Here is a 55,367-nt window from a genome sequence, read left to right on the forward strand (position 1 = left end):
AGACGAGCACGCTGAGACCGGCCGCCAGCAGGCAGTAGCGCAGGAACGCGCCGTTGCGCAGCACCGCGCGGAATCCGAGCTGCTGCATCGAGCCGCCGGTCGACATGCCGGCGGGCAGGCCGACCACGGTGACGACGAAGGCGGCGAGGAACAGTCCCGCCGAGACCCAGCTGACCAGCCGGAAGTCGAGGCCGGCGAGCAGGCCGCCGAGCATCGGGCCGACGATGAAGCCGAGGTTGGAGACGAGCTCACGTGTGGAGTACACCCGGATCGTGTCGCGACCGGCGGCGAGCGCCGAGTACGCGGCATAGCTCGCCGGATGGAACAGGGCGCCGCCGAGACCGGCGAGCACGGACGCGGCGATCAGCAGCCCGACCGAGTCGACCGAGCCGAGCGCGGCGAAGCCGACGGCGCGAATCAGCACGCCCAGCGCGATCGCGCGCTTGTAGTCGATCCGGTCGGCGATCCAGCCGGCGACCGGCATCATGCCGTTCTGGGATGCGGTGCGCACCGCCGCGATCGCGCCGACCACCGCGATCGTCAGCCCCAGGTTCTGCAGGAAGTGGTAGGCCAGCAGCGGAACCAGCATGTAGAAGCCGACGGCCATCGTGAAGGTGTCGGTGTAGAGGATCCAGAGGGCAGGCGAGGTGCCGTCGAAGAGCCGGGCCCGAGGCAGGCGGCTCACGGCTCGTCGGGGTCGTCGAGCGTCGTGGTCCAGGTGATGAGCGCGAAGTACAGCGGAATCGAGTACCCGAAGAACGGCAGCACGGTCGGCAGCAGCAGGCAGGTCGCCAGGAAGAGGATGGTGAGCGCCAGCAGGAACAGCGACCTCAGGCCCTGCGCCGCGATCAGGTGTCCGCCGAAGAGCAGCCACTCGCGCATCCGTGCCTCTGGCAGCCGCGCCGACGCGGTCGGCACCGCCAGCAGCCCGAGCAGCAGGACGGCGGCAACCGGAATGGCGGCGGCCGCGAATGCGACCGCGAGCGACTGCGCGTTCGTCGTGAGCTGGGCGACGAGGAACACGGCATCGACGGTGAGCAGCATCAGGCTGAGACCCACCACGATCCCGAGCCCGATGCTGCGCCGCCACGTCCGCGCAAACTGACGGAACGTGTTCGTGAAGACGGCATCGTCGCCGTCGAACTTCCAGGCATGGAAGGCGCGGGCCAGCGCGATCAGCGCGGGCAGCAGCGTCACGACACCGAGCCCGAGCAGGAATGCCGCCAGGCCGCCGAGGGCGATGTTCGCCGGGTAGCTGAGTGCGGTCAGGAGCTTGAGCTCCCAGCGGGGCGCGGGTCGTGCCGTCATGGTCACCTCGTTTCGCCTCCGATGCTGACACGTCGCGCGGCGAACCCGGTGCCGCGCACGTCCGCGTCGGCCAGATCGGGGGCCTCGGCGCTCAGGTTCACGGCGACGACCTCGTCGACGCCGTCGCGCGAGATCGTCACGGTGATCGTGTCGCCGACGGTCTCGGCCGACACCTCGGCCTGCTCGGTGTGGTTCCAGGCGCGGGGCTCCAGCACCGTGATGAACCGCGCCGTCGTCGCGGGGGCGCTCGCGCGGGCGAGCGTGTACTGCGCCTTCTCGATCGCGAGCGACGGGGTCGACGAAGTGGGGTTGGCGAAGACCTCGGTGCGCAGCACCTCGCTCATCTCGTGCTCGTCGAGCGCGGTGATCGGCATGGTGGCGCGACCCGCCTCCGCCACCCAGCGGCCGGCGCCGGTCGGCTGCGCGGGGTGCTGCGTCTGCAGCAGCACCGTCCAGGTGCGCTCGGTCGTCGCCTCCAGGTCGTCGACGACGACGAGCACGCCGCGCGGCGTCAGCGTGAGGTGGCGACGCACCTTCGTGACGCCGAGGGCGCGGTCGTACATCTCGCTGGTCTCGCTGACGGCGTGCGTCCAGCCGTCCTGGAGGGTCGTGGTCAGGATGCGCGCCTGGTACTCGTGGGCGAGGTTCTCGAACACGTGGTACCGGTCTTCGTTGACGAAGCCGTTTCCGTCGACGAGCACCGTGTTGTGGTGTCGGGTCATCTTGCGCGAGGAGTAGCCCTCATCGAGCGCCAGGTACGAGTTCTCTCCGATCAGCACGAAGCTGCCGGCGTCGGGGTGGTGATGTCCCGCATTGAGGGTCACCCATCCGGTCTCCGCCTTGATGCGGTGGTGCTCCTCCCACGCCTTGTGGCCGCCGCCGGGGGAGGCCTTGAACGACACCAGGGTCGCGTCCTCCTCCCAGGAGGTGCGTCCCACCACCAGGCCGAGATCGGCGAAGTAGCGGTTCAGCGGAAGCTCTTCGGGGCCCTCGACGGGCGCGGTCGGGTCGAACCAGAGCAGCTCCTGGTAGGCCTCGGCGCGCACGCCCGGCTTCACGCCGCTCTCGTAGGCCTCGCGCCAGAAGAACTCGGCGGCGACCTTGTCGGCCAGCCACTGCGCCTGCGGGATGCGGTACTCGGCCGCGAGCTTGTAGTACATCGCGACCGGGTGGCCGCTGCGCCGGTCGTGGCAGTCGCCGTGGTCGACGATGCGCTCGAAGTCGGGGGCCGACTGGTACAGCCGGTACCAGAAGGTCTCGCGCAGGTAGTCGCTGGTCTCGAACCAGTTGATGCCCTCCGCGTGCTGCAGCACGTCGAGGTAGCTCACCAGCCACGGCACGCCGTAGCGCCAGTAGACGACGCCCTCGTTGTTGGAGCCGTCCTCGGGCAGCATCGCGAGCACGGTCTCGAAGTTGCCCTTGGCGCGCTCGGTCCACTCGCGCGCCGCCGGGTGCTCGGGGGTGAGCACGTAGCCGGCGGTCGCCAGGCCCGCGTAGCAGATCCAGTTGTGGTTCTGCCAGTACGACGACGACCACCAGCCGCCCTCCGTCTCGACGGCGAACTCGTAGAGCCGCTCGCCCTGCAGGATCAGCTTGTCGCGCAGCGCCTCGCGCTCGGCGGGCTCCAGGGCGTCGCCGGCCCAGGCGTAGGCGAGCGAGAAGCCGTGCAGGATCCAGCCGGCATCGAGGTCGTGGTCGGGCAGGTTGGCCTTGCCCCAGTGCGGGAACGACAGCGGCGGCGCCAGCCAGCGGCGCAGCTCGTCGAGATAGTGCTGCTGGCCGGTCAGCCGGTAGGCGAGCGCCAGGTTCGCGGCGGCCGGACCGAAGTAGGTGATCGAGGCGAGCGGGTGCTCCTGCGGCAGCGGGAGCTCGGTGTAGCGCTCGCACTCCTCGATGAGGCGGCGGAACTGCGCGGCGCGCGGGCCGGAGAGTTCGGCGCGCAGGGTCTCTTCGCGGCCATCGAGAAGGAGAAGGGGAGCGCTCATGCGGAGAATGCCTCGATCGTGTGGGTGGTGCCATCGGGAAGGGACAGAGTGACGACCGCCGGGCCGTCCTCGGGAATCGTGATCGTCGCGTCCGCGTCGCCGTCGAGGCGATAGACCGAGACGAAGCAGGCGGTGGTGCCGCGGTGGTGCCAGTCGGCTCCCGCGACGACGCGGGCCGGGTCGTCGGAGGGGGCCCGGGTCGCGACCAGCTCGAACGCGTTCGCACCGGACGCGGCGTGCAGTGCCGACAGGCTGACCCCGGCGTCGTTCGACCACGTGCTGCGCGCCTGCGTCTCGGTCGCGACGACCGCGAGCGAGTGCGAGGGTCGGAAGTTCAGGGCGAAGCGGTGCTCGTCGCCGTCGGCGGCGCTCGCCGTGACGATGTCGACCAGATGCCCGGCGACGAGCGACACGTCGCGGCGGAACAGCACCCCGGGGATCGCGTCCACGGCGTGCGCGACGACGCGACCGGCGGCGGCGTCCCACAGGTCGACGACGGCGGTGCCCTCGGCCTGGTCGCGGCCGTCGACCGTGAGGGTCGGATGCGCGGTCGTCGTTGCGTAGTACTCGCGGCGCAGAGCGCTGCCGTAGGGCGGAACCCCGGGGGCCGGCTGCCACGGCGCGGTGCCGTACAGGTACAGGCCGAGCTTGTCGAGGTGCCCGTGCGCGCCGCCGTGCGGGCCGACGTCGAGGATCGCGGTGAGCTGGTCGCCCTCGTCGCGCAGCACCGCGTAGCCGACCTGGTCGAAGAGCACGGACCCGCGGGACGGGGCCAGCGCGGGCAAAGCGGGGCCCGAGAACCAGCCCGGGAGCATCGACTCGAGCCCGTCGTCGTCGGCGCCGAGCTGCTGGTGCGCGTAGTTCGCGACCGCGTCGAGGCCGGTCTCGACGAAGAGCTGGCCCGAGAGCGCCGCCACCTCGAGCACCTCGCGGTTCATCGGCGCACGGTCGTAGGGTCCGTCGTGCAGCGACGGGAGCTGACCGGAGGGCGCCGCCAGCTCGGCCAGCACCGTCGTCATCGCGCCGAGCGTGGCGCGGACGTCCTCCGGCAGGCTCGCCGGCTCGGCCCCGGCGAGGCCCAGCAGATAGGCGCGCAGCACGAACAGGTGGTAGTAGGTGGACCCCTCCCACTCCCAGCCGTCGCTCGCGATCGCGAGGCGGATGTGGGAGTAGGTGCGGGTGAGCCAGACCGCCTCGGCGGCCTCGTCGCCCGCGCCGCCGGCGGTGAGCGCCCGCGACAGCAGTCGGCCCGCCGCGTTCAGCCACGCGGTGTAGTTGCTCGACTCGTCATCGCGCTCGTCGACGAGGATGACCCGCGCCGACTCGGTCGTCTCCAGCAGTCCGCGCAGCATGGCCGTGATGGCGGCGGCGTCGGCGGCCTGGTTCAGCTCGGCGCCGAGGGCGATCACCGCATCCGCGATCTGCACCGCCCACTGCGCCTCGGTGAGGGCCTGCGAGAACAGCTTGCCCTTGAGCATCCAGGCCTCGCTGCCGTCGTTCCAGCCCGCCCGAACCACCGTGTCGTAGAGCGCGGCGTAGTCCTGCAGGATCACGAGCACCCGGTCGCGGTCGGCCGCGTCGCCGTGGGCGGCGAAGCGGCGCGCGCGCAGCCGGGCCTCGCGGGCCAGCCCCTGGTGCTCGTACACGAGCCACGCGGCCGCGAACTTGCCGCCGCGGAACTCGCACCCGTAGCGACACGGGAAGGTGTCGCCGCGGGCCGTGTCGAGCTCAACGCCGTGGGTGGGGCAGACGTAGTCGTGCCACCACCCGCCGCGCTGCTGGGGAACGGAGCTCATCGGAAGTTCAGTCCGCCATTGATGTCGATGACCTGACCGGTGACGTACGACGACAGGTCGGAGGCGAGGAAGGTCGTGACGCCCGCGACGTCCTCCACGGTGCCCGCGCGACCGAGCGGGATGCCCGCGACGATGCCGGACTGCGCCGCCGCCGGGGTGAAGGTGTTGTGGAACGGGGTGTCGCCGATGAAGCCGGGCGCGAGCGCGTTGACGGTGACCCCCGTCGAGGCGAGCTCCTTGGCGAGGGCGCGCGTGAAGCCGACCACGGCGGCCTTGCTGGCGGCGTAGGCCACCGAACCGGCGCCGCCGCCGTTCTCGGCCGCGAGCGAGGCCATCATGACGAAGCGGCCGTGGGCCGACTGCGTCACGTGGGGGATCGCGGCGCGGGCGACGTAGAAGCCGCTTGCGGCGTTGACGTCCATCACCTTGTGCCAATGCTCGTCGCTCATCTCGGCGATCGTCGCGCGGCCGACCAGGTGGCCGGCGTTGTTGACGACGATGTCCAGGCCGCCCAGGGCCTCCACCGCCGCGTCGACGACCTTCGCGGCCTGCGCGGAGTCGGTGAGGTCACCCTGGATCGCGACGGAGGTGCGGCCGAGACCGGTGATCGTGGCGGCGACCGACTCGGCGGCCTCGGAGCTGTTGGCGTAGTGCACGGCGACGTCGGCGCCAGCTTCGGCCAGGGCCACGGCGATCGCCGCCCCGATTCCCTGTCCGGCTCCGGTGACGAGGGCGCGGCGTCCGGTGAGGTCGATCTGCATGATTTCTCTTTCGTGTGTGATTCGGTCGGTTTCGGGAGGAACTACTTGATGCCGGCGTTCGTGAAGCCCTGAATGAAGTACTTCTGGGCGAACACGAACAGCAGCACCATCGGAACGGTGGCCATCGTGGTGCCGGCCATCAGGTAGTTCCAGGAGGTGTTGTCGAGCTGCTGGAAGACCGCGAGGCCGACCTGGATGACGCGCAGCTCATCGCTCGAGGTGACGAGCAGCGGCCAGAGGAAGTTGTTCCAGCTCTCCTGGAAGGTCAGCAGCCCGACGGTCGCGATCGCGGGCTTGATCAGCGGGGTGTAGATCTGCGCGAAGATGCGGAACTCGCCGAGGCCGTCCAGCCGGGCCGCCTCCTCCAGCTCCTTCGGGAGCGAGAGATAGAACTGGCGGAACAGGAAGATCGAGGTGGCCGAGAGGCCGCCGGGGATGATGAGGGCCCACCAGCTGTCGAGCCAGCCGATGCCGCCCTGGCCGAAGATGTCGTTGCCGCCGAACAGCGGCATGAACTTCACGATCAGGAACTGCGGCACGATCTTCGTGTAGGTGGGGATCATCAGCATCGCGACGAATCCGAGGAAGACGATCTCGCGGCCCCGGAACTGCACGCGGGCGAGGGCGTAGCCGGCCATCGATCCGAGCAGCAGGGTGATCGCGGTGTGCCCCACCGAGATGAAGAAGCTGTTGCGGAAGTACAGGTCGAACGGCGCCGCCTCGAGGGCCTTCAGGTAGTTCTCCCAGTGCCATTCCTGCGGGAGGAAGGTCGGGGGGAACTGCGCCAGCTCGGCGGGCGACTTCACCGAGGTGAAGACCATCCAGATGAACGGGACGATCATCGTGATCGCGCCGATGGACAGCAGCACGTTCAAGATGATGCGGTTGCGCAGCTTCGTCTTCGACATGCGCGACGAGCGGCGGGGAGCTGCCTCGGCATCCCCCAGGTTCAGCGGGGTGAGCGTTGCGGTGGCCATCAGTGGTCCTCTCGGGTGGCACGGCGGCTGATGAGCGTCATGGCGAGCAGGAAGCCGAACAGCACGACCGACTGCGCCGACGCCATGCCCATCCGGAACTCCTGGAATGCCGAGCGGTAGACCTCGTAGGTCATCATCGTGGTCGCGTTCGCGGGACCTCCGTCGGTGAGCACGTAGATCTGGTCGAAGACCTGGAAGGCTCCGATGATCGAGATCACGAGCACGAAGAAGGTGGCGGGCTTGAGCATCGGCACGGTGATCGCGAAGAACTTGCGGATCGTCAATGCGCCGTCGACCGAGGCGGCCTCGTAGAGGCTCTCGTCGACGTTCTGCAGCGCCGCGATGTAGATCAGCATCTTGATGCCGATGCCCTGCCAGGCGCCGACCAGGATGACCGACCACAGCGACCAGTCGGGGTCGACGAGCCAGGCCTGGCCGGGAAGCCCGATGAAGGCGAGCACCGAGTTGAGCAGACCCTGCTGGGGGTTGAAGATCCAGAGCCACACCATGGCGATCGCGACGGTGGCGGTGACCTGGGGGAGGAAGAAGGCGGTGCGGTACCACTTCTGCAGCTTGAGGCCCTGGTTCAGGGCCACCGCGATGACGAGCGCGATGCCCATCGACACCGGCACGGTCCAGAAGGTGTAGACGACGGTGTTCCAGATCGACTGTAGGAAGACCGGGTCCTGCGCGATCTCGATGTAGTTGTCGAACCAGATCCACTCGGGGGCCGAGAGGACGTTGTAGTCAGTGAAGCTGAGGGCGAAGGTGGCCAGGACGGGGATCAGACTCCACAAGCCGATGTGGATGACCGAGGGCGTCACCATGAGCCAGCCCGCGCGGCGGACCTTGCGGTCGGAGAGGCTCGGCTTGCGTCGAGTCCGGGTGGGTTGTGCGGCAGTCGTAGTCATGATCTCTCATCCAGAAGGGGTCGTTCGGTGCCCGGAAAGCCACCACCGGGCACCGAACGGGTCCTTAGCGGGCGATGGCGTCCTTCACGAGCTGCTCGAGCGAGCTGAGCGCCTCGTCGGCGGTCTGGCTCTGCAGGAGCGCGCCCTCGATGGCCGGCTTGAAGTCCCCGCGGACCTCGAGCCAGGCGGCCGGGCCGCCCTCGCGCTTGGCGTAGTCGAGGTTCTCCATCGCGAACTGCACGAAGCGGTTGGACTGCACGTACTCGCTGTCCAGCAGCTCGGTCAGGGCGGGCACGTTGCCGCGCTGCTCGTTGGCGGCCAGCGCCGCCTCGGGTCCGGCGAGGAACTCGAGCAGCGCCTGCGCGGCGGCCGGGTTCTTCGAGCTCTTCGAGACGGTCGCGAGCGTGCCGCCGAAGAACATGCCGGGCTCGGCGCCGGTGATCAGGAACGGCTCGAGGTTGTCGAGCATCTCGGGAGCGGCCTCCAGGCCCTGCGTCCAGAGGTTGTTGTGCGCGATGCCCATGGCGGCGCGGCCGTTCAGCAGCGGGTTGACCGCGACGTCAGCGGCCGAGAAGCCGATGTCCTCGACCTCGTACTTGTTCACCAGGTCGACCATGAGCTGGAGGGCGGCGACACCCTCGGGCGAGTTGAAGGCGGGCTCGGTCGCGTCGGCGTTGAACAAGTCGCCGCCGGCCGAGAAGAGCATGACCTCGTAGGCCTGGCGGGCATCCAGCGACATCATGTCGAAGCCGGCGCGCTCGAGCGTGCCGTTCGAGTCGCGCACGGTGAGCGCCTCGGCCATCTCGACGAGCTCCTCCCAGGAGCTCGGCGGGGCGTCGTAGCCGGCCTCGCTCAGGATCTCCATGTTGGCCACGCCGATGCGGGTGTCGAGCATGATCGGCACCGCGTACACGCCGCCGTCCCAGACGCCCGCGTCGATGATCGCCGGGTTGTAGCTCTCGGCGAGCTTCTCCTCGGTGAGGCCGGTCTCGCTGAGGTCGACGAGCAGGCCCTTGTCGGCGAAGCCCTCGATCCAGCCGACGCCCATGAGCATGACGTCCGGCAGCAGACCCGAGACGAGGCTCGTGGTGAGCTTCTCGTTGAGCTTGCCGTAGGTGGTGTAGTCGACCTTGACGGTGACGTCGGGGTACATCTCGTAGAACTGCGGCAGCAGCTCGTTCTCGAGCAGCTGCTGTCCGGGGGTTCCCTCGAAGATCGGGGTGAGGAGCGTGACCTCGCCGGAGATCTCTCCGGAGGCGCCGGTCGCGCCATCGCCGGTGCTCGAACAGGCGGTGAGGCCGGCCGCGAGCAGGACCGCTCCGCCGAGTGCTGCCCGGCGGAGCCAGGGGGAAGTGGATCGCATCAGGACTTCCTTCGCTTGGGTGGGGGGCAACTCTGCCGCCCACGATTGACTTCATCGTCGTCGCTGCAGTCGGAATCAGGCACGGGGTGCAGATCGTGGCGATCCGGTGTAACGATGCACTGACACTAGGCCGGGGGGCGCGCGGCGTCAAGAAAAAAGATTCCTCGAAGCCCGGGAACGGGCCGAGAGCCCTGTGATTGCAGGCGAGAAGTCCGGTGTATCAATTGGTGAACCGATGCACTAACATGGGGTCGTCGGCGGCCGATCCCGGGGCCGCACGCGAGGAAAGGGGCGATGGTGGCTCAGGTGACGATCCATCAGGTGGCGAAAGCCGCCGGGGTGTCGTCGAGCACGATCTCCAACTACCTCAACGGGCGGATGAACCGAATGGTGCCCGCTACGCGCGACCGCATCAGCGCCGCCATCGACGAACTCGGCTATCGCCCGAACCGGGCGGCTCGCCAGCTGCGCACCGGCCAGACCCAGCGCGTCGGCCTGATCGTGCCCTCCGTCGCCAACCCCTTCTGGGGAGCGTTCGCGCGCGAGATCGAGGTCGCCTCGCTCGAGGTCGGCTCCGAGCGTGCTGCTGTGCAACAGCGAACGCGACCCGGAGCGCGAGCGCCGCTACGTGGAGGAGCTCTGGGACGACGGCGTGCGCGGCATCGTGCTCTGCACCTCGCTGCCCTCGCTCGACCACTTCGCCGACCTGATCGACCGCGGGCTGCGCCTGATCGCCTTCGACCGGCCAGCCCAGCCGAGTGATCCGTCGAGCGTCGTCAGCATCAGCATCGACAACAGCGTGGGCGGCTACGTCGCCACCTCGCACCTGCTCGAGCTCGGCCACACCCGGATCGCCTTCGTCTCCCGCTCGTTGGGGGCGCTCAACCGCGCGGGCCGCTACGAGGGGTTCCGCCAGGCGATCGAGAAGGCCGGCCTGAACATCGACGACATGCCGGTGTGGAACGACGCCGACGACGCGGACGTGTTCGGCGACGTCAACGCCGCCGGCGTCGGGCGCGCCGCCGCGCACGCGCTGTTCGAGGGCGCAGCGAATCCGCCCACCGGCGTCGTCGCGATCAACGACATGACCGCGCTCGGATTCTGCCGCGGCCTGCGTGACCTGGGCCTGACGGTCGGGCGCGACGTGTCGGTGATCGGCTTCGATGACATCGTGCTCGCCGACCTCTACGACCCGCCGCTGACGACCGTGCGCCAGCCCACCGCCGAACTGGCGAAGCTCGCGATCACCGAGGCGATCCGCACCGAGACCGACGACGCCCGCGGGCGCGCCGTGCTGCTGCGCCCGGAACTGGTCGTGCGCAAGTCGACCGCGCCGCCGGCCGCCTGACGAAACCTCGCTCCGGGTGAGGAATCCGATGGGTCCGGCGACGCCGGACGAAATCGCGTGAGAGGCTAGCCCCATGGATGGTGCCGACGCCTCGACGCTGGGACGCCGACTGCCGGCGCGGATGTCGCTGGCGGACAGCGTCTACGACATCCTGCTCGCCCGCCTGATGGAGGGGTCGCCCGAGCCGGGGGAGCCGCTCAACATCAATGCGCTGGCCCGCGATCTCGAGGTGTCGCAGACGCCCATCCGCGAAGCGCTAGCCCGGCTCGAATCGACCGGCCTGGTGACGCGCGCCGCGCTGAAGGGCTATCGGGTCGCGCCGCTGTTCACCGCGCGCGAGATCGACAACCTGATGGATGCCCGCGGCGTCATCGAACCGGTCAACGCGTTTCTCGCCTCCGGTCGGATCACCTCCGGCGTGCTCAGCGAACTTGCCGAGTCGATCGACGAACTCGTCGAGAGTCCGCGCGGCCCGGGCTTCTCCGAGATCCGCGACTACTGGGCGGCCGACGAGCGGTTCCACAACCTCATCGCCGAACAGGCCGACAACGAGTTCCTGCTCGGGGCCTACCAGTCGCTCGGCGGGCACGTTCAGCGGTTCCGGCTGTTCGGCGGCCGGGGTGTCACCGATGCGGACGCCGCGATCGCGGAGCACACCGTCATCCTCGAGGCGTTCCGCGCCGGCAATGCCGAGGCGGCGCGGGACGCGATGGCGGCCCACATCACGGCCGTGAAGACGCGCGCACGGCACGACCGCGAGGCGCGCCACTAGTCCGCACGGCGCCCCGCGGGCGCCGCAGCTCCGTCGTTCGCGGGGACCGTCTCGCTATGCCTGCCCGCGGCGTCGCTTCGCCGCGCTGCGCCGCGCCGCCCGCTCTCCCACTCCGCCTTAAAGCCGGAATTGACAACTCGCGTCCGATCATGTTTCCTATAGGACACAGGATCTACTAGGTCAGAGCTTCGGTTTCGACCCTCACGACGGAGTGACATGACGAGCGACTTTGCGCGGCGACCGATCGCAGCGGGAATGGTGCAGGCCCCGACCCGCACGAGCGACGGAACCCCCATGCTCGAGGCGGCGCCCGAGGACTGGGCTCGGGTGTTCGGCGAGATCGCGGCGATCGGCTTCGACAACGTCGAGATCCACGACAACTGGCTTCCCTTCGCCCAGCTCACGACCGAGCGTCGTCACGAACTCGTCGCGGCGGCGCGCTCGGTCGGGCTCGGGGTTCCCTCGGTGACCGTCGCCCGGGCGAGCATCATCGATCCGATCAACGGGGCCGACAACCTCACGTATACGCACCGGGCGGTCGAGGCGGCCGCCGAGATGGGTGCTGACGTCATCTGCCTGGGCCTTCACCGCCAGCTGCTTCCCGCGCAGAAGGCCGCGCTGTGGTTCTGGACCGAGCAGGGCGCGATCGACCCCGACGACGCCGAGGTGTGGAGCACGGCGGCTCGCGGCTTCCGCGAGCTCGGCCAGCACGCCGCTGAGGTGGGAGTGACCGTCTCGCTCGAACTGTACGAAGACACCTACCTCGGCTCCGCCTCCTCGGCGGTGCGCCTCATCGAGACGATCGGGCACGACAACGTCGGGCTCAACCCTGACCTCGGCAACCTGCTCCGCCTGCACCGCCCCGTCGACCGCTGGGACGACATGCTGCGGGCGATGCTGCCGTACACGAACTACTGGCACGTCAAGAACTACCTCCGCGACGAGGACCCGGCGACCGGCCAGATCACGACCGCGCCGGTGTCGCTCGAGGCGGGCATCATCAACTACCGCGAGGCGATTCGCCTCGCCGCCGAAGCCGGCTACTCCGGCATGTTCACCTGCGAGCACTACGGCGGCGACAGCCTCGGCGTGAGCGCACGCAACCGCGACTACCTGCGCACGCTGCTGGAGTCGACGGGCCGTCAGATCCCGGCAGCGCAGCTCGACGCGGCGGTGCAGTCGTGACCAGCACCCGGACCTCCGCGGCCACGTTCACGGACGAACTGCTCGACGGATTCGTCCGCGCGCACGCGGACCTCGTACGTCCCGTCGACGGCGGAGTCGTCCGAGCGCGCCCGATCGCCGAGGGCCAGGTCGCCGTCGTCGTCGGCGGCGGTTCGGGCCACTACCCCGGATTCGCGGGAGTCGTCGGAGAAGGCCTCGCGGCGGGCGCCGCCTGCGGCAACATCTTCGCCTCGCCGTCGGCGGGCCAGGTGTTCCGCGTCGCGCAGGCCGCGCAGCGCGGCGGCGGTGTTCTTCTGACCTACGGCAACTACATGGGCGACGCGCTGAACTTCGGCCAGGCCGAGGAGCGGCTCCGCGCGGCGGGCATCGAGACGCGCACGGTGCGCGTCACCGACGACATCGCGAGCTCGGATGCGAGCACCCCCGAGCGCCGCCGCGGCATTGCGGGCGACCTCGTCGTCTTCAAGATCGCGGGGGCCGCGGCCGAACGCGGTGCCACCCTCGAAGAGGTCGAGCGACTCGCGCGCCGCGCGAACGACCGCACGCGCACCTTGGGTGTCGCCTTCTCCGGCTGCACCCTGCCCGGCGCCGCCGCGCCGCTGTTCGAGGTGCCGGCCGGTCGCATGGCGATCGGGCTGGGCATCCACGGGGAGCCGGGGCTGGACGAGGTCGACGTGCCGTCGCCGCGCGAGCTCGCGGCGCTGCTCGTCTCGCGGCTGATCGCCGAGACGCCCGCGGGAGCGTCCTCGCGAGTCGCCGTGGTGCTGAACGGCCTGGGATCGCTCAAGTACGAGGAGCTGTTCGTGATCTACGGCCACGTCGCTGCCGAACTGGCGGATGCCGGGCTCGAGGTCGTCGAACCGGAGGTGGGCGAGTTCGTCACGAGCCTCGAGATGGACGGCGTCTCGTTGACGCTCGTCTGGCTCGATGACGAACTCGAGGACCTCTGGGCGGCCCCCGCCTCGACGCCCGCGTTCCGCAAGCAGGCCCGCTCCTCGCGCGCCGACTCGGACGGCGCCGCGGATGCTTTCGGCTCGGCGCCGCTCGCGCTGCGCGAGCCGGCCGCGTCACCCGAGGTGGTGACCGTCGCGGCGCGAGCCGCTCGGGCCGTCGGCGACATGCTGACGCGCGACGAAGCCGAGCTCGGCGAGCTGGACGCCCTTGCGGGCGACGGCGACCACGGCATCGGGATGTCGCGCGGCTCCGCAGCTGCGGTCGAGGCGGCAGAGCGCGTGGCCGGTCGCGGCGACGGGATCGTCGCGCTGCTCGCCGAGTCGGGGGATGCCTGGGCCGAGCGCGCGGGAGGAACGAGCGGTGCCCTGTGGGGCATCGCCCTGACCGCAGCGGCCGCCTCGCTCTCGCGGGAGGGCGAGCTGTCGGCGGACTCCTCGGCCCGCGCGGCGCGTGCCGCGCTCGACGCCGTGATGCGACTCGGCGGCGCCGAACCGGGCGACAAGACCCTGGTCGACTCGGCGGTGCCCTTCGTCGCCGAACTCGAGGCGCGACTGGCCGCCGGAGACGGCCTCGCGTCGTCGTGGGCGGCGGCGGCGGAGGCGGCTCGCGTCGCCGCGCTCGCCACCGCCGAGCTGCAGCCGCGGCTCGGCCGCGCGCGCTCGCACGTCGCGCGCAGCGTCGGCCACCGCGATGCCGGAGCTGAGTCTCTGGCGCGGGTGGTGACCACGATCGCCGCCAGTTTGGAAACCACGGGATAACCGTTCAGGCTTCGGGTGTACATCGCCACACGCACCCGTCGAGCGAACACATGTTCGCGACGCATCACCCCATTTGAGAGAAAGAGTGACGATGAAGTCTCACAGCAAGAAGTACCTGGTTCCGGCGGTCGCCGCGCTCGCAGCAGTGTCGCTCGCGGGCTGCTCCACCGCAGCCAGCAGCAGCAGCGCCGACGGCGAGTTCACGCTCTCCGGTGACGTCCGCATGGTCGTGCCGTTCGGCGCGGGCGGCGGCAGCGACACCTCGGGTCGCGCGATCGCCGCGGCGCTGGAGGAGATCACCGGTGTCAACATCTCGACCGAGAACCGCGAAGGCGGCTCGGGCGCGGTGGGCTACAGCTACTTCCTCTCGCAGGAGGGCAACGACAACTACCTGCTCGCCTCCGAGACCGCGCTGCTCGCCCTTCCGCTGACGCAGGACGTGCAGTTCGACCACACCAGCTTCACGCCGATCATGAAGCTCGGCGACGACTTCACCCTGATCGTCGTCGACGCCGAGTCCTCCTTCGAGACGTGCGCCGAGGTGGTGGAGACCGCGGCAACCGAGCGCGTCGTCGCCGCGGTGTCGGGCGCGACGAGCCTCGACCAGATCGTGTTCACGCTCATCGAGCAGGATCAGGGCGTCGAGTTCGACCGCGTGCCGTTCGAGAGCGGCGGCGAGGTCATCGCCGGGCTGCTCGGCGGCTCGGTCAACGTCGCGTCGCTCAACCCGAGCGAGGTGCTCGGCCAGCTCGAGTCCGGCGACCTGAAGGCGCTGTGCGCTGTGTCGGAGGAGCGCTACAACTTCCCCGAACTGGCCGACCTGCCCACCGCCAAGGAGCAGGGAATCAACGTCGCGTACGCGCAGTTCCGCGGCTTCATCGCCCCGGGCGGCATCAGCGAGGAAGCGAAGGCGTACTGGATCGCGGCGGCTCAGGAGTTCGCCGAGACCGAGGCGTACCAGTCCTACCTCGACGACAACATGATGCAGGCGCAGGCACTCTACGGCGACGACTTCGCCGCGTACCTGGCGACCAACAGCGACGCACTGGCAAGCGTGATCGCACAGTGAACGCCATGACTCCTGGGCGGCTCGGACTTGTCGCCACCTCAGTCGTCACCCTGTTGGGCGTCGCGGCGGCACTCGTCGGGACCACCTACGGAGTCTTCGACGACGACGGGCGCATCGCCGCCGGCTTCCTGCCGGTGCTGGTCGCGACCATCGTCGCCGTGTGCGGCGCACTTGATGTCATCAACCGCCTGCGGGCGCGTCAGCGTTCGGCTTCGGCCGGCGCTGCCGTGCCCGCGGGCGGCACCGCCGCGGCGCTCGCACCGGACACGGTCGCCGCTGCCGAGGCGGCATCGCACCACACCGTCGACGCCGACGATGACGACATCGACATCTTCGGCCGCACCGCGCGCCAGCGGACTCGGATGCTCTGGGCGGTGCTCGGCATCCTCACCGCTTCGCTCCTGCTCGTTCCGCTGGTCGGCTTCATGGCCGCCTTCGCGATCGTGCTCGTCGGCTGCTCGTTCGTCGTCGAACGTCGAGCGCTGCTGCCGACGCTGCTCATCAGCGGCGCCGCCCTCGGTGGCGCGTACCTCCTCTTCGGAGTGTTCCTTCGGGTTCCGCTCCCCACCGGCATCTTCGGAATCTAGGTCACCCCGTGTTCGACAATCTGCTCCTCGGCTTCCAAACCGCTCTCACCCTCGAAAACGTCCTCTGGTGCTTCGTCGGTGTGCTCGTCGGAACCGTCATCGGTCTGCTTCCCGGTCTCGGCTCGACCACCGGCGTCGCGATCCTCATCCCGCTCACCCTCACGATGGAGCCCGTCACCGCGCTCATCATGCTGGCCGGCATCTACTACGGCGCCCAGTACGGCGGCACCATCACCTCCGTCCTGATCTCCACCCCCGGTGAGGCGGCGAGCGTCGTCACGACGCTCGACGGCTACCAGATGGCCCGGAAGGGCAGAGCCGGGGCGGCGCTGTCGATCAGCGCGATCGGCTCGTTCGTCGCGGCGATCATCTCGCTGGCCCTGCTGATGTTCTTCGCCCCGATGTTCGCGGAGTTCGCGATCGAGTTCGGCCCGGTCGAGAACCTCGCCATCATGATCCTCGGTGTCGTCATCGTCATCACGTTCGGCGGCGGATCCTTCGTTCGCGGCCTCATGATGGCGGCGCTCGGCATCCTGATCTCGACGGTTGGCGTCGCCACCGGCTTCAGCGACGCGCGCTTCACCTTCAGCAACGTCAACCTGCTCGGCGGCATCCCGTTCGTCGAGGTGATGATCGGCCTCTTCGCGGTCGGCGAGGTGCTGCACCAGATCCGCGTCGGAGCCGCCGCCCCGATCAAGGCGGGGTTCAAGGACCTGCTGATCACGAAGTCGGAGCTCAAGCGCAGCACCGCCCCGATCCTCCGCGGCAGCGGCATCGGGTTCCTGCTCGGAACGCTGCCCGGCGCCGGTTCGACGCTCGCGTCCTTCCTCGCCTACGGCATCGAGAAGCGCGTCTCCCCGCGCGGCAAGGAGTTCGGCACCGGAGCGATCGAGGGTGTCGCCTCTCCGGAGAGCGCCAACAACGCCGCCGCCAACGCCAACTTCGTGCCCACCCTGGCGCTCGGCATCCCCGGTGGCGCCACGACGGCGGTGCTGCTCGGCGCGTTCACGATCTACGGCCTGCAGCCGGGACCGCTGCTGTTCGAGACCCAGCCCGCACTGGTGTGGGGCCTGCTCGTCTCGTTCTTTATCGGCAACGTGCTGCTGCTCGTCCTCAACCTGCCGCTCGCCCCCGTGTTCGCGCAGATGCTGCGCATCCCGTACGGCTACCTGTACCCGCTGATCCTGCTCACCAGCTTCATCGGCGCCTACGCGGTGAGCAACAACATGTTCAGCGTCTGGCTGGTGTTCGTCTTCGGCCTGGTCGGCTTCGTGTTCAAGGAGCTCGACTTCCCGCTGGCGCCGTTCGTGCTCGGCATCGTGCTCGGCCCGCTGCTCGAGAAGTCGATGGTGCAGACCTCGGCGATCGGGCAGGGCAGCTTCGCGGTGATGTTCGAGAGCCCGATCGCGATCGCGGTGCTCGCCTTCGCCGCCGCGATGGCCTTCGGCCCCTGGATCGGCGGACGCATCCGCCGCACGATCGCCGTTCGCCGCTCCTCCGGCGACCGACCCTCCGTGCCGACCGACAGCAACGTCTGAGACCTCCAGAAACGAGAACAGTGATGAACGACACACTTCGGATCGTCGTCGGCAGCGACGACGCAGGATTCGACTACAAGGAACAGCTCAAGGCCGACCTGGCCGCCGACCCGCGGGTCGCCAGCGTCGTCGACGTGGGAGTGGATGCGAACTCGCACACCGCGTACCCGCACGTCGCCGTCGCGGCGGCGCGCATGGTCGCCGCGGGCGAGGCCGACCGGGCGCTGCTGGTTTGCGGCACCGGGCTCGGCGTCGCGATCGCCGCCAACAAGGTCCCCGGGATCCGCGCCGTCACCGCGCACGACAGCTTCTCGGTCGAGCGCGCCGTGCTCAGCAACAACGCGCAGGTCCTCACCATGGGTCAGCGCGTCATCGGGATCGAGCTGGCCCGGCGCCTCGTGCGCGAGTGGCTCGACTACCGCTTCGACCCGACTTCCGCATCCAACGACAAGGTCGAGGCGATCACCGCGTACGACACCGAACTTGAAAGGGCTTCCCAGCCATGAGCACCCTCGCACGCCCCCGTCCTCGTCTCGCGCTGACCCTCGGCGACCCCGCTGGCGTCGGCCCCGAGCTCGCCGCGCGCCTGCTCGCCCGACCCGGAACCCTCGAGGCTGCCGACGTCTTCGTGCTGGCGGATGCCTCCGAGCTCGCCGAGGCGGCCAAGATCGCCGGCGTGGAGATCCCGCTGAGCGCCGAGCCGAAGCCCGGCTTCGCCGTGCTGCTCGACGACGGTTCGCGCCCGAGCGAGCCGATCCCGGAACGCGATGTCAGCGCCGCCGCCGGCGCACGGGCGATGCACCAGCTCGCAGCGCGCGCTCGCGATGGCGCGCGCCGATGAGATCAACGCGATCCTCTTCACCCCGTTGAACAAGACCAGCCTCAAGCTCGCCGGGATGAACCACGAGGACGAGCTGCGTTGGTTCGCCCACGAGCTCGGCTACGACGGCCCGACCTCGGAGCTGAACATCCTCGAGGGCCTCATCACGGCCCGCGTGACCTCGCACATCGCCCTCTCTGAGGTGGCGCAGCACATCACGAGCGAGGCCGTCACGTCGATCATCGGCCTGCTCGACGAGGTGCTGAAGGGCTCCGGGCTGGAGCGTCCGCGCATCGGCGTCTGCGCGCTCAACCCGCACGGCGGTGAGAACGGCAACTTCGGCCGCGAGGAGATCAACGAGATCGCCCCCGGCGTCGCGGCGGCGGTCGCGCGGGGCATCAACGCCCAGGGTCCGTTCCCCTCGGACACGATCTTCGCCGCCAAGCGCGAGGAGTTCGATGGGATCGTCACGATGTACCACGACCAGGGCCAGATCGCGATGAAGCTCATCGGCTTCGATCGTGGCGTCACCGTCCAGGGCGGTCTTCCCGTGACGATCGCGACGCCGGCGCACGGCACCGCGTTCGACATCGTCGGCAAGGGCATCGCCAACCTCGGGGCGACCGAGCACGCGTTCGACCTGGCGGTCTCGATCGCGGCCCGTCGTCTCGACGCGGCGGCGCGCGTGCAGTGAGCCCGCTGCGGATCGGCGTCAGCACGAAGGCCTACTTCGGCTACCGCGCCTCGCTCGACTGGCTGGAGCGGGCGATCGCGGTCGCGGATGCCTGCCCGGCCGTGCGTGACGGTCGCCTCGAGTTCTTCGTGGCGCCGAGCACGCCGCTGCTGGATGCGGCGGTGCGCCTGGCGCGCGGCACGCGTGTGGTGATCAGCGCCCAGGACTGCTCGGAGCACCCGGCGGGCGCCCACACCGGCGAGACCCCCGCTGCGCTGCTCGCCGAACTGGGTGTCGGCATGGTGGAGTTGGGGCACGCCGAGCGGCGCCGCAATCAGGGCGAGACGAACGTGGTGATCGGTCGCAAGGTGGGTCGTGCCGTCGACGCGGGCCTGACGCCGCTGCTGTGCGTCGGCGAGACCGCGCGCCGGACCCCGGCCGAGGCGGCGCGCGAGTGCGCGCGTCAGGTGGCGGCGGTGCTCGATCCGGCCAGCCCGGCCGTCATCGCCTACGAGCCGATCTGGGCCATCGGGGCCGAGCGCCCCGCCGACCCCGAGTACGTGGTCGCCGTCGCGACGGAGCTGCGGGCGCAGCTCGGCGCTCCCTGGTCGATCGTCTACGGCGGCTCCGCCGGTCCCGGGCTGCCTGCCCGACCTGTGGCCCGCCGTCGACGGGCTGTTCCTCGGCCGGTTCGCTCACGATGTCGCGCAGCTGGGGCGCGTGCTCGACGAGGCGAGCCAGCTCGCCGGAGCGGCGACGCAAGCTACTCCATGAACGCGGGGATGATCGCGCCCGAGAACACCTGCCAGGCGAGCGCCGTCTTCGCCACCAGGCTGAGCGTGATGTAGACGCGCTCGCCGTAGAGGTAGTCGCGCCACTTGCCGACCCGGCGGTACTGCAGTGCCTGGTTGATCGCGAAGGTGTTGAAGAACAGGAACAGCGAGATCACGATCCCGTAGACGAACGCCGGCGGTTCGGCGGCGCTCGCCGATCCGGGGGAGAAGAAGTAGATCACGATCACGATCCACGGCACCGCCCCGACCATCGAGCCGAGGACGAACGGCGTGAAGTTGCCGCTGCCGGGCTTCTCGTACTTCTCCTGCAGCGCCCCGAAGCCGATCATGGCGGCGTTGACGGCGAAGATCGAGAACAGCGCGGCGATGTCGGAGATGCCCGTCGTCTGCGCGATCAGCCAGATCATGATCGACGAGCTGAGCGAGTACTCGACCCAGCGGAAGTAGTTGCGGCTCTGCCGCAGGCCGTTGCTGTATCTGTCGAAGAACCACGGTGAGGCGACCAGGAAGTGGAACAGCGCCGAGAGTGCGAGGAACGCCACCACCCCGGCGCCGACGTTGATGTCGAACAGGTCGACGCGCTCCGGCGGGATCGGGAATCCGGGAGGACCGGCGAGATAGTCGGCGGTCACCCCGAACGTGACCTGCGTCGACAGCTGCGCCAGGATCACGGTGAAGACGATCGCCTGCACCAGGTGCAGCGCGCCCGCGATCACGTTGTACGGGCGGAGTCGGCGGATGTTGTCGTCGACGGTGCGGGTGGTGCGAGCCATGGCTACTCCTCGTTGAGCGATCCGAAAAGGCTAGTGACGCTCACGGTAGCAGGGCGCGCTATTCGGCGATCGGCCACACGATCTGAGTGAGGGTGGCGTCGGGATTCGCCGGGTCCGGCTCGGTCAGGTAGATCTCCCACATCGTCGGCTGCATCGACAGCTTCTGCTCCTCGATCCAGGCCATGAGCCGGTCGTAGGTGTGGGTCAGCCCGTCGTAGCTGCCGACGTGCACGAGCTGGACCGCACGGCCACCCGGCAGGGTGTCGCCGGTGACGCCGTCGGAGGCGTCGACCAGGCGCTCGGTCGGGAACCCGCCGCCGAGGTCGGCCGTCTCGGTGGGCATCCCGAAGTAGACCGCAAGCGGGGGGCCAGCGACGGCGATCGACTGCTGCTGGGCAACGGCCATCGTCTTCTCGAAGGCCCGGCCGAAGTACTCGGTCATCTCGGCCATCGGAACTGTCTCGCGGAGCACCGCGACGGGCGTCGGCTCGAGGGTGACGATCTCGGGTTCGGGTGTCGGCGTTGACATCGCGGCCTCCTTGCATCGTTTCCTCTCACGCTACGCCGAGGGTGCGGCCCCGACAATGACGTGATACATTCCTAGTAATATAAATACGAGGAAGGTAAAAGCGTGACCACTGCGATCTTCGGTGACCTGGTTCGACTCGAGATCGAGCTCTGGAACGCGATCGAACGCGCGCCTGCGGGCCGAACTCGGCATCCCCCTGAGCGACGTCGAAGGCCTGCGGGTGGTCGCCGAGCGCGGACTCGGCCGGGTCAACGATCTCGCCGCGGACCTCCTCATCACGGTCGGGGGAGCGAGCAAGCTCGCCGACCGCCTCGAACGGGCCGGGCTCGCCACGCGGCGCTCGAACCCTGAGGACCGGCGCTCCTCCGTGCTCGAACTCAGTGACGCCGGGCGCAGCGCCCACGCACGCGCCACCGAACTGATGCGCGCAGAACTCGCCCGCCGCCTCGAGGCGCCCCTCACCGCCGACGAGCTTCGCGCCTTCGGCGCGGCGCTGCGCAAACTGCGCGCGCGCCCCGCCGCTCTCACGCCCACCCCGAAAGGAACCATCTGATGCCCTGGGACCCGCAGCTGTTCTCCGCCCAACTCGTGCTCGAGCTCGCCCGAGCGCACGAGACCGAAACCGTGGAGGCGGTGCCGTACTTCGACGGTCTCCTCGCCGGTGATCCCGACGCGCTCGTCCGCTCCTTCGCCGGCGAGCCCGAGCTGCACCACCCGATCCACGGTCGCGTGCGCGGTGCCGCCGCCTTCGAGCGCTACGTGCGCACGACCGCCGACGACCTGCGCGCGCGCAACGCCGAGGTCGAGAGTGTCGACCTGATCGTCACGGCGACCCGGACCGTCGAAGAGGTCATCCTCAGCTACGACGGTGACGAGGGCCGGGTGCGGCTGCCGATGGCGATCGTCGCCGACCGTCGACCCGAGGGACCCATCGAACGAGCTGCGGATCTACTTCAGCACCTGGCCGATCACCGGCGGCCACGCGATCCGACCGCCGCTGCTGCAGGCCGACCCGACGCTTGAGGAGCCGCCGATCATCGCCGAGTACTTCCGCGCGCTCGCGGCGGGTGAGACCGACGCGCTGTTGGCGACGCTGGAGCCGGATGCCACCATTCGTGAACCGTCCGGCGACGCCTACGTGCACCGCGGTGCCGAGGAGCATCGCGCGATGTACGGGTTCTTCTTCTCCAACGGGGGAGGGGTGCACCTCGAGCACGGATCATGCACGAGCGATGGACGCGCCACCGCGCTCGAGTACAACGTGGTGCAGTGGGGAACGACCGTCATGGCGCCGCAGGCCGGCATCGCGGTCTACGTTCTCGGTGACAGCGGCAAGATCGCCGCGGTGCGCATCTACGACGACGCGAACCCGCCGCTCAGCTACTGACGGCGCGACGGCGTCCAGGTGTGAATTCCCTCCACGTCTGCCGCAGAGGTTGAGACGGGCCCGGATTCTCGGAATCGTGGCTGGCTCGACGGAATCCCCGAAAGGACCCTTCATGCTGACTTTGACCGAGACCGCGAGCACTGTGATCAACACCATCGTCGCCCAGTCGCCGACGACCGAGACCGGAGGCCTGCGCATTCAGGGCACCGGGACGCCCGAGACCGAGTTCCAGGTGACTGTGGCCCCGTCGCCCGAGGCGACCGACGCGGTCGTCGAGAAGGACGGCGCGCGCGTCTTCCTCGAGCCGAGCGCCGCGCAGGTGCTCGACGACAAGACCCTCGACGCGCAGGTCGCCGAAGACGGCTCCGTGCGCTTCGCGATCAGCGGACCGACCGCGTAGGCGCGACCTTCCGACATCGATCGGCCCCGTGATCTTCGGATCGCGGGGCCGTTTCGCGTTGCTCAGCCGCGATAGCGGGCGAGGGCGTCCGCGTCGCGGGCGTGGGTCTGCGCGCGCCGGGCGGCGTCGAGCGCCTCGACCGGGTCCGCCTCGTTCTCGGCGAGCAGCAGCTGCCGCTCCGCCTCGGCGAGCCGGGTGCGGGCGCCCACCCCGGATCGAACGGGAGCCGATCAGATCCCGCGCCGCCGCGATCTGGGTGCGCGCCGAGAGCAGAGCGCCGGCGAGCGCGCCGCGCGCCCCCTCGAGCCGCTGCTGCTGATTGCGCGCCGCGGCGACCGCCACGTCGAGCGCGGCGCTGGCGTCGACGAGCGCGTCGAGCGCGGCGACCGGATCCCGCCGCGCGCCCTTCTTCTCGCGAGCCGCGGCGAGTGCCGACTCGAGCGCCGCAATCGCGCGGCCGACCGCGTCGCCGGAATCGGGGTCCGGCGGGGCATCGCGCACGGCCCGCGCCGCGCGGAGGTCCTGCTCGATCTCGTCGCGCAGGGTCTCGAGCCCGGCGTCGGCCGCCGCAAGCTCGGTGCGGCGATGCTCGATCGCCGCGAGCAGGCTCGCGGCGCGGCCCAGCGCCCCGCGGGCGTCGCGCAGGGCGTCGACGACCGCCGTGACCTGTGAGGATGCCACCGCCGCGCGCGTCGACTCGAGCTGCTGCGCGACGCTGCCCAGTTCGGCGTCGGCGCGGTCCGGGTTCTCGGCGATCGCCTCCACCAGCGCGGGCGCATACGCGGCGCGCAGCGACGCGACGCGCTCCCGCGCGGCGGGAAGCTCGTCGCGAAGCTCACCCAGCCGCCGCTCCAGCTCGTCCGCGAGGGCGGCAGCCCCGGCCTCCTCGTCGCGTCGGGCGATGAAGCGCTGGCGCTCGTCGTCGAGCGTGCGGCGGGTGCGGCCGGCGATCGCGGCGACCTCGCGCGCCCACTCCCGGCGACGCGCCTCGCTCGCCGCGGCGGGCTCGTCCAGGCGCTGATGCAGCTCGAACGCGCGGCGCAGCTCGCCCTCGGCAGCCGCGACGCGCGCCGCGAAGTCGCGCGTCGCGTCGTCGCCGAACTGGGCTCGGGCGAACTCCAGATCGTCTCGCGCATCGCGCAGCGCGTCGTCGGCGCGCAGCAGCTCCGCACCCGCCTGGGTGCGTCCGGGAAGAGCGCGAGCGCCGCCGCGGCGGGTGCGCCGCGACAGCAGCACGATGCCCACCACGGTGAGCACGACGAACCCGGCCGAGCCCACACCCACCAGGACGCCGATCAGGGTCAGCACGGCGTCGCTCATGACTCGAAAGTGTAGTTTGCGAAACCCGCGCCAGGTCCCGGGGATCAGGGGCATCCGGACGTATCGTGGCGGCGTGTGGTATGCGGATCGACGCGACGAGGAGCGTGACATGAGCGACTCCGATTCGCCGCGCGCGGAGCGCCAGATGACGGCTCCGCACGCGATCGCGGTGGCGGGCGAGGACTGGTCGACGGCGAACGTCGCCGACCCGCAGCGCACCGCCTGGCGTGCCGAGCTCGCCGAACTGGGCGGGCGCTCGCCGCTCGTCCACTTCGACGACCACCCGTCGACCCGCATCGAGCTGAGCGCGACCCATCCGGGCGGACTGGCTCGCTTCATCACCGGCTCCAGCACGCTGCTGTCGCAGCTGATCCGCGACGATGTCGCCCTCCGCTCGGCGCGGCTCGCAGCCGACCGGATCGCCTCCCGCGGTCTGGAGCTCGCCACCACCCGCGGCATCGACGCCGTTCACCTCGGCATCGGGATCGCCCGGTGGCGGCACGACGGCGAGACGTTCTGCGCGCCCATCCTGGTGCGCCCGCTCGCGATCCGGCGCCACGGCCGCGACTTCGAGGTGAAGCTGCGCGGCATGCCCGAGCTGAACCCGGGTCTCGCCCGCGCGCTCGAGCACCAGTTCGGCATCGAACTCGACCCGCGTGCGTTCGTCGCCCTCACCGACGCCGACGGCACCTTCAAGCCGAACGCCGTCATCGATCAGCTGCGCGCCCTCACCGGGCACCTCGACGACTTCTCCGTCGAACCGCGCCTCGTCGTCTCCACCTTCGCCGAGGTCGCGCCGCAGCTGGTGGCCGACGCCGACGACCTCGAGCATCCCGTGCTCGACGCGCTCGCCGGCAACGCGACCGCCCGCTGGGCGATCGAAGAGGGCCACCGCGAGGTCGCGGTCAGCGACCCTGACCGCCGCGACCCGCAGGCCGACCTGCTCGTGCTCGACGCCGACGCGGAGCAGGAGCACGTGGTGGCGCACATCGCCGCGGGCAACTCGCTCGTCGTCAAGACGCTGCCCGGCACCGGCGGCACGCAGACCGTCGTCAACGCGATCGGCGCGCTCGTCGCGCAGAACAAGCGCGTCCTCGTCGTGAGCGCGCGTCGGGCGAGCATCCGCTCGGTGACGCAGCGCCTGGGTGACATCGGACTCGGCGGGATCGCCGTCACCCCGCGCAGCCTGCGGCGCGACATCGTGCGCAGCATCGCCCGCAACGAGAAGGTCGCCCAGCCGCACCTCGGCGACGTCGACGAAGCGCTCTCGCGCCTGCGCGGCGTGCTGCTCGACTACCGCGCCGCCCTCTCGCGACCCGACCCCGTGCTCGGGGTGTCGGTGCTGGAGTGCGTGAGCGAGCTGTCGCGGCTCGCGCTGCTGCCGCATCCACCCGCCACGACCGCACGCCTCCCGCGCGAGACCGTCGAGAAGATCGCCGGCGACCGCGCGGCCGTCGCGGCGACCATGCTCGAGGCCGCGCGCCTCGGCGAGTTCCGCTACGGTCCCGCCGACTCGCCCTGGTACGGCGCCAAGTTCGACAGCGGCGAAGAGGCCGCTCGCGCCCACGACGTCGCTCGCCGGTTGCACGCGGAGGAGCTGCCGCGGCTGCTCGAACTCGGCACGCGGCTCATCGGCTCGACGCGCATGCGACCGTTCGAGACGATCGCCGAGCTGGGCGTCTACGTGCGCCTGCTCTCCGACATCCGCGACACCCTCGACCGCTTCGATCCGGCCGTCTTCGACCGCTCGCTCAGCGAGCTGATCGTGGCGACCGCGCCGCGCCGCGACCACCCGACGATGAGCTCGGGCAACCGCCGGCGGCTGAAGAAGCTCGCCAAGGAGTACGTGCGGCCCGGCATGCACGTGGGCGACATGCACGCCGCGCTGACCAAGATCCAGCAGCAGCGCATGCTCTGGCAGCGCTTCGTCGCCGCGGGCGTCACCCCCGAGGTGCCGGTCGGACTCTCCGACGTGCACGTCGCCTGGCAGCAGGTCTCGGCCGACCTGGACGGACTCGACGGACCGCTCGGCCACGTCACGCGCGAGAACAAGCTCGCCAGCCTGCCGCTGTACCGGCTGACCGAGCTGATCGCGGCGCTCGCCGAGGACTCCGAGGTGCTGCACAACCTGCAGGAGCGCAGCGAGATCGTCGGCCGCCTCCGCGAACTCGACCTCGGCGACCTCGTCACCGACCTCGCCGGGCGTCACGTTCCCGAGTCGCGACTCGCGGCCGAGCTCGAGCTCGCCTGGTGGCGCTCGGCGCTCGACGCGCTGCTCGCCTCCGACCGGGCCCTGCTCGGCGCCCAGACCTCGGTGCTCGACCGGCTCGAGGCCGACTTCCGCCTCGTCGACGAGTCGCACACGGCGGGAAGCGCGCGCCTGCTCGCCTGGCAGCTGGCCGAGAACTGGAAGCTCGGGCTCGTCGACTGGCCCGAGGAGGCGGAGGAGCTCAAGCGCCTGCTGCGACGCGAGCACGTCGAATCGGGTCGGCTGAACGCGGTCGCCCCGCACCTCGCCCGCACGATCGCCCCCGTCTGGGTCAGCTCGCCGTACGAGATCGACCGCATCTCGGACACCATCCGCTTCGACACCGTGCTGCTGCTGGATGCCGGAGCCACCACGCTCGCCGAGAACGTCGGCGCGATCCGCCGCGCGACGCAGGTCGTCGCCTTCGGCGACCCGGTCACGCAGACCCCGGCGCCGTTCGCGATCGGACTCGAACCGGGATCCGGGCTGGCCGCCGAGGACGCCGAACTGGCGGCGGAGGAGCTCGAGGCCCTGCACGAGCGGTCCGCGCTGGCCCGTCTCGGCGGGCTGCTGCCCGAGCTCGCCCTCACCCGCAGCTACCGCGCGGGCGGCGAAGACCTCGCCGAGCTCGTGAACCGCCGCTTCTACGGAGGTCGCATCAACGCCCTGCCGTGGGCCGGGACCTTCCTCGGCCACGGCAGCCTCGTGCTCGACTACGTCGACGGCACCGGGATGCCTGACCCCGACTCCGGAGCGGTGGAGAGCATCGACGCCGAGGTGCAGCGCGTGCTGGAGCTCGTCATCGACCACGCCGAGTCGAAGCCGCGCGAATCGCTCATGGTGGTGACCGCGAGCGCGAAGCACGCCGTCCGCGTCATGCAGGCGGTGCTCGATGCGATGCCATCGCGGCCCGCCCTGAACGAGTTCGTGATGAGCGAGCGGGCCGAGCCCTTCGCCGTCTCGACGATCGAGAGCGCCGTCGCGCAGAGCCGCGACAAGGTGATTTTCTCGATCGGCTACGGCCGCACCCCGCACGGGCGGGTGCTCAGCGACTTCGGCGCCCTGGGCAAGCCGGGCGGTGCGCGACTGCTCGCGGTCGCGATGACCCGCGCGCGACGCTCGCTGGTGATCGTGAGCTGCTTCCGCCCGAGCGACGTCGACGACGACCGGATGGAGCACGGCGCGATCGCGCTCGCCGAGATCCTCGACGAGATCGAGGCGCGGCGCGCCGAGCCGCCGGTGCCGGACGACTCCGACCCGATGCTCGTCGACCTCGCCCGCCGACTGGCCGCCCGCGGGCTCCGCGTGGCACTGGGTCACCGCGGCAAGCTCGGACTGGTGGCCGCGCACGGCGGCACCTGCATCGTGGTGGAGACCGACGCCGTGCTGCAGGGGCGCTCGCTGCGCGACGCGCTGCGCCTGCGCCCCGAGGTGCTGCGCCGCCTCGGTTGGCACTACGCGCGGGTGCACGCCTTCGAGCTGTTCCGCGACCCCGACGCGGTGGCCGACCGCATCGCGAAGCTCGCGGGGCTGGCGGCGGGTCCCGTCACGGAAGACATCCCGATCGTTGCCGGTGCCCGACTCGACTGACGTCCCGCCCGAGGAGCCCGCGGCCGAGCGCGGGGACACGGGCGAGCCCGCGCCGGAGAAGCCGGTGCGTCCGCGACGGCGCCGCCGGGTGACGACAGCTCCGCCGCCGGGCACGGATCCGACACCCTCCGCCGAGCCCGAACGCCATCGCGACGGCGAGAATGACGACCGTCTGCGCGGCGACAAGCCGCCGCACTACTAGCGCGGTCGCGGCGGACCGCTTCGGCTCAGGATCCGGCTTGCGCCTTCAGCAGGTCGCGGATCTCGGTGAGCAGCTCCTGCTCGGTCGGCGGCGCGTCCTCGGCGACCGCCGGCTCGTCGGCCGCGGCGCGCTCCTCGGCGCGACGGCGGAAGATGTTCATCGGCAGCACGACGCCGAAGTAGATGACGGCGGCCACCAGCAGGAACTGGATGAGCGCCGACAGCACGAGGCCCCAGCCGAGCACGACCGCCTCCTGGTCGCCGCTCGCCTCCCGCAGGGTGATGCCGACCGTGGCGATCGCGTCCGCGTTGAAGATGACCGCGATGAGCGGGTTGAAGATGCCCGAGACCAGCGCGTTGACGATCGCGGTGAACGCCGCGCCGATCACGACCGCGACCGCGAGGTCGATCACGTTGCCGCGGACGATGAATTCCTTGAATCCCTTGAGCACGGGATCTCCTTTCGAGGGTGTCTAGCTCGCGGAGGGGGTCAACGCCGCCGGCGCCGAGGAGCTGGAGCCGGAGTCGGACTTGGCGCCGCTCGAGCCGCCGCTGCCCGAGGAGGCGCGGCTGTCGGTGCGGTAGAAGCCCGAGCCGTTGAAGGTCACCCCGACCGCGTTGAACAGCTTGCGAAGCTTGCCCTGGCAGGTGGGGCACTCGGTGAGCGAGTCGTCAGTGAACGACTGCTGGATGTCGAAAGCGGTGCCGCACTCGGTGCAGCGATACGAATAGGTGGGCATACGTCCTCAGTGGGTCCCGGTCCGGCTCAGTCGTGGGCGGAGCAGGTGACGATGCCGCGAGGCATCACCACCCCGTCGATGGGAACGTCGTGTCGCTCCCGCGGGACGGCGTCGACGAACTCCTCGTCAAAGATCACAGCATAAACGGGAGGGCGGCGCTCCATCGATCCGAGCGTCTTGTCGAAGTAGCCCTGACCCCAGCCCATGCGGGTCCCGTCCGGGGCGACGCACGCCGCCGGCACCAGGATGAGATCGACGTCGTTGATCGCGATCGGGCCGAGCAGCTCGCCCCCGGAGGTCGGCATCCCGACCGCGTCGAGCTCCTCGTGCTCATCGTCGAACGGCGCCCAGTCGAGCAGGCCGTCCTCGCGCGAGACCGGCAGCAGCACCTGGATTCCCTCGCCATCGGCCCAGCGCAGGAACTCGCGCGTTCCCGGCTCGTCGGGCAGGGAGAGGTAGGCGGAAAGCGAACGGGCGCCGGTCTGCTCGACGAGGGCGCGCAGCTGCGCGGTGAGCGCGGCCTCGGCGTTCTGCCGCTCCGTCGAGGTGCGAATGCGTCGTCGCTCGCGCAGTTCCGCGCGCAGGGCGCGCTTTTCGTCCGCTACCACGTCCGGCATCCTTCGAGTCTACGGGGCGCGGAGACAGATAACCTTGTCGGCATGACTTCACGGATCACCAAGGCCGTCATTCCCGCTGCCGGAATGGGCACCCGCTTCCTCCCGGCCACGAAAGCCATGCCGAAGGAGATGCTGCCGGTCGTGGATGCTCCGGCCATCCAGTACGTCGTGCAGGAGGCGGTCGCGGCCGGCCTCCACGATGTGCTTATGATCACCGGGCGCAACAAGAACGCGCTCGAGAACCACTTCGACCGCGTCGGCGAGCTCGAGCAGATCCTCATGGACAAGGGCGACACCGCCAAGCTCGCGAAGGTCAAGTACGCCACCGACCTCGCCGACGTGCACTACGTGCGCCAGGGCGACCCGAAGGGTCTCGGGCACGCGGTGCTGCGCGCCAAGATGCACGTCGGCCACGAGCCGTTCGCGGTGCTGCTCGGCGACGACATCATCGACGACCGCGACGTGCTGCTCAGCCGCATGCTCGAGGTGCAGCAGGAGCGCAACACCTCTGTGGTCGCTCTGCTCGAGGTCGACCCGAGCGCGACGCACCTGTACGGCATCGCGACGGTGGAGGGCACCGAGGAAGACGACGTGGTGCGGATCACCGGCATGGTCGAGAAGCCCCCGGCCGGGGAGGCGCCGTCGAACCTGGCGATCATCGGACGCTACGTGCTGCGCCCCGAGGTGTTCGACGTGCTCGAGCACACGGCGCCCGGCAAGGGCAACGAGATCCAGCTCACCGACGCGCTGCAGGAGATGGCGGCCGACACCGAGAACCTCGGCGGCGTCTACGGTGTCGTGTTCCGCGGGCGGCGCTACGACACGGGCGACAAGCTCGACTACCTGAAGGCGATCGTGCAGCTCGCGAGCGACCGCTCCGACCTGGGTCCCGACTTCCGCCCCTGGCTCAAAGAGTTCGCCGCTACGCTGACCGAGTGAGCAGTATTCCGACGCTGCGTGAGGGCGAGGTCACGATCCGCCCCATTCGCGTGCGGGATGCGCGCGCCCTGGAGCGTGAGCTGATCGCCAACCGCCGCTGGCTGCGCCCCTGGGAGGCGACCAACCCGCACGGTCCGCTGTCGTTCGACACCCGTGCGGGAATCCGCTCCCTGCTGTCCAACGCACGCGCCGGATCGGGTCTGCCGTTCGCGGTCGAGCTTGAGGGCGATTTCGTCGGCCAGCTGAACATCTCCGGGATCAGCTACGGATCGCTGTCCTCGGCGACGATCGGCTACTGGGTGGCGGAACGCGCGGCGGGGCGCAACGTGACGCCGACCGCGGTCGCCCTGGCGACCGACCACTGCTTCTTCGGCGTCGGGCTGCACCGGATGGAGATCTGCATCCGTCCCGAGAACGCCGCCTCGCTGCGGGTGGTCGAGAAGCTCGGCTTCCGCTACGAGGGACTGCGGCGCCGGTTCATTCACATCAACGGCGACTGGCGCGACCACTTCTGCTTCGCCCTCACCGTCGAGGAGGTGCCGCAGGGCGTGCTGCGCCGCTGGCTCGACGGCAAGGTGCCCGCCGGCGCCGGGCGGGTGCCCGACGCCGACCGGCATCTCGCCCAGGCGCCGCTGCGCTTCGGCTGAGCGCTACAGCGAGATGAACGGGATCGCGAGCGTCAGCCCGAGCGCGAGCACGTAGATCGTCCCGCCGACCGCGATCAGGATGTACTGCATGCGGCGCTGCGCCAGCACGGCGGCGACACCCAGCAGGAACAGCGTGATCGCCATCAGCACGGTGTTGAGGGTCAGGCGGTCGCTGAGCGAGTTGGCCGCGTCGCCGTCGGCGAGGTAGGTGGCGCTCTGCGCGTCGAGCTCGGCCCAGGCGCCGAACAGCGCCGCCTCGTAGTCCTCGGAGTCGAAGGGGCTGGTGTAGGTGTCCGGGTCGGCGTCGTTCTGCTCCTGCGACCAGATGATCGCCGCGTCGAGGTCCTCGCCGACGGAGACGAAGTAGAGGGTGTCGAACTTGGCGTCGGCCGCGGCGGCGAGCTCGGCATCCGAGCTGTCCATCTCGATGCTCAGCTCGGTCAGGCGGCCCCAGGTCTGCACATCCTGGATGTACTGCTGGTTGGCCTCCAGATAGAGCGACTCGGCCTCGGTCTGAGCGGCCTGCCCCTTCGAGTAGCTGCCCGCCATGCTGCTGTCGTACAGCGCCGCCTGGAACGAGGCGTAGGCGGTCGTCACCGAGACGATGCCGAGCAGGATCACGATGACCAGTTCGACGTTGCCGAACAGCGAGGCGAGGCGCCTCGGGGCAGGGGAGGGTTCCGGCGTCAGGTCGGCCATGCCGATCTCCAATCAATGCTCGAGAGTGCGGCAGGGGCCGTAGCTGGATCATATTGCCAGGCGAGTACCAGGCTTCGTGCCGCGCGCCTTCAGGCGGTCGCGTGTCGCGCTCCGTACCCTCGTGGCATGGACCTCACAGGGGCAGGGACGACGGTCATGCTGGCCGCCTCTGCTCTGCTGTGGTTCTTCTACTTCGTTCCGAGCTGGATTCGGCGCCGCGAGTACCTCGCCACGGAGCGCACGGCGACCCGACTGCAGCAGACGATGCGCGTCCTGGCCGAGGCGGCCGAGGTGCCGGACACGGTGCGGGTCGAGGCGAGCATCCACGAGGCGGCCAAGCAGGAGCGCATCCGGCTCGCCCTGGAGCGCCAGGCCGCGCGCGCCGCCCTGCGGGAGGCCGAAGCCGCCGCCCGCGCGCAGCGTGAGATCGAGCAGGCCCGCACCCAGACCGACAAGATCCGCGCCCGCACCGTCTCGGCGCCCCGCGACGGCATGATCTCGCTCACCCAGCGTCTGCGCCGGACGCGCCGTGCCGCCGGCCTCGTGCTGCTCGCGGCGGTGGTGCTCGCCGGGGTCCAGCTCGGCGTGAGCGCGACCGCCGGGTTCGCGCCCGGCGCGGTGGTGCTGCTCGCGGGATGCGCCGTCGCCGGGATGGCCTCGTTCGTCGTTCAGGCGCGCGTCCGGGTGCGCCTGGCGAGCGTGCGCCGCGTGGTGCCGAGCGCGCCCCGCGTCGCGCGGCCGGTCAACGTGCCCCTCGACGTCGCCCCCGAGCAGCGCGCGTGGACGCCGGTGCCGCTGCCGAAGCCGATCTACGTCGAGCACCCGCACTCCGCGCGGGTGCGTCCGACGCTGGGGGCGCCCACGATGGACTCGGCCGCACTGCTGCGCGCGGCGGCGGCGGAGGCGGAACGCGCCCTGCGCGAGGCGGCCGCCGAACCCGAGGTCGTGCAGTTCTCGTCGCGGCCCGCCGCGTCGAAGTCGGCGCCGCCGAGCCGCTACGCGCGAATGGGGATCGTCGACGACGCCCCGGTGTCGGCTCCCGACCTCGACGAGGTTCTGCGCCGCCGCCGCAACGTCGGCTAGCGACCCGCCGCGGCGCGCAGCTGCCGACGCAGCAGCCACTTGTCGAACTCGACGACGCCGAGCACGCTCGTGCCGAGCGCGGCGGCGGTCAGCCACATCGGCGTCGTCAGCGGCGCCAGGCCCAGCACGAGCCCGCCGAACGGCGACATGACGGCGATGACGTGCAGCGTCAGCGTGCCGAGCGCGGCGGCCAGCAGCAGCCGGTTTCCCCAGGGCGCCTGGCGGAACACCGACCGGCTGGCCGACCGCGAGTTGAAGGTCTGGAACAGGTTGAGGAATGCGAACACCGTCAGCGCGAAGGTGCGGGCGACCTCGAGCTCGGCGCCGCTGGCGAGCATCACCTGGAACGACGCGAGCACGAGTCCGCCCATCCAGACGGCGGTGATGGCGATGCGCGTCCACAGGCGCCGGGTGAGCAGCCCCGCCTCGGGGGAGCGGGGCGGGCGCTCCAGCTCGTCGCCCTCACCGCGCTCGAAGGCGAGCCCGACATCCTGCACGCCGTTGGAGACGAGGTTGAACCAGATCATCTGCACCGGCAGGAACAGCAGCGGCGAGTCGAAGAGCAGGTTGCCCATGACCGCGACCAGGGCGGCGACACCCGTCGAGATCAGGAAGAAGGTGGCCTTCTGCACGGCGGCGAAGGTCACCCGACCCTCGCGCACCGCCGAGACGATCGTCGAGAAGTTGTCGTCGGTGAGCACCATGTCGGCGGCATCGCGCGCGACGTCGGTGCCCGAACGGCCCATCGCGACGCCGAGCGACGCGGCCTTCAGCGCGGGGGCGTCGTTGACGCCGTCGCCGGTGACCGCGACGATCTCTCCCGCCGCTTCGAGGGCGCGGACGATGCGCAGCTTGTCGCGCGGCGTGACGCGCGCCGCGATCCGCGACGAGCGCAGACGCTCCACCAGCGCCGCATCGTCGAGCGCGTCGAGGTCGGCGCCGGTCACCGGCTTCCCGATGTTCCCCAGACCGAGACGGCGCCCGATCGCGGCCGCGGTGCTGGGGTGATCGCCGGTCACCATCATGACGAGGATGCCCGCGCGACGGCACGCGGCGATCGCCTCGGCGACGCCCGGGCGCGGCGGGTCGCTCATGCCGAGCAGCCCCACGAACTCGAGGTCGTCGAGCGAGGCGAGGGCGTCGTGGGCGGACTCCCCGGGCGCGAGTCGACGCTCGGCGACGGCGAGCACCCGCATGCCGTCCTCGGCCATGGCGTCGTGGGCGGCGAGCACGCGGTCGCGGTCGAGCGGTTCGCGCCCCTCGGGCCCGGTCATCCAGGTCGAGAGTCCGAGCAGCAGGTCGGGGGCGCCCTTGACGAGCACGACGTGCGCGTCGCCGTCGGCGGTCACCGTGGTCGACCGGCGATGCTCCGGCTCGTAGGGGAGGTGGGCGAGCGAGGGGGCGTCGAAGCCGTCGGCGGAGACGGCGCCACGGGCGAGCGCCAGTTCGGCCAGGGCGACGTCGACCGGATCGCCGATGACCTCGCCGCTCTCCGGGTCGCGCCGGGCGTCGTTGCTGAGCGCGCCGACCTGCGCGACCCGCCGGCAGCCGGCCGGCAGCTGCGTGTCGGGAAGGCTCAGGAGCCCGGCGTCGACCTCGTCGCGGGCGGTCCAGACGCGCTCGACGGTCATCCGGTTGATGGTCATCGTTCCGGTCTTGTCGGAGGCGATGACCGTGGTCGAGCCGAGCGCCTCGACCGCCGGGAGGGTGCGCACGAGCGCCCGGTGCCGTGCCATGCGCGACACCCCCAGGCTCAGTGCGATGGTCAGCACCACCGGCAGCCCTTCAGGGATCGCGGCGACGGCGAGGGCGACCGCCTGCAGGAACGAGTCGGCGAAGCTCAGCCCGGTGAGCAGCGAGCCGCCGAGCGTGATGAGGGCGGCGATGCCGACCGCGATGCCGAGCCGACTCTCGAAGCGGCGCATGAGGCGCTGCAGCGGGGTCGGGGTGTCGGAGGCGCGCACCATCGAGTCGATCTCGCCGATCGCGGTGCGGGCCCCGGTCGCGACGACCAGCCCGAGCGCGCGACCGGCCACGACGAGGGTGCCGCTCCACGCCATGCCGGAGCGCTCGGCCAGGGGAGTCGCGGCGTCGAGCGCCGTCGTCGACTTCGCGACGGGAAGGGACTCGCCGGTGAGCAGCGACTCGTCGATGCGCAGCTGGTTGGCATCCAGCAGTCGCAGGTCGGCGGGGACGCGGTCGCCGGACTCCAGCACGACGAGGTCGCCGACCACGAGCGTGGAGGCGTTCACGGCGCGGACGCCGCCGCCGCGGCGGACCCGGCAGCGCAGCACCGTGAACTCGCGGAGGGCGGCGACATCACGGGCGGCCTTGCGCTCCTGGGCGTAGCCGAGGGTGATGTCGAGGAGCACGGCGATGCCGATCGCGATCGCGTCGACCCAGCGCTGCAGGATCGCGGTGACGATCACCGAGGCGACGAGGATCTGGATGATCAGGCTGCTGAACTGGCGGGCGAGAGTCGTCGGCCAGCGCTCGATGTCGCTGGTGCGCAGCTCGTTGGGGCCGTCGCGCTCCAGGCGGGCGGCGGCCTCCGCCGGGCTGAGGCCGAGTGCCGAGGAGTCGAGTCGATCGAGCGCGTCGGCGACCTCGAGTTCGTGCCAGGCGGTGTTCTCGTCGGGTGTCACCGGGGATGGCTCCTTTCCGGGCATCATCAGCGTCGTGGCCGCGGTCCCCACGCTAGGTGGCGCCGGGTCGCGGGGCGAGAGTCCAAGGTCCCGGAAGGGCGCGGTTCGAATCAGCGGTCTGCAAGTGGTATTCTGACGAGGTTGTTTTCGGGCCCTTGGCGCAGTTGGTAGCGCGCCTCGTTCGCATCGAGGAGGTCAGGAGTTCGAATCTCCTAGGGTCCACATCCTGACAACGTCACAGAACGCCCCGTGTGCGCACGGGGCGTTCTGCTGTGTCAGGGGGACGGCGATGCCTGCTCGCTCGAGCGCGTCGAGGATCACGTCGAGCCCGAACTCGAACGAGCGGTCGACCTCGTCGTCGGGCTGGCCTCGCGGCAGGGCGGCCTCGTGCAGGGCGAAGCCAGCGACGAACGCGTCGAGGGCGGCGGCCGCGTGGGCGACGAGCGCCAGCGGGAATCCCGCGGCCAGCCACACCGCGAGAACGGACTCATGGTGGGCGAGGATCCCAGGGTGCGGCGCCCGTCGTGACTCCATCAGCGGCGCGGCCCAGGGGTGGCGACGCAGAGCGGCCCGGGCCGAGCGGCTGCGGGCGCGGATCGCGTCCTGCCAGGGGAGTTCGGGGGAGGGCAGGGTGATCTCGGCGAACACCGCGGCGACCATGCCGTCGATGATCGCCTCTTTGCCGTCGACGTAGTGGTAGATCGTCATCGGCCCGACGCCGAGGCGCTCGGCGAGACGGCGGATGCTCAGCGCGTCGACGCCGATGTCATCGGCGAGTTCCACGGCGCCGCGGATCACGCGCGCGCGGTCGAGTTCGCGGCCGGCCCGGGGCGCTGGCATCGGTTCTCCTCTGCCGAGGTCTTGACGTTCGTACTTTGTACGGATATCGTATCCGGCATCACGTACTTAGTACGACATTCCCGACGCGGCCCCCGCCGCATGACCGAGACGAGGACGAGAGATGACCACGCAGCACTCCACGAGCACCGACGGCGCCCTGGCGACCTCGACGATGACCGCCATCACCCAGCACCGCTACGGCGGCCCGGAGGTGCTGGGGCTCGACACCCTGCCGGTGCCGTCGCCCGGACCCGCAGAGGTGCTCGTGAAGGTGCACGCGGGCGGCCTCGACCGAGGCACCTGGCACCTCATGGCGGGCGAGCCGTTCGTCGTGCGGATGATGTTCGGCCTCGGCCGACCCAAGGAGCCCGTGCTCGGCATCGACGTCGCCGGAGTCGTCGTCGCCGTCGGCGACGACGTGACCCGGTTCGCGGTCGGCGACGAGGTCTTCGGCATCGCCCGAGGCAGCTTCGCCGAGTACGCCGTCGCGACCGAGGCGAAGCTGGCGAAGAAGCCCGCCGGTGTCACCTTCGAGCAGGCCGCGGTGACACCCGTTTCCGGGCTCACCGCTCTGCAGGCGGTCCACGACCGGGGCGGCGTCGCACCGGGACAGCGTGTGCTCATCATCGGCGCCTCCGGCGGAGTCGGCAGCTTCGCGGTGCAGCTCGCCGCAGCGGCCGGGGCCCGCGTGACCGGCGTCGCGAGCGCGGCCAAGCGCAAGCTCGTGCGCGACCTCGGCGCCGCCGCGGTTCTCGACTACGCCGTGACCGACATCGCCTCGCTCTCGGAGCGCTTCGACCTGATCATCGACATCAACGGGCGAACCAAGGTCGGAGCCCTGCGGCGACTCCTCACCCCGCACGGCACCGCGGTGCTGGTCGGCGGCGAAGGCGGTCGCGGGCCGCTCGGCGGTGCGCAGCGTCAGCTGCTCTCTCCGCTGCACGGGCTGTTCTGCTCGCAGACGATCACGGGGATGCTCTCGACCGAAGACCAGGGCAGCATCGAGCGCCTCGGCGAGCTGCTCGCGGCGGGCACGATCACCCCGGCCCTTGGCGCGGTCTATCCGCTCGCTGACGCGCCGCGCGCGATGGCCGACCTGATCGCCGGCCGAATCTCGGGCAAGGCGGCGATTCGCGTCGTGTAGGCGGCAGGCCTGACCCGGAGGCGGGGCGGCGCTGAGCCGCGTCGATCAGTTCGAGGGGGCGAGCACCGTCACGTCGTGGTTCTTGAGGGCGGCGGTGAGCTCGGGTCCGGGGGCGGTGTCGCAGACGAAGTAGTCGGCGTCGCCGAGGTCGCCGACCTGCGCGAACAGGCGTCGGTCGAACTTGGTCGAGTCGGCGAGGATGGCGACGCGGGAGGCACGACGCATCATCTCGCTCATCATGGCCGCATCGCCCAAGTTGCTGGTCGAATAGCCGCTGTCGGCGGACACGGCGCCCACGGCGATCAGCGCGAGATCGAAGCGGATGTCGAGGTCGCCGCCGGCAGGCGAGACCCGAAAGCTCACCGGGCCGGTCGTCGCCTGGGTGATGGACCGGACAGACCCGCCGAAGACGTACAGGTCGCGGAACGCCTTCGGTGAGATCTCTGACGGCAGCAAGAGGTTGTTCGTCGCGATTGTCAGATCGCGATGGTTGCGCAGGTGTCGCGCGACGGCGAGCGTCGTCGTGCCCGCATTGATCATGACAACGGAGCCGTCTTCGACGAGGGTCGCGGCGAGCTGTCCGATGATCTCCTTCTCCTCGGTCTGCAGCCGCAGGCGCACATCCAGGCCGCGATCGGGTCGCGGCAAGGTGGAGAGGCTCACCGCGCCGCCGTGTGTTCGGACCAGCACGCCGTCGGTGTCGAGCTGGTCCAGATCGCGACGGACCGTGTCGATTGACACTCCGAAGCGCTCGGCGAGTGCGCCGACCGTGACCTGGCCGACTTCGGCGACGTATTCGGCGAGGGCCGCCTTGCGCCCGGCGGGGAGCCGACGCGGCGCTTCCTCCGGCTGCGTCAGGGACTCGGGGGATTTCATGACAGAAGATCTAGCACAACTTTGCCGCCTTTCGCGGGTTATTTGCCAAACATCTCACTCAATGCGGCAAAAACAGCAAAACAGCGCACGCGCAATCTGAGCGATCTTCGCGGTATTTCGGGGGTTCGTGGGCACATCATGCGGATACCGGCATTGACAATCACAAAATGAGAGCCCTAAACTCGCAAGAAGTTGCAGTATGGCGCAGATAACAGCGACATGCCGCACCCCTCACTAAGGAGAATCATGAGCAAAGAGGCTCTTTTGAAACGGCGTACCCTGACCGCACTGGGTGCACTCACCGCTGTTGCTGTCGTCGGCGTGACGAGCGGCTGCACGGCGAGCGAGGACTCGTCGTCGAACGGCGAGGTGACGATCGAACTCGCGCAGTGGTGGGAGCCGGAGCTCCCCGACGGTGCGTTCCGCGCACTGATGGATGAGTTCGAGGCGGCTAACCCCGGCATCAACGTCGAACTGCTGAGCGGTCCGTACGCATCCACCAAGGAACAACTGTTCGCGGGGGCCGCAGCCGGCACGATGTCGGACGTGGTCGGCCTTGACGGTGCGTGGGTGAGCGACTTCAGCAAGCAGGGCGCGCTCGCCGACCTCACCTCGCTGATGGCCGAGCAGGGCTACGACGACAGCGAGCTCGCCGCTCAGATCCAGATCGATGGCGCGACCTACATGATCCCCGTCGTCAACTTCGTCTATCCGATGTTCACGAACGACGGGCTGCTGGCGGAGGCGGGCATCGACGCGCCGCCGAGCACCCGCAGCGAGTTCGAGGCCGCGGCCAAGGCTGTCGCGGCGACCGCCGAGAACACCAGCGGATGGATCCTGCCGCTGTCCCTGGAAGCCCCCAACGGCATCCAGAACGACGTCATGTCGTGGGTGTGGGCTTCCGGCGGCAGCATGCTCGACGGCGGACAGCCGGACGTCACGAACGCTGACGTCACGAGCGCGGTCGAATACATCAAGGGACTCTGGGACGCGGGAGTCATCGCGCCGGGCGCCCTCACGATGAAGGAGCAGGACAAGGTCGAGGAGTTCACCAACGGCCGCGTCGGCATGATGATCGACTCCCTCGCGCACATCAACCTGATCCGCGAGTCCAACCCCGACCTGAGCTTCAGCATCTCGGCCCTCCCGGCCGAGGACGGATTCTCGGGTGAGCGCGGCATCCCCTACGCCTCGTGGGGCATCGGCGTCGCCGAATCCTCGGAGCACAAGGCGGAAGCCTGGAAGCTCGTGGAGTTCCTGATGAGCGAAGAGACGAACTCGACGCTGTCGTCGATCGCGAACGCGTTCCCCGGCAACACGGAGTCGGTTCCCGACTTCGTCGAGACGGATGAGCTCTTCGCGCAGGCCTTCGAGATCTACCAGGCCGGCTACCCGGCGAACGAGTTCACGGGACTCCCGGTGGCGGAGCAGCTGATGCGTCTCTTCGACGAGCAGCTCCAGCTGATGCTCACCGGTGAGCAGACCGTCGACGAGATGCTCGAGAAGACTCAGACCGCCTGGCTCGCTGAGTTCTAATCTCCGTTCGTCGCGAACAACACGCGAGGGCCGCGCCACGATGTCGTGGCGCGGCCCCCCAACCCAGGAGGTCCGCGCAGTGACTGCCTCACTCGCTCCCCGTGGCGCTCGCCGTCGCCCGACGTGGTCCAAGACCGCGCGGGCGGCCGAGCCCTACGGCTTCATCTTCCCGACAGCACTGCTGCTGATCGTGCTCATGCTCGTCCCGATCACGATGGTGATCGGCTACTCGGGCTTCGACAACGTCATCACCAACCGCAATCCCGTCTTCGTCGGGATCGAGAACTACGTGATCGTCCTGAGCGATCCCGTGTTCCACACGGCCGTTGGCAACACCATCTTCTTCATCACCGCGAGCGTCATCGCGCACCTGGTGATCGGCCTCACCTTCGCGATGCTCCTGAACAACCGGGTGCTGAGCCGATTCACGACCTCGATCTTCCGCGTGATCTACATCCTTCCGTGGCTCTTCACCGTCGCGATCATCGCCGTGCTGTGGCGGCTGCTGCTGAACCCGAACGGCGTGGTCAACTACCTCCTCACGACGTTCGGGCTGGCGGAGAGCGGCACGGAGTGGCTCTCGTCTCCCGACCTGGCACTGGGCGCCGTCACGTTCATCAACATCTGGGCTGGCTACCCGTTCTTCATGATCAGCCTGCTCGCCGGGCTCCAGGGCATCTCGGGCGACCTGTATGAAGCGGCCACGGTCAATGGCGCCAATGCGGTCCAGAAGTTCTTCAACGTCACGCTGCCCCAGTTGACACCGATCATCATCAGCATGGCGCTGCTCGACCTCATCTGGACCTCGCAGCAGTTCGCGTTGATCTGGATGACGACCGGCGGCGGCCCGATCAACGTCACCGAGATGCTGAGCACCTACACCTACAAGCTCGCGTTCAGCCGGTACGAGTTCGCGCTCGCCTCCACCAGTGCTGTCCTCGTGCTCGTCATGTCGATGGTGCTCGCCTTCTTCTACGTGCGCCACCAGAAGGCGAGGGACTGACCATGTCGATCACCAAGACCACGCGCCGCATGGGCATCAAGCTCGTCGTGCTCGCCGCGCTGCTGCTGGGTGCCGGCTTCACCGGACTGCCGGTGCTCTGGATGCTGTCGAGCTCGTTCAAGTCGAACACGGAGATCTTCGAGTACCCGCCGCGACTGCTCACCGAGAGCTTCTCGTTCGAGGCCTACATCAGCATCCTCACCGACCCCGAGAAGATCCGCTTCTTCATCAACAGCTACGTCGTCGCGGGCTCGGTCACGGTGCTCACGCTGGTGGTCGCGATTCTGGCGGCCTACGCCTTCAGCCGCTTCGACTTCCGGTTCAAGCGCCCGATCAACATGATCATCATCAGCGTGCAGGCGGTGCCGCCGATCACGCTGCTGATCCCCTACTTCGGGCTCGTCGTGACGCTGGGGCTCTACAACACCTACCCGGGGCTGATTCTGACCTACATGGTGTTCACGCTGCCGTACGCGATCATCATGATGACCGGCTACTTCAACACCCTGCCGCGCGAGCTCGACGAGGCCGTGCGCGTCGACGGGGCGGGATCGATGACCGCGCTCTGGCGGATCCTGGTTCCGATCTCGGTCCCCGGCATCGTGTCGGTCGGCGTCTACACCTTCATGATCGCGTGGAACGAGTACCTCTTCGCGCTGACGCTCACCCGCACCAACGACATGCGCACGGTGCCCATCGGCATCCAGCTGCTCATGGGTCAGCACTCGTTCGAGTGGAACGAGATGATGGCGATGAGCATCCTCGGGTCGATCCCCGTGCTGATCCTGTTCCTCTTCTTCCAGCGCTACTTCATCGGCGGGCTGACCTCCGGGTCGGTCAAGAGCTGATCAGCCACCACACCCAACACCACCGAACAACAAGGAGAACCCGCAGTGCTCATCAACGGTAAGGACCTTCTCGAGGTCGCGAACGCCCACAACTTCGCGGTGCCCGCTTTCAACATCAGCGACTACGCGATGTTCAACGGCATCGTCGACATCAGCGAGGAGCTGGATGCGCCGTTGATCGTCGCGATTCACCCCGATGAGGTCAGCCACATCGGCACCGACTCGATTCAGGCGATGCGCGCCCGCGCGCACCGCGCGAGCGTGCCGGTCACGATCCACTGGGATCACGGCGGCACCTACGAGCAGATGCTCGTCGCGATCCAGGCCGGCTTCACCTCGGTCATGATCAACGCGTCGATGCTTCCGTTCGAGGACAACGTCGCGATCACCAAGCGCGTGGTCGACACCGCCCACGCGGTCGGTCTCTCGGTGGAAGGCGAACTGGGCACCATCGGCGCCAACGACAGCTACGGCGAAGCCGGCGCCGCCGAGATCATCTACACCGAGCCCGACGACGCCGTGCGCTTCATCGAGCAGACCGGGGTCGACAGCCTCGCGATCGCCATCGGCACCTCCCACGGGCTGTACCCGGCGGAGAAGAAGCCGGCGCTGCGCCTGGATCTGCTGGAGGAGATCAAGGCGGCCGTGGGGATCCCGCTCGTGCTGCACGGCGGCTCGGCGAACCCGGATGAAGAGATCGGCAACGCCGTGAAGCGCGGCGTCAACAAGATCAACATCTCCAGCGACATCAAGGTCGCCTACCACGACAAGATGCGCGAGGTGCTCGCGAACCCGAAGCTGCGTGAGCCGAACGCGATCCAGCCGGAGGCCATCGCGGCGATGAAGGTCGTTGCGGCGCACAAGATCGAGCTCTTCGGTGCGGCGGGCAAGGGCTCGCTGTATTGAGCGTCGTCACCGGGACCGCCCCGCTCGCCTCGCGCTTCGTGCTCGGGATGGGCGGGACGGTCGACTACGAAATCGCGTGGGACCCCGAGGTGCTCGGGGCCCTCGCGGCCGAATACGCGATCTCGCCGGAGGAGCTCGCCGTCGACGTTCCGATCGGCACGGAGCGCGACCTGCTCGTCGCCCTTCTCGCCTTCGTTCGCGATGGTGTCGGCGGGGAGCGCTTCGTGGCGTCGTCGGAGATCGTCGAGCGCTTCGCGGCGCGCTTCGAGAAGGAGATCACCCTCGGCGGCACCTGCGTGCGAGCTGCGATCGCGATGCGCCTGCTCGGGGTCGCGAGCACACTGCACCTGGTCAGCATCGACGATCATGTGCGACGGCTGCTGCCCGAGGGCGTGGGATACGTGTGCAGCGCGGATGCTGAGACGACCGACCCGCACCTGATCGTGCAGTATCCCGCCGGAACGCGGATCCGCGGCGGCGCCATCAATGTGGTCGCGCCGCAGTCCAACCGCATCATCTTCGCCAACGACCCGCCGCATCGGGAGCTCGTCGTCAGCGAGGACCTCGGCCCGGCGCTCGCCGAGGCACAGGTGTTGCTGCTCTCGAGCTTCAACGTGATTCAGGACCCGGCCGTGATGGAGGATCGCCTCGCCGCGGTCCTGCGCCACTCCGAGCGGCTGCCCGGCACCGCGACGGTCGTCTTCGAAGACGCTGGCTACCACGTGCCGGAGCTGCGGTGGCGGGTGCGCGACCGACTGGCGCCGCTCGTGCACGTCTGGAGCATGAACGAAGACGAGCTGCAGAACTATCTCGGGCGACGGATCGACCTCCTGGACCCGGCGGAGATCTCCGCCGCGCTGGACGAGATCCGCGCCCTCATCCCGGCGCGCACCATCGTCGTGCACACTCGCTTCTGGGCTCTCGCGACCGGCGACAGCGCGGCGGGCTACGCCGAGGCGCTGCGCGGCGGAATCGCGATGGCGAGCGCCCGGTACCGACACGGCGACGACCTGACGCTCGCCGAGCACGCCGCGATCGTCAACGCGCCCCGCCACCCGGGTGGCGAGCGCTTCGCTGCGGAGCTGGAGGCGCGGCTCGGGGCTCTCGTCCGCTGCATCCCGGCGTTCGAACTCGATGTCGCGTCGCCGACGACCATCGGCCTCGGCGACGCGTTCGTCGGAGGGTTCCTTGCCGCACTCGTTCCCGGAGCGACAACATGACGCTGAGCCAATTGCCCTCGAACCGCCCCGCGCGTCGCTTCTACCGCGGCGGGGCGCAGATCACCGCCTGGCGGGGCGAGCCCGCTGCCGGCGAGTTCGAGCCTGAGGACTGGATCGCGTCGACCACCACCGTTGCGGGCGAGGCCGCGGTCGGCCGGACCGTGCTGCCGGATGGCCCGCTGCTCGCCGACGCGGTCCGCGACGACCCGGAGCACTGGTGCGGGCCGGCGCACGTGGCGCGATTCGGCGCGGACACGAAGCTGCTGGTCAAGCTGCTCGACGCCGGACAGCGGCTCCCGGTGCATGCGCATCCCGACGGCGACTTCGCCCGCCGCGAGCTCGGGCACGCCCACGGAAAGGCGGAGGCCTGGTACCTGCTCACCGCGGGCGTGATCCATCTGGGGCTTCGCGCCGATGCGGATCCGGGAGAGCTTGCTGCGCTCGTCGCAGCGCAGGACACCGAACGACTGCTGGGCCTGCTGAACCGCGTCGAGGTGGCACCCGGTGACGCCGTCTACGTCCCACCCGGAGTGCTGCACGCGATCGGTGACGGCATTCTGCTGCTCGAGTTGCAGGAGCCCGAAGATCTCTCGATCCTGCTCGAGTGGCGCGGCTTCGAACTCGACGGCGCCCGCGACGGGCACCTCGGTCTGGGGTTCGAGCGTGCCCTCGCCGCGGTCGAGCACACGGGGCGAGACCCGGAAGCGCTCATCGTGCGAGGTCAACGCAGCGGCTCGGTGCTGCCCGAGGCCGCCGACGAATACTTCCGCCTCGACCGGATTCTGGTCGACGGCAGGGCGCGCCTCGAGCCCGGATTCGCTGTCCTCCTCATCGCCGAGGGGCAGTTCGTCACCACCACCGGGCTCGAGGTGTCGGCGGGGGCCACGCTGGTCGCCGCGCACCAGGCCGGACCGATCGACCTGGTCGGGCGGGGTGAGGTCCTGGTGTGCCGTCCCCCGGCGGTGTGAGGGCCCGCGCGACATGATGGAGACATGATCTCCACCGCGCTCGCCGTCGAGCTTCGTGCCGCGGGCGTGGTGTGGGCTCCCGTCTCCGGCGACGCATTCCAGATCGCGCGCGACGACTTCGAGGGCGACGTGTTCACGGTGAGCGACATGACCATCGAGGCGCACCACTATCCGAGCGGCACCATCCTCGGCTTCAACGGCACGACCGAGTGGGCGCTCGACTCGCTCGCGCTGGATGACGCGGTATGGCTGCCGCGCGAGGATCAGCTGCGCGATCTGCTGCGCGGCGCCTTCGTGTCGCTGCGCCGGGAGGCATCCGAGACGGGCGGGGCGACCCGCTACGTCGTCGAGGCGCGCCTCGGCGGGACGGTGCAGAGCTTCGAGAGCGAGGACCCGGCCGAGTCGTACGGGCTGGCGCTGCTGGCCCTCATCCGCGCGGCGGCGTGAGCGTCACTCCCAGTCGAAGTACCAGTCGTGCTCGGCGGCCGCCCGCAGACGCCGGGCCACCCCGAGCCCGCCCTCGCGACCCGGCTCTTCGGCCGCCCAGTCCTCGATCCACTGCGCCGTGGCGCGCGCGTCGTCGGGGGAGAGCAGCTTGTTGTCCCAGCCGTGGAAGAGCCGACTGAAGACATCGTCGAAGTGCTTGGTGGAGGAGCCGAGGAACGGCGGTGCGCTGTCACTCGCGTCGAGCGCGGCGATGATCTCGTTCGGAAGCGTGATCGGTGCGAACGGCGGCTCGACCACCTCACCGCGCCACCGTCGACTCGGACCCCAGGGGAGATAGCGCATCCCTCGACGCTACCGCCTCTCGCCGGGCGCGGATCACTCCGCCGACGGCGCCGAGCGGCGTCGCAGCGCCGTGACCAGCACCACGATGCCGAACGCCAGCAGCCCCAGGAACACCAGCCACGGCGCGATCACGCCGAGCGCGACGAGGGCGCCGGCCCAGAAGGCGACGAACGCAGCCCAGCCCGCGGCGAGACCTTCGAGGAAGGTGTCGGGGTCGGGGTCCGGCGCGGTCCGCTCGCTGCGCAGCTCGAGCGTCAGCGTCGACATGCTCACCTGGTCGGCCAGGTAGCGCTGCTGGGCCTCGAGACTCTCCAGCTGCCCCTGGCGCGAGCTGATCTCGGCCTCGAGGGCGATCAGGTCCGCGATCTTGTCGGCGCGCTCCAGGAGCGCGTTCAGCCGCTCGATCGAGGTGCGCAGGGCGTTGATGCGCGCGTCCAGGTCCTGGCGCTCCACGGTGACGTCGGCGCTCCACAGCGCGACGGAGTCGGCGCGACCCAGCTCGCGCAGCTCGTCGAGCGTCGGGGTGAGCTCGTCGGCGGGGATGCGCAGCACGAGCGTCGCGCTTCCGCCGCTGAACTCGGTCGGCGCGTACTCCTGGCGCGAGTCGACGCGCCCGCCGATGCGCTCGACGATGCGCACCGCCTCGCGGGCGGCCTCCAGCGGATCTTCGACGGTGACGACGGCGGAGCCGGTGACGATGATCGAGCGATCGACGCTCTGGTCGGCGGCCTCGCGGTCGGTCACGCCGCCGCTGGCGCCGTCGGCCTCGACCGGTCCCGCCACGCCCTGATCGGGTGCGAGCGACTCCTCGCCCGCGTCGAGAGCGCTGCACCCGCCGAGGGCGAGCACCGCCATCAGAACCAGTCCGCCGATCGCTGTTCGCCTCATGTGTCACACGTTAGGCATCCGGCCCGTCGAGCGGAACCCAACGTTCCCCGCGACTCGGTCGTCGCCAGGTCACGATCCGATGACGGCGACGCTGGAGGTGGCCTGAGTGCCGTGTTCGAATCGGGTGAGAGCCGCGTCCGCGGCGGTGCGAGGGGCCGTAACGTCGGGTCACGGCGGGCACGAGACGAGCCCCGTCGGAAGTCCACTCACAAGGAGGATGACATGGGATTCATGGATGACGCCAAGGACGCCGCCGAGGCCACCGGAGACAAGGTCGGCGACTGGGTCAACGAGCAGAAGGAGCGCGTCTCCGACAAGGTCAACGAGCTGGAGGCCGAGGCCGAGGTGAAGAAGGCCGAGGCGCACCGCGACGAGGTGAAGGCCAAGAACGAGTACAAGGAAGACCTTCGCGACAGTTGAGCAGAGATCTAGGCTGAGGGGATGGGGTGGTTGCGTGAGCTGTTCGAACGACCGCCCCTTCTCCATGTCGCCATCGACGAGGGGAAGGGGCCGATCGTCGTGCTGCTGCACGGGATCGCCTCATCCTCCGTCACCTTCGAGAACCTCGTCCCGCTGCTGACGCCGACCCGCCGGGTGATCGCGATCGACCTGCTCGGCTTCGGCGAGTCGCCAGCGCCCGAGGATTCCGAATTCACGGTCGAGGACCATGTCGCGGCGCTCCGCCGCACGCTGCGCAGCACGGTCGGGCGCGAGCCGTTCATGCTGGTCGGCCACTCGATGGGATCGCTGATCGCGTCCCGCTACGCCGCGCAGTACCCGAACCGGCTCGAGCGTCTGGTGCTGGTGAGCCCGCCGATCTACCTGCCGCCGCAGAGCATCGGCACCCCGTGGGATCGCGCCGCGGTCGGCCTGTACCTGCGTGCCTACGAGTACCTGCGCGATCACAAGGAGTTCACGATGCGCAGCGCCGCGCGGCTGGCGGCGATCTCGCCGATCAAGAACGTGCTCGAGGTCTCGGAGCGCAACTGGCGGGCGTTCTCGCTGTCGCTGAAGAACGCGATCGAGAGCCAGACCACGGTGAGCGACCTCGCGGCGGTGCGCGCGCCCATCGAACTCGTCTACGGCACCCTCGATCCCTTCCTCGCCACGAGCGGGATCCGGCTCGCCGAGCAGCTGCGCTCGGTGACCGTGCACCGGGTCGACGGCAACGACCACCTCGTCCGGCCGCGGTTGGCGCGCGTGGTGGCGACGGCGGTTCTGGCGCGCCCGCGTCGCGCGACGCACGACTCCGCCATGCCGGCCGGCGCCGCCTCCGCTGGTTAGGCTCGCGCTATGGATACACGGATTCTCGGCCGGACCGGCCGCGCCGTCTCGGCGATCGGCCTCGGCACCTGGCAGCTCGGCTCCGACTGGGGGGATGTCTCGGAGGCGGACGCGCTGCGCATCCTCGACGCCGCGTTCGAGGCGGGAGTCACCTTCTTCGACACCGCGGACGTCTACGGCGACGGCCGCAGCGAGCGGATGATCGCCGCCTGGCGACGCGCGAACCCCGAGGCGCCGGTGATGGTGGCCACGAAGATGGGGCGCCGTGTGGAGCAGCGTCGCGAGAACTACGTGCTCGATCACTTCCGCGCCTGGACGGAGCGCTCGCGGCAGAACCTCGAGGTCGACACGCTCGACCTGGTGCAGCTGCACTGCCCGCCGACCGACGTCTACGAGAGCGACGAGGTCTTCGACGCGCTCGACACCCTCGTCGATGAGAAGGCGATCGCCGCCTACGGGGTGAGCGTCGAAGAGACCTCGCAGGCCCTCACCGCGATCGCCCGGCCGAACGTGGCGAGCGTGCAGATCATCCTCAACGCGTTCCGGCTCAAGCCGCTCGATGAGGTGCTGCCCGCGGCGGGCGACGCGGGCGTCGGCGTCATCGCCCGCGTGCCGCTCGCGAGCGGGCTGCTGAGCGGTCGCTACACGCGCGAGACCGCGTTCGCCGCCGACGATCACCGCAGCTACAACCGCGACGGCTCCGCCTTCGACGTCGGCGAGACGTTCTCGGGCGTCGACTACGAGGAGGGGCTGGAGGCCGCGCGCGAGTTCGCCGAGCTGGCCGCCTCGCGCGGGCTCGAGCCCGCCACCGCCGCGCTCGCCTGGGTCGCGCAGCTGCCGGGCGTCACCACCGTGATCCCGGGCGCCCGCACCGTCGACCAGGCCCGGGCCAACGCCGCCGCAGGCGAGGTCCCGCCGCTCGGGAGCGAGTTCATGGCCGCCGTGCGCGAGCTCTACGACCGTCGCCTGCGCGCCGCCATCCACGGGCGGTGGTGAGCGGCGCCCCGGCGGCGGCTCCGACGCGCCTCGGGCCGGAGTTCGCCAAGCTCTTCACCGCCAACCTCACCTCGAGTCTCGGCGACGGGATCGCGAAGATCGCCGCCCCGCTGCTGGCGGTGCAGCTGACCACCGATCCGGTGCTGATCTCCGGCATCGCCGCGCTCTCGATGCTGCCGTGGCTGCTCTTCGCGATCCCGGCCGGCATCCTGATCGACCGGGTCGATCGGCGCGTGGCGCTCGCCGCGGCGAACTCGGTGCGCGCGATCCTCGCCCTCGGCCTGCTGGTGCTCGTGGCGACCTCGTCGCTCACGATCGTCTGGCTGTACGTCCTCATCTTCCTGTACGGCGTCGGCGAGACCATCTACGACGGCTCGGTGCGGGCGGTCGTGCCGAGCATCGTGGCGAAGCCGCTGCTGCCGCGGGCCAACTCGCGCATCGAGGCGGGCGAGCTCATCGTGCAGAACTTCCTCTCCGGACCGTTCACGTCGCTGCTGTTCGCGGTGTCGGTGCTGATCCCGCTGGGCACCAACGTCGCCGCCTTCGCCGTCGCCGCGGGACTCGCACTCGCCCTGCCGCGCGCCGCCTCGGGGCGCCAGTACGCCGCCAGCGGCCCGAGCGCACTGCCCTGGTATCGGCAGTTCGCCGACGGCTATCGATTCATCTGGGGCAACCGGATGCTCGTGACCCTGTGGTTCCTCAGCAGCTTCGTGGGGCTGTGCTTCACCGCCGCGACCGCCACCTGGGTGCTGTTCGTCGTCGATCACCTCGGCCTCGACGAGGCGCTGTTCGGGGTGTTCATGCTCACCGGGGCCGCCGGGGGGCTCGTCGGCAGCGCGCTCGCGCAGCCGCTCAAGGACCGACTCGGCGCCGGCCGCGCGATGGGTCTCGCCACGATCGTCGCGAGCCTGTCCCTGGTGCTGCCGGGACTGGTGCCCCAGCTGTGGGCGGCGGCGGTGAGCGGATTCGTCTCGGCGATGGCGCTGCTGGTCTGGAACATCCTGGTGATGTCGCTGCGTCAGAGCATCATCCCGGGCCGCCTCCTCGGGCGGGTGCACGGAAGCTGGCGCACACTGCTGTGGGGGATCATGCCGCTCGGAGCCGTCCTCGGCGGGCTGCTCGCGCGCATCGACATCACCCTGCCGCTGGTGGCGGGCGGAGCCGCGGCCACTATCGCCGGTGTCGTGTTCTTCCGCTTCCTGTCGCGCCTGCCGAACCCGGAGGACGTCGACAACGGCGACGAGGCCGGACCGACGGATCCGCTCGTTCAGAGCTGAGACGGTCAGCTCGGCTGAATCGGGACGGGCTCCGTGTCGGGGATCGGGCTCGCGTCGCGGCCGCGCAGGTCGGGGTGGGCGCGCCGGAACACCGTCGGCACGAGGAATCCGACGAGGGCGAAGGCGGCGCCGACCATGATGCCGCCGTCGGGACCGATCGCGTCGATCACGAAGCCGGCGATGGCGGCCCCGGCCGCGGCACCGATCAGCTGCCCGGTGCCGATCCAGCCGTAGGCCTCTGCGGTGTCGCTGAACTTCACACTCGCCGACACGATCGCGAACATCACGGCGAGGGCGGGAGCGATGCACAGGCCCGCGATCACGAGCAGCAGCGACAGTGACCAGAACTCCCAGGCGAAGATCGCGAGCGTGGCGCCGACGAAGACGACGAACATGCGGCGGGCCAGCGCCCACGGCCCCACGGGGATGTGCCCGAAGGCGAGCCCGCCGGCGAAGGACGAGATCGCCCAGATCGCCAGCACGAAGCCGGCCTCTGGGCCGTGGTCGCCGAAAGTCGCGACGACGCCGGTCTCGATGGCGGCACAGGAGCCGATCAGCAGGAAGCCGGTGACGGTCGACAGCAGCACCGGGGGCCGGGCCAGCACCACGCCGAAGCGGCGCTTGCTGCGCGGGATGCGGACCTGCCCGACCTCGGGCGAGAGGATGAACCACAGCCCGCCGCCGACGAGGAACGCGACGGCCGTGAGGATGCCGGCGACGGTCGAGACCTGCGTGCCGATGAAGGTGACGACGACGGGGCCGGCGACCCAGATGATCTCCTGTGCGGAGGCGTCGAGCGAGAACAGCGGGGTCAGCTGGCGCGAGTTGACCATCTTCGGGTAGATCGTGCGCACCGCCGGCTGGATGGGCGGGTTGCTGAGGCCCGCGATGAGTCCGGCGAGCATGTAGCCCCACAGCGGCATCTCGGCGAGCGCGACGGTGACGAGCGCGGCGGTGCTGACGGTCGTGGTGAGGATCAGCACGGGGCGCATGCCCCAGACCCCCATCCAGCGGCTGGTGAGCGGCCCCGACAGCGCCTGCCCGGCGCTCGTGGCGGCGAGCACGAGACCGGCCGCGCCGTAGGAGTCGAAGATCGCCTCGAGGTGCAGCAGGAAGCCGAGCGAGATCATGCCGCCGGGGAATCGGGCCAGCAGCTGGGCGGTGATGATGCGGGCGACGCCGGGGGTGCGGAGGAGGTCGGCGTACGCGTTCATAGCCTTCCGAGTTTAGTCGGCGCGCGAGTCCGCTCTGCCTGTGGAAACTGTGCAGAATTCGGCGAAGTTATGCACATTCTGTGGACGACACGCCCACAAGATCTTGTGACTGTCGAGTGTCGGTGACCCGATATATAGTGATCGAACCGCTCAGCCGGGGGAGTGGCTGAAACACCGTTCGTGATCGCGAACGGACCGAAAAATTGCAGGTCCGCAAGACAAAAAGCTGGGTCTGCTGGGGAACGTGCGTGAGCCGCACGAGAGGAGTCCACACGTGTCGATCACGGTCGTGAAGCGCAACGGAGAGCGTGAGCCCTACGACGCCAACAAGATCAACCTCGCGATCGAGCACGCGAGCGCGGGCCTGGACGAGAACATCACCTGGGTCACGCAGATCGCGAGCGAGCTCGAGCTCACCCTGTTCGACGGCATCACGACGCAGCAGCTCGACGAGGCGGTCATCCAGGTCGCCCTGCAGAACGTCAAGGACGACCCGCAGTTCGACACCGTCGCCGCCCGCCTCCTGCTCAAGACGATCTACAAGCGCGTGCTCGGCGACTACACGACCGCCGAGGAGCTCAAGTCGCTGCACGCGAGCCACTTCCGTGCGAGCGTCGAGCGCGGCGTCGCCGAGAACCTGCTCGACCCGCGCTTCCCCGAGCTGTTCGACCTCGACCTGCTCGCCACCAAGCTCGAGCCGAGCCGCGACGAGCTGCTCAAGTACATCGGCGTCGTCACCCTCAACAACCGCTACGGCATCAAGGCGCGCAACGGCGACCCGCTCGAGGTGCCGCAGTTCTTCTGGATGCGCATCGCGATGGGCCTCTCGCTCAACGAAGCCGACCCGACCAGCCACGCGATCGCCTTCTACGACAAGATGTCGAAGCTCGAGTACGTCGCGGCGGGCTCCACGCTCGTCAACGCCGGCACGAGCTACCCGCAGCTGTCGAACTGCTTCGTCATGGAGATGCAGGACGACATCGAGCACATCGCCAAGAGCGTGCGCGACGTCATGTGGCTGACCAAGGGCACCGGCGGCATCGGCCTCTCGGTCACCAAGCTCCGCTCGCAGGGCTCGCCCATCCGCTCCAACAACACCACCTCGACCGGCCCGATCCCGTTCATGCACACGATCGACTCGGTGCTGCGCGCGGTCAGCCGCGGCGGCAAGAAGTTCGGCGCGCTGTGCTTCTACATGGAGAACTGGCACCTCGACTTCCCCGAGTTCCTCGACCTGCGTCAGAACTCCGGTGACCCGTACCGCCGCACCCGCACCGCCAACACCGCGGTGTGGATCAGCGACGAGTTCATGAAGCGCGTCCAGAACGACGACGACTGGTACCTCTTCGACCCGCTCGAGGTGCCCGACCTCAACGAGCTCTACGGCGCCGAGTTCTCGGCCCGCTACGCCGAGTACGCGGCCAAGGCCGAGGCCGGCGAGATGCGCATGTTCAAGAAGATCGGCGCGCGCGAGCAGTTCAAGTCGATCCTGATCTCCCTCCAGACCACGAGCCACCCGTGGCTCACCTGGAAGGACACGATCAACAACCGTGCCCTCAACAACAACACCGGCACGATCCACCTCTCGAACCTGTGCACCGAGATCTGCCTGCCGCAGGACGTCGACAACGTCTCGGTCTGCAACCTCGCCTCGATCAACCTCTCGACGCACCTCGCCGTCGACGCCGAAGGCACCCTCGGCTTCGACTGGGACAAGGTCGAGGAGAGCGCGCGTCTCGCGGTCCGCCAGCTCGACAACCTCATCGACATCACCGAGTCGAGCGTCGACGAGGCCGACTTCTCGAACCAGCAGAACCGCGCGATCGGCCTCGGCGTGATGGGCTTCACCGACGTCGTCGAGAAGCTCGGCATCAGCTACGAGAGCGAAGCCGCCTACGACCTGATCGACGAGATCATGGAGCACGTCTCCTACGCGGCGATCGACGAGTCGGCCGACCTCGCGAAGGAGCGCGGCGCGTACACCAACTTCGCCGGCAGCCGGTGGGCGCAGGGCCTGGTGCCCTTCGACTCGATCGCGCTCACCGAGGAGAACCGCGGTGTGCCGATCAACGTCAACCGCACGACCCGTCTCGACTGGGATGCCCTGCGCGCGAAGGTCAAGGGCGGCATGCGCAACGCGACGCTGATGGCGATCGCGCCGACCGCCTCCATCGGCCTCGTCGCCGGCACCACGCCCGGTCTCGACCCGCAGTTCTCGCAGATCTTCAGCCGCGCCACCAGCAACGGCAAGTTCCTCGAGGTCAACCGCAACCTGGTCGAGGCGCTGCAGAGCGCGGGCCTCTGGGAGTCGACCAAGGAGCAGATCCTGCGCTCGCAGGGCGACATCCAGAACATCGCCGAGATCCCGGACGACATCAAGGCCGTGTTCAAGACGAGCTTCCAGCTCTCGCCCTACGCGTTCCTCGACGTCGCCGCGCGCGCCCAGAAGTGGATCGACCAGGCGATCAGCCGCAACATGTACCTCGAGACGCGCGACCTCGGCGACATGATGGACATCTACTTCGGGGCCTGGGAGCGCGGCGTGAAGACGACGTACTACCTGCACATGAAGCCGCGGCACACCGCCGAGCAGTCGACCGTCAAGGTCAACAAGTCGGTGCAGGTCGACGAGGGCGCCCCCGCCAAGCGCGGCTTCGGCGCGGCGTCGGCCCCGGCCGAGCCGGCCGCCGAGAAGTCGGCCGCCGCCCCCGCGCGTCGTGGATTCGGAGGCCTGTGATGGGTCCCTTCGACGAAGTCGGCGGCTACGACGTTCCGGTCGACCCGATGGACGACCTGCAATGTGAGTCCTGCCAGTAGTCCCCCCCCAATCCCCCCACCCGCGAAAGCGGCAGGCATGCCGGGTCCGGTCTCACCGTGACCCGGCATACTTGCCTCGCCACCCAAGCCAGAAGGACACACAGATGCCGATCCTCGGAACCGGAATCACGGAGGGCCTCCTCCTCAAGCCCGTCACCTACAAGTGGGCGATGGACCTCTACGACCAGGCGGTCGCCAACACCTGGTTCCCGAACGAGATCCAGCTCGGCGAGGACATCGCCGACTTCAAGAAGATGACCGACGAGGAGCGCCACGCGATCACGTTCCTCATGTCGTACTTCAACCCGAACGAGCTGCTCGTCAACAAGGCGCTCGCCTTCGGCGTCTACCCCTACATCAACGCTCCCGAGGCGCACCTTTACCTCGCGAAGCAGATGTGGGAGGAGGCCAACCACTGCATGAGCTTCGAGTACGTGCTCGAGACCTTCCCGATCAACCGCGACGAGGCCTACAACGCCCACGTCAACGTGCCGTCGATGGCGCGCAAGGAGGAGTTCGAGGTCAAGTTCATCAAGCGGATGACCGAGCAGACCCTCGACATCACGACGACCGAGGGCAAGCAGGACTTCATCCGCAACCTCGTCGCCTACAACGTGATCCTCGAGGGCATCTGGTTCTACTCGGGCTTCATGGTGGCGCTGAGCTTCCGCCAGCGGAACCTGCTGCGCAACTTCGGCAGCCTCATGGACTGGGTGGTGCGCGATGAGAGCCTGCACCTGAAGTTCGGCATCAACCTGATCCTCACCGTGCTCGACGAGAACCCGGACCTGCAGACGCCGGAGTTCGCCGCCGAGATCAAGCAGATGATCCTGGATGCCGTGGAGATGGAGGAGCAGTACAACCGCGACCTGCTTCCCGGCGGCATCCTCGGCCTCAACGCCAGCTACATCAACCAGTACGTCAAGTACCTCGCCGACCGTCGGCTCGAGGAGCTCGGCTTCGAGCCCGAGTACAAGGTCTCGAACCCGGCGAAGTGGATGGCGGCGGCGAACGACACGCTCCAGCTGGTCAACTTCTTCGAGTCGACGAACACCTCCTACGAGTCGAACGCGAGCGCCTCGGGCGGCAAGAAGTAGTTCGCCCGTGTGCGGGTTGAGCAGCCGCGAAGCGGCGCGGTGTGCGGGTTGAGTAGCCGCGAAGCGGCGACATGAGTGGGTTGAGTAGCCGCGAAGCGGCGCGGTGTGTGGGTTGAGTAGCCGCGAAGCGGCGTATCGAAACCCCCTCGAGTTCGCCGCAGTCGACTGGCTCGACCCGCGCGCCGTCGCGCTCCGCGCCGCGATGGATGCCGAGACCGGCGCCCTGTACGCCGACTTCGTGGCGCGC

Annotated in this window: 55 protein-coding genes, 1 tRNA gene and 1 pseudogene (2 of these 57 cut by a window edge); 36 read left to right on the top strand and 21 right to left on the bottom strand. The window is 69.7% G+C overall.

Annotation, left to right across the window (positions count from 1 at the left end; translation table 11 throughout):
- From AC0L6Y_RS01440 to AC0L6Y_RS01475, 8 genes are all read right to left on the bottom strand, one after another.
- On the bottom strand, positions 1–685 hold the 5' portion of the coding sequence (locus AC0L6Y_RS01440; RefSeq protein ID WP_473553951.1) for an MFS transporter. It extends 536 nt beyond the left edge of the window; the window shows 685 of its 1,221 coding nt (coding positions 1–685); it begins with the start codon at positions 683–685; its stop codon lies off the left edge, out of view.
- Positions 682–1,308, bottom strand: coding sequence for a DUF624 domain-containing protein (locus AC0L6Y_RS01445; protein WP_473553953.1), 627 nt, complete (start codon positions 1,306–1,308; stop codon positions 682–684). Before AC0L6Y_RS01445 ends, AC0L6Y_RS01440 begins: the two co-directional genes overlap by 4 nt.
- A 2-nt stretch (positions 1,309–1,310) precedes the next feature.
- A complete protein-coding gene (locus tag AC0L6Y_RS01450) occupies positions 1,311–3,293 on the bottom strand; it encodes a DUF4962 domain-containing protein (protein ID WP_473553955.1) in 1,983 nt (660 codons plus the stop codon).
- A complete protein-coding gene (locus tag AC0L6Y_RS01455) occupies positions 3,290–5,089 on the bottom strand; it encodes a heparinase II/III domain-containing protein (protein WP_473553957.1) in 1,800 nt (599 codons plus the stop codon). Before AC0L6Y_RS01455 ends, AC0L6Y_RS01450 begins: the two co-directional genes overlap by 4 nt.
- Entirely contained in the window at positions 5,086–5,850 is a 765-nt protein-coding gene (locus tag AC0L6Y_RS01460) for an SDR family NAD(P)-dependent oxidoreductase (RefSeq protein ID WP_473553959.1), read from the bottom strand. The genes AC0L6Y_RS01455 and AC0L6Y_RS01460 overlap by 4 nt, the downstream gene beginning before the upstream one ends.
- Before the next feature lie 41 nt (positions 5,851–5,891).
- Positions 5,892–6,827 carry a carbohydrate ABC transporter permease gene (locus AC0L6Y_RS01465; protein WP_473553962.1) on the bottom strand — a complete coding sequence of 312 codons (936 nt, stop codon included), beginning with the start codon at positions 6,825–6,827 and terminating at the stop codon, positions 5,892–5,894.
- Positions 6,827–7,738 carry a carbohydrate ABC transporter permease gene (locus AC0L6Y_RS01470; RefSeq protein WP_473553964.1) on the bottom strand — a complete coding sequence of 304 codons (912 nt, stop codon included), beginning with the start codon at positions 7,736–7,738 and terminating at the stop codon, positions 6,827–6,829. Before AC0L6Y_RS01470 ends, AC0L6Y_RS01465 begins: the two co-directional genes overlap by 1 nt.
- Positions 7,739–7,802: 64 nt before the next feature.
- The gene (locus tag AC0L6Y_RS01475) at positions 7,803–9,101 is read right to left on the bottom strand and encodes an ABC transporter substrate-binding protein (protein ID WP_473553967.1); all 1,299 of its coding nucleotides are present in this window, start codon (positions 9,099–9,101) and stop codon (positions 7,803–7,805) included.
- Positions 9,102–9,395: 294 nt separating this feature from the next.
- Here AC0L6Y_RS01475 and AC0L6Y_RS01480 point away from each other — a divergent pair.
- The 12 genes and pseudogenes from AC0L6Y_RS01480 to AC0L6Y_RS01535 form a co-directional block, all read left to right on the top strand.
- A pseudogene (locus tag AC0L6Y_RS01480) lies at positions 9,396–9,491 on the top strand (LacI family DNA-binding transcriptional regulator); the annotation flags it as partial.
- Between the two features lie 190 nt (positions 9,492–9,681).
- Positions 9,682–10,449, top strand: coding sequence for a LacI family DNA-binding transcriptional regulator (locus AC0L6Y_RS01485; protein WP_473553969.1), 768 nt, complete (start codon positions 9,682–9,684; stop codon positions 10,447–10,449).
- Positions 10,450–10,522: 73 nt separating this feature from the next.
- Positions 10,523–11,221 (top strand): GntR family transcriptional regulator, encoded by a 699-nt coding sequence (locus AC0L6Y_RS01490; RefSeq protein ID WP_473553973.1) that lies wholly within the window; start codon positions 10,523–10,525, stop codon positions 11,219–11,221.
- A 216-nt stretch (positions 11,222–11,437) separates the two neighbouring features.
- Entirely contained in the window at positions 11,438–12,406 is a 969-nt protein-coding gene (locus AC0L6Y_RS01495) for a sugar phosphate isomerase/epimerase family protein (protein WP_473553976.1), read from the top strand.
- A complete protein-coding gene (locus tag AC0L6Y_RS01500; RefSeq protein ID WP_473553979.1) occupies positions 12,403–14,118 on the top strand; it encodes a dihydroxyacetone kinase family protein in 1,716 nt (571 codons plus the stop codon). Before AC0L6Y_RS01495 ends, AC0L6Y_RS01500 begins: the two co-directional genes overlap by 4 nt.
- Positions 14,119–14,209: 91 nt before the next feature.
- Complete coding sequence (locus AC0L6Y_RS01505; protein ID WP_473553981.1) at positions 14,210–15,187, top strand: tripartite tricarboxylate transporter substrate binding protein; 978 nt, start codon at positions 14,210–14,212, stop codon at positions 15,185–15,187.
- 5 nt (positions 15,188–15,192) lie between these two features.
- A complete protein-coding gene (locus tag AC0L6Y_RS01510) occupies positions 15,193–15,774 on the top strand; it encodes a tripartite tricarboxylate transporter TctB family protein (protein WP_473553985.1) in 582 nt (193 codons plus the stop codon).
- 8 nt (positions 15,775–15,782) lie between these two features.
- A complete protein-coding gene (locus tag AC0L6Y_RS01515) occupies positions 15,783–17,312 on the top strand; it encodes a tripartite tricarboxylate transporter permease (RefSeq protein WP_473553987.1) in 1,530 nt (509 codons plus the stop codon).
- A 23-nt stretch (positions 17,313–17,335) separates the two neighbouring features.
- Positions 17,336–17,818 carry a ribose-5-phosphate isomerase gene (locus tag AC0L6Y_RS01520; protein ID WP_473553989.1) on the top strand — a complete coding sequence of 161 codons (483 nt, stop codon included), beginning with the start codon at positions 17,336–17,338 and terminating at the stop codon, positions 17,816–17,818.
- Positions 17,815–18,153 carry a hypothetical protein gene (locus AC0L6Y_RS01525; protein WP_473553992.1) on the top strand — a complete coding sequence of 113 codons (339 nt, stop codon included), beginning with the start codon at positions 17,815–17,817 and terminating at the stop codon, positions 18,151–18,153. Before AC0L6Y_RS01520 ends, AC0L6Y_RS01525 begins: the two co-directional genes overlap by 4 nt.
- The gene (locus AC0L6Y_RS01530) at positions 18,137–18,826 is read left to right on the top strand and encodes a 4-hydroxythreonine-4-phosphate dehydrogenase PdxA (RefSeq protein WP_473553994.1); all 690 of its coding nucleotides are present in this window, start codon (positions 18,137–18,139) and stop codon (positions 18,824–18,826) included. The genes AC0L6Y_RS01525 and AC0L6Y_RS01530 overlap by 17 nt, the downstream gene beginning before the upstream one ends.
- Positions 18,823–19,653, top strand: a complete 831-nt coding sequence (locus AC0L6Y_RS01535; RefSeq protein ID WP_473553997.1) for a triose-phosphate isomerase family protein — start codon at positions 18,823–18,825, stop codon at positions 19,651–19,653. The genes AC0L6Y_RS01530 and AC0L6Y_RS01535 overlap by 4 nt, the downstream gene beginning before the upstream one ends.
- Here AC0L6Y_RS01535 and heR read toward each other — a convergent pair.
- A complete protein-coding gene (heR, locus tag AC0L6Y_RS01540; protein ID WP_473554000.1) occupies positions 19,569–20,372 on the bottom strand; it encodes a heliorhodopsin HeR in 804 nt (267 codons plus the stop codon). The genes AC0L6Y_RS01535 and heR overlap by 85 nt on opposite strands.
- 58 nt (positions 20,373–20,430) lie before the next feature.
- Positions 20,431–20,901, bottom strand: a complete 471-nt coding sequence (locus tag AC0L6Y_RS01545; RefSeq protein ID WP_473554002.1) for a GyrI-like domain-containing protein — start codon at positions 20,899–20,901, stop codon at positions 20,431–20,433.
- 121 nt (positions 20,902–21,022) lie between these two features.
- Here AC0L6Y_RS01545 and AC0L6Y_RS01550 point away from each other — a divergent pair, with 121 nt between their 5' ends.
- The 3 genes from AC0L6Y_RS01550 (at position 21,023) to AC0L6Y_RS01560 (ending at position 22,288) form a co-directional block, all read left to right on the top strand.
- Entirely contained in the window at positions 21,023–21,454 is a 432-nt protein-coding gene (locus tag AC0L6Y_RS01550; RefSeq protein ID WP_473554004.1) for a MarR family winged helix-turn-helix transcriptional regulator, read from the top strand.
- The gene (locus AC0L6Y_RS01555) at positions 21,454–21,924 is read left to right on the top strand and encodes a nuclear transport factor 2 family protein (protein WP_473554007.1); all 471 of its coding nucleotides are present in this window, start codon (positions 21,454–21,456) and stop codon (positions 21,922–21,924) included. Before AC0L6Y_RS01550 ends, AC0L6Y_RS01555 begins: the two co-directional genes overlap by 1 nt.
- 61 nt (positions 21,925–21,985) lie before the next feature.
- Positions 21,986–22,288 (top strand): nuclear transport factor 2 family protein, encoded by a 303-nt coding sequence (locus AC0L6Y_RS01560; RefSeq protein WP_473558587.1) that lies wholly within the window; start codon positions 21,986–21,988, stop codon positions 22,286–22,288.
- On the opposite strand, the gene AC0L6Y_RS01565 is transcribed toward AC0L6Y_RS01560, so the two are convergent.
- Positions 22,278–24,008 carry a coiled-coil domain-containing protein gene (locus AC0L6Y_RS01565; protein ID WP_473554010.1) on the bottom strand — a complete coding sequence of 577 codons (1,731 nt, stop codon included), beginning with the start codon at positions 24,006–24,008 and terminating at the stop codon, positions 22,278–22,280. The two genes, AC0L6Y_RS01560 and AC0L6Y_RS01565, sit on opposite strands and share 11 nt — an antisense overlap.
- A gap of 109 nt (positions 24,009–24,117) precedes the next feature.
- Between AC0L6Y_RS01565 and AC0L6Y_RS01570 the strand changes: the two genes are divergently transcribed.
- Both AC0L6Y_RS01570 and AC0L6Y_RS01575 read left to right on the top strand, forming a co-directional pair.
- Positions 24,118–27,846: an AAA family ATPase gene (locus tag AC0L6Y_RS01570; protein WP_473554013.1), complete on the top strand. Its 3,729-nt coding sequence runs from the start codon at positions 24,118–24,120 to the stop codon at positions 27,844–27,846.
- Entirely contained in the window at positions 27,830–28,048 is a 219-nt protein-coding gene (locus tag AC0L6Y_RS01575) for a hypothetical protein (protein ID WP_473554015.1), read from the top strand. Before AC0L6Y_RS01570 ends, AC0L6Y_RS01575 begins: the two co-directional genes overlap by 17 nt.
- A 25-nt stretch (positions 28,049–28,073) precedes the next feature.
- Here the strand turns inward: AC0L6Y_RS01575 and mscL are convergent, their stop codons facing one another.
- The 3 genes from mscL to AC0L6Y_RS01590 are packed head-to-tail and all read right to left on the bottom strand — an operon-like array spanning position 28,074 to position 29,404.
- Complete coding sequence (gene mscL, locus AC0L6Y_RS01580) at positions 28,074–28,499, bottom strand: large conductance mechanosensitive channel protein MscL (protein ID WP_473554017.1); 426 nt, start codon at positions 28,497–28,499, stop codon at positions 28,074–28,076.
- A 21-nt stretch (positions 28,500–28,520) separates the two neighbouring features.
- Positions 28,521–28,787 carry an FmdB family zinc ribbon protein gene (locus AC0L6Y_RS01585; protein WP_473554019.1) on the bottom strand — a complete coding sequence of 89 codons (267 nt, stop codon included), beginning with the start codon at positions 28,785–28,787 and terminating at the stop codon, positions 28,521–28,523.
- Positions 28,788–28,813: 26 nt separating this feature from the next.
- Positions 28,814–29,404 carry a 5-formyltetrahydrofolate cyclo-ligase gene (locus AC0L6Y_RS01590; protein WP_473554022.1) on the bottom strand — a complete coding sequence of 197 codons (591 nt, stop codon included), beginning with the start codon at positions 29,402–29,404 and terminating at the stop codon, positions 28,814–28,816.
- Between the two features lie 42 nt (positions 29,405–29,446).
- Here AC0L6Y_RS01590 and galU point away from each other — a divergent pair, with 42 nt between their 5' ends.
- Positions 29,447–30,343, top strand: a complete 897-nt coding sequence (gene galU, locus AC0L6Y_RS01595) for a UTP--glucose-1-phosphate uridylyltransferase GalU (protein ID WP_473554025.1) — start codon at positions 29,447–29,449, stop codon at positions 30,341–30,343.
- Entirely contained in the window at positions 30,340–30,990 is a 651-nt protein-coding gene (locus AC0L6Y_RS01600; protein ID WP_473554028.1) for a GNAT family N-acetyltransferase, read from the top strand. Before galU ends, AC0L6Y_RS01600 begins: the two co-directional genes overlap by 4 nt.
- Before the next feature lie 3 nt (positions 30,991–30,993).
- On the opposite strand, the gene AC0L6Y_RS01605 is transcribed toward AC0L6Y_RS01600, so the two are convergent.
- A complete protein-coding gene (locus AC0L6Y_RS01605; RefSeq protein WP_473554031.1) occupies positions 30,994–31,689 on the bottom strand; it encodes a hypothetical protein in 696 nt (231 codons plus the stop codon).
- A 126-nt stretch (positions 31,690–31,815) separates the two neighbouring features.
- Here AC0L6Y_RS01605 and AC0L6Y_RS01610 point away from each other — a divergent pair, with 126 nt between their 5' ends.
- Entirely contained in the window at positions 31,816–32,772 is a 957-nt protein-coding gene (locus AC0L6Y_RS01610; RefSeq protein ID WP_473554034.1) for a hypothetical protein, read from the top strand.
- Here AC0L6Y_RS01610 and AC0L6Y_RS01615 read toward each other — a convergent pair.
- Positions 32,769–35,417 (bottom strand): cation-translocating P-type ATPase, encoded by a 2,649-nt coding sequence (locus AC0L6Y_RS01615; protein WP_473554037.1) that lies wholly within the window; start codon positions 35,415–35,417, stop codon positions 32,769–32,771. The genes AC0L6Y_RS01610 and AC0L6Y_RS01615 overlap by 4 nt on opposite strands.
- A 149-nt stretch (positions 35,418–35,566) precedes the next feature.
- On the opposite strand from AC0L6Y_RS01615, the gene AC0L6Y_RS01620 reads away from it, so the two are divergent.
- A tRNA-Ala gene (locus AC0L6Y_RS01620) sits at positions 35,567–35,639 on the top strand.
- Here the strand turns inward: AC0L6Y_RS01620 and AC0L6Y_RS01625 are convergent.
- Positions 35,613–36,257, bottom strand: coding sequence for a TetR/AcrR family transcriptional regulator (locus AC0L6Y_RS01625; protein WP_473554040.1), 645 nt, complete (start codon positions 36,255–36,257; stop codon positions 35,613–35,615). The genes AC0L6Y_RS01620 and AC0L6Y_RS01625 overlap by 27 nt on opposite strands.
- 121 nt (positions 36,258–36,378) lie before the next feature.
- Between AC0L6Y_RS01625 and AC0L6Y_RS01630 the strand changes: the two genes are divergently transcribed.
- A complete protein-coding gene (locus tag AC0L6Y_RS01630) occupies positions 36,379–37,401 on the top strand; it encodes an NAD(P)-dependent alcohol dehydrogenase (RefSeq protein WP_473554042.1) in 1,023 nt (340 codons plus the stop codon).
- A 45-nt stretch (positions 37,402–37,446) separates the two neighbouring features.
- Here AC0L6Y_RS01630 and AC0L6Y_RS01635 read toward each other — a convergent pair whose 3' ends face one another.
- Positions 37,447–38,277: a DeoR/GlpR family DNA-binding transcription regulator gene (locus tag AC0L6Y_RS01635; protein ID WP_473554045.1), complete on the bottom strand. Its 831-nt coding sequence runs from the start codon at positions 38,275–38,277 to the stop codon at positions 37,447–37,449.
- Positions 38,278–38,523: 246 nt separating this feature from the next.
- Between AC0L6Y_RS01635 and AC0L6Y_RS01640 the strand changes: the two genes are divergently transcribed.
- The 7 genes from AC0L6Y_RS01640 (at position 38,524) to AC0L6Y_RS01670 (ending at position 45,205) form a co-directional block, all read left to right on the top strand.
- Positions 38,524–39,813 (top strand): ABC transporter substrate-binding protein, encoded by a 1,290-nt coding sequence (locus tag AC0L6Y_RS01640; protein WP_473554047.1) that lies wholly within the window; start codon positions 38,524–38,526, stop codon positions 39,811–39,813.
- 79 nt (positions 39,814–39,892) lie between these two features.
- On the top strand, positions 39,893–40,816 hold the full coding sequence (locus tag AC0L6Y_RS01645; protein ID WP_473554051.1) for a carbohydrate ABC transporter permease: 924 nt from the start codon (positions 39,893–39,895) through the stop codon (positions 40,814–40,816).
- A 2-nt stretch (positions 40,817–40,818) separates the two neighbouring features.
- Complete coding sequence (locus tag AC0L6Y_RS01650) at positions 40,819–41,664, top strand: carbohydrate ABC transporter permease (RefSeq protein ID WP_473554055.1); 846 nt, start codon at positions 40,819–40,821, stop codon at positions 41,662–41,664.
- A gap of 45 nt (positions 41,665–41,709) precedes the next feature.
- Positions 41,710–42,570 carry a ketose-bisphosphate aldolase gene (locus AC0L6Y_RS01655; RefSeq protein WP_473554058.1) on the top strand — a complete coding sequence of 287 codons (861 nt, stop codon included), beginning with the start codon at positions 41,710–41,712 and terminating at the stop codon, positions 42,568–42,570.
- Positions 42,567–43,790, top strand: a complete 1,224-nt coding sequence (locus tag AC0L6Y_RS01660; protein ID WP_473554060.1) for an ADP-dependent glucokinase/phosphofructokinase — start codon at positions 42,567–42,569, stop codon at positions 43,788–43,790. The genes AC0L6Y_RS01655 and AC0L6Y_RS01660 overlap by 4 nt, the downstream gene beginning before the upstream one ends.
- Entirely contained in the window at positions 43,787–44,758 is a 972-nt protein-coding gene (locus AC0L6Y_RS01665) for a class I mannose-6-phosphate isomerase (RefSeq protein WP_473554064.1), read from the top strand. The genes AC0L6Y_RS01660 and AC0L6Y_RS01665 overlap by 4 nt, the downstream gene beginning before the upstream one ends.
- A gap of 24 nt (positions 44,759–44,782) precedes the next feature.
- Positions 44,783–45,205 (top strand): pilus assembly protein CpaE, encoded by a 423-nt coding sequence (locus AC0L6Y_RS01670; protein ID WP_473554066.1) that lies wholly within the window; start codon positions 44,783–44,785, stop codon positions 45,203–45,205.
- Positions 45,206–45,208: 3 nt separating this feature from the next.
- On the opposite strand, the gene AC0L6Y_RS01675 is transcribed toward AC0L6Y_RS01670, so the two are convergent.
- Positions 45,209–45,547 (bottom strand): hypothetical protein, encoded by a 339-nt coding sequence (locus AC0L6Y_RS01675; protein ID WP_473554069.1) that lies wholly within the window; start codon positions 45,545–45,547, stop codon positions 45,209–45,211.
- A 33-nt stretch (positions 45,548–45,580) separates the two neighbouring features.
- Positions 45,581–46,435: a DUF4349 domain-containing protein gene (locus tag AC0L6Y_RS01680; protein ID WP_473554073.1), complete on the bottom strand. Its 855-nt coding sequence runs from the start codon at positions 46,433–46,435 to the stop codon at positions 45,581–45,583.
- 222 nt (positions 46,436–46,657) lie between these two features.
- Here AC0L6Y_RS01680 and AC0L6Y_RS01685 point away from each other — a divergent pair, with 222 nt between their 5' ends.
- From AC0L6Y_RS01685 to AC0L6Y_RS01700, 4 genes are read left to right on the top strand one after another with little or no spacing between them, the layout of a single operon-like run.
- Positions 46,658–46,855 (top strand): hypothetical protein, encoded by a 198-nt coding sequence (locus AC0L6Y_RS01685; RefSeq protein WP_473554077.1) that lies wholly within the window; start codon positions 46,658–46,660, stop codon positions 46,853–46,855.
- Between the two features lie 21 nt (positions 46,856–46,876).
- Positions 46,877–47,719, top strand: a complete 843-nt coding sequence (locus AC0L6Y_RS01690) for an alpha/beta fold hydrolase (protein ID WP_473554081.1) — start codon at positions 46,877–46,879, stop codon at positions 47,717–47,719.
- A gap of 9 nt (positions 47,720–47,728) precedes the next feature.
- Entirely contained in the window at positions 47,729–48,715 is a 987-nt protein-coding gene (locus tag AC0L6Y_RS01695) for an aldo/keto reductase (RefSeq protein WP_473554085.1), read from the top strand.
- Entirely contained in the window at positions 48,712–49,992 is a 1,281-nt protein-coding gene (locus AC0L6Y_RS01700; RefSeq protein WP_473554089.1) for an MFS transporter, read from the top strand. The genes AC0L6Y_RS01695 and AC0L6Y_RS01700 overlap by 4 nt, the downstream gene beginning before the upstream one ends.
- 5 nt (positions 49,993–49,997) lie before the next feature.
- On the opposite strand, the gene AC0L6Y_RS01705 is transcribed toward AC0L6Y_RS01700, so the two are convergent.
- On the bottom strand, positions 49,998–51,206 hold the full coding sequence (locus AC0L6Y_RS01705) for an MFS transporter (protein WP_473554093.1): 1,209 nt from the start codon (positions 51,204–51,206) through the stop codon (positions 49,998–50,000).
- A 274-nt stretch (positions 51,207–51,480) separates the two neighbouring features.
- On the opposite strand from AC0L6Y_RS01705, the gene AC0L6Y_RS01710 reads away from it, so the two are divergent.
- The 3 genes from AC0L6Y_RS01710 to AC0L6Y_RS01720 form a co-directional block, all read left to right on the top strand.
- Positions 51,481–53,943, top strand: a complete 2,463-nt coding sequence (locus AC0L6Y_RS01710; protein WP_473554097.1) for a ribonucleoside-diphosphate reductase subunit alpha — start codon at positions 51,481–51,483, stop codon at positions 53,941–53,943.
- Positions 53,944–54,127: 184 nt separating this feature from the next.
- A complete protein-coding gene (locus AC0L6Y_RS01715; protein ID WP_473554103.1) occupies positions 54,128–55,120 on the top strand; it encodes a ribonucleotide-diphosphate reductase subunit beta in 993 nt (330 codons plus the stop codon).
- A gap of 112 nt (positions 55,121–55,232) precedes the next feature.
- Positions 55,233–55,367: the beginning of a GNAT family N-acetyltransferase gene (locus tag AC0L6Y_RS01720; protein ID WP_473554109.1), read on the top strand. Its footprint extends 405 nt past the window's final position; only the first 135 of its 540 coding nucleotides appear in the window; it begins with the start codon at positions 55,233–55,235; its stop codon lies beyond the right edge, outside the window.

It is taken from the genome of Pseudolysinimonas sp. 10J20-29 (assembly GCF_055809595.1).

Excerpts from the sequence above, each read along its gene's own strand:
- AC0L6Y_RS01445 (WP_473553953.1), bottom strand. The coding sequence starts at position 1,308 with ATGACGGCACGACCCGCGCCCCGCTGGGAGCTCAAGCTCCTGACCGCA.
- AC0L6Y_RS01450 (WP_473553955.1), bottom strand. The coding sequence starts at position 3,293 with ATGAGCGCTCCCCTTCTCCTTCTCGATGGCCGCGAAGAGACCCTGCGC.
- AC0L6Y_RS01455 (WP_473553957.1), bottom strand. The coding sequence starts at position 5,089 with ATGAGCTCCGTTCCCCAGCAGCGCGGCGGGTGGTGGCACGACTACGTC.
- AC0L6Y_RS01460 (WP_473553959.1), bottom strand. The coding sequence starts at position 5,850 with ATGCAGATCGACCTCACCGGACGCCGCGCCCTCGTCACCGGAGCCGGA.
- AC0L6Y_RS01465 (WP_473553962.1), bottom strand. The coding sequence starts at position 6,827 with ATGGCCACCGCAACGCTCACCCCGCTGAACCTGGGGGATGCCGAGGCA.
- AC0L6Y_RS01470 (WP_473553964.1), bottom strand. The coding sequence starts at position 7,738 with ATGACTACGACTGCCGCACAACCCACCCGGACTCGACGCAAGCCGAGC.
- AC0L6Y_RS01475 (WP_473553967.1), bottom strand. The coding sequence starts at position 9,101 with ATGCGATCCACTTCCCCCTGGCTCCGCCGGGCAGCACTCGGCGGAGCG.
- AC0L6Y_RS01490 (WP_473553973.1), top strand. The coding sequence starts at position 10,523 with ATGGATGGTGCCGACGCCTCGACGCTGGGACGCCGACTGCCGGCGCGG.
- AC0L6Y_RS01495 (WP_473553976.1), top strand. The coding sequence starts at position 11,438 with ATGACGAGCGACTTTGCGCGGCGACCGATCGCAGCGGGAATGGTGCAG.
- AC0L6Y_RS01505 (WP_473553981.1), top strand. The coding sequence starts at position 14,210 with ATGAAGTCTCACAGCAAGAAGTACCTGGTTCCGGCGGTCGCCGCGCTC.
- AC0L6Y_RS01510 (WP_473553985.1), top strand. The coding sequence starts at position 15,193 with ATGACTCCTGGGCGGCTCGGACTTGTCGCCACCTCAGTCGTCACCCTG.
- AC0L6Y_RS01520 (WP_473553989.1), top strand. The coding sequence starts at position 17,336 with ATGAACGACACACTTCGGATCGTCGTCGGCAGCGACGACGCAGGATTC.
- AC0L6Y_RS01525 (WP_473553992.1), top strand. The coding sequence starts at position 17,815 with ATGAGCACCCTCGCACGCCCCCGTCCTCGTCTCGCGCTGACCCTCGGC.
- AC0L6Y_RS01530 (WP_473553994.1), top strand. The coding sequence starts at position 18,137 with ATGGCGCGCGCCGATGAGATCAACGCGATCCTCTTCACCCCGTTGAAC.
- heR (WP_473554000.1), bottom strand. The coding sequence starts at position 20,372 with ATGGCTCGCACCACCCGCACCGTCGACGACAACATCCGCCGACTCCGC.
- AC0L6Y_RS01545 (WP_473554002.1), bottom strand. The coding sequence starts at position 20,901 with ATGTCAACGCCGACACCCGAACCCGAGATCGTCACCCTCGAGCCGACG.
- AC0L6Y_RS01555 (WP_473554007.1), top strand. The coding sequence starts at position 21,454 with ATGCCCTGGGACCCGCAGCTGTTCTCCGCCCAACTCGTGCTCGAGCTC.
- AC0L6Y_RS01565 (WP_473554010.1), bottom strand. The coding sequence starts at position 24,008 with ATGAGCGACGCCGTGCTGACCCTGATCGGCGTCCTGGTGGGTGTGGGC.
- AC0L6Y_RS01570 (WP_473554013.1), top strand. The coding sequence starts at position 24,118 with ATGAGCGACTCCGATTCGCCGCGCGCGGAGCGCCAGATGACGGCTCCG.
- AC0L6Y_RS01585 (WP_473554019.1), bottom strand. The coding sequence starts at position 28,787 with ATGCCCACCTATTCGTATCGCTGCACCGAGTGCGGCACCGCTTTCGAC.
- AC0L6Y_RS01590 (WP_473554022.1), bottom strand. The coding sequence starts at position 29,404 with ATGCCGGACGTGGTAGCGGACGAAAAGCGCGCCCTGCGCGCGGAACTG.
- galU (WP_473554025.1), top strand. The coding sequence starts at position 29,447 with ATGACTTCACGGATCACCAAGGCCGTCATTCCCGCTGCCGGAATGGGC.
- AC0L6Y_RS01605 (WP_473554031.1), bottom strand. The coding sequence starts at position 31,689 with ATGGCCGACCTGACGCCGGAACCCTCCCCTGCCCCGAGGCGCCTCGCC.
- AC0L6Y_RS01610 (WP_473554034.1), top strand. The coding sequence starts at position 31,816 with ATGGACCTCACAGGGGCAGGGACGACGGTCATGCTGGCCGCCTCTGCT.
- AC0L6Y_RS01625 (WP_473554040.1), bottom strand. The coding sequence starts at position 36,257 with ATGCCAGCGCCCCGGGCCGGCCGCGAACTCGACCGCGCGCGCGTGATC.
- AC0L6Y_RS01630 (WP_473554042.1), top strand. The coding sequence starts at position 36,379 with ATGACCACGCAGCACTCCACGAGCACCGACGGCGCCCTGGCGACCTCG.
- AC0L6Y_RS01635 (WP_473554045.1), bottom strand. The coding sequence starts at position 38,277 with ATGAAATCCCCCGAGTCCCTGACGCAGCCGGAGGAAGCGCCGCGTCGG.
- AC0L6Y_RS01640 (WP_473554047.1), top strand. The coding sequence starts at position 38,524 with ATGAGCAAAGAGGCTCTTTTGAAACGGCGTACCCTGACCGCACTGGGT.
- AC0L6Y_RS01650 (WP_473554055.1), top strand. The coding sequence starts at position 40,819 with ATGTCGATCACCAAGACCACGCGCCGCATGGGCATCAAGCTCGTCGTG.
- AC0L6Y_RS01665 (WP_473554064.1), top strand. The coding sequence starts at position 43,787 with ATGACGCTGAGCCAATTGCCCTCGAACCGCCCCGCGCGTCGCTTCTAC.
- AC0L6Y_RS01670 (WP_473554066.1), top strand. The coding sequence starts at position 44,783 with ATGATCTCCACCGCGCTCGCCGTCGAGCTTCGTGCCGCGGGCGTGGTG.
- AC0L6Y_RS01675 (WP_473554069.1), bottom strand. The coding sequence starts at position 45,547 with ATGCGCTATCTCCCCTGGGGTCCGAGTCGACGGTGGCGCGGTGAGGTG.
- AC0L6Y_RS01680 (WP_473554073.1), bottom strand. The coding sequence starts at position 46,435 with ATGAGGCGAACAGCGATCGGCGGACTGGTTCTGATGGCGGTGCTCGCC.
- AC0L6Y_RS01685 (WP_473554077.1), top strand. The coding sequence starts at position 46,658 with ATGGGATTCATGGATGACGCCAAGGACGCCGCCGAGGCCACCGGAGAC.
- AC0L6Y_RS01690 (WP_473554081.1), top strand. The coding sequence starts at position 46,877 with ATGGGGTGGTTGCGTGAGCTGTTCGAACGACCGCCCCTTCTCCATGTC.
- AC0L6Y_RS01695 (WP_473554085.1), top strand. The coding sequence starts at position 47,729 with ATGGATACACGGATTCTCGGCCGGACCGGCCGCGCCGTCTCGGCGATC.
- AC0L6Y_RS01705 (WP_473554093.1), bottom strand. The coding sequence starts at position 51,206 with ATGAACGCGTACGCCGACCTCCTCCGCACCCCCGGCGTCGCCCGCATC.
- AC0L6Y_RS01715 (WP_473554103.1), top strand. The coding sequence starts at position 54,128 with ATGCCGATCCTCGGAACCGGAATCACGGAGGGCCTCCTCCTCAAGCCC.